At 66.4% G+C, this 57,671-nt stretch carries 42 protein-coding genes and 3 tRNA genes (1 of these 45 running past the window's edge); 25 read left to right on the top strand and 20 right to left on the bottom strand.

Annotated elements, in window-relative coordinates; translation table 11 throughout:
• A protein-coding gene (locus KHY18_RS03925) for a membrane-bound PQQ-dependent dehydrogenase, glucose/quinate/shikimate family (RefSeq protein ID WP_213294526.1) crosses the window boundary here: on the top strand, positions 1–527 show its final stretch. 1,891 nt of this gene lie to the left of the window's left edge; the window shows 527 of its 2,418 coding nt (coding positions 1,892–2,418); its start codon lies off the left edge, out of view; it ends in the stop codon at positions 525–527.
• Between the two features lie 63 nt (positions 528–590).
• Here KHY18_RS03925 and KHY18_RS03920 read toward each other — a convergent pair whose 3' ends face one another.
• The gene (locus KHY18_RS03920; protein WP_213294523.1) at positions 591–1,820 is read right to left on the bottom strand and encodes a multidrug effflux MFS transporter; all 1,230 of its coding nucleotides are present in this window, start codon (positions 1,818–1,820) and stop codon (positions 591–593) included.
• A 222-nt stretch (positions 1,821–2,042) separates the two neighbouring features.
• On the opposite strand from KHY18_RS03920, the gene KHY18_RS03915 reads away from it, so the two are divergent.
• Positions 2,043–3,860, top strand: a complete 1,818-nt coding sequence (locus KHY18_RS03915; RefSeq protein ID WP_213294521.1) for a methyl-accepting chemotaxis protein — start codon at positions 2,043–2,045, stop codon at positions 3,858–3,860.
• An 18-nt stretch (positions 3,861–3,878) separates the two neighbouring features.
• On the opposite strand, the gene KHY18_RS03910 is transcribed toward KHY18_RS03915, so the two are convergent.
• Positions 3,879–4,904, bottom strand: coding sequence for a hypothetical protein (locus KHY18_RS03910; protein WP_213294520.1), 1,026 nt, complete (start codon positions 4,902–4,904; stop codon positions 3,879–3,881).
• Between KHY18_RS03910 and KHY18_RS03905 the strand changes: the two genes are divergently transcribed.
• On the top strand, positions 4,903–5,133 hold the full coding sequence (locus KHY18_RS03905) for a hypothetical protein (protein ID WP_213294519.1): 231 nt from the start codon (positions 4,903–4,905) through the stop codon (positions 5,131–5,133). The two genes, KHY18_RS03910 and KHY18_RS03905, sit on opposite strands and share 2 nt — an antisense overlap.
• Here KHY18_RS03905 and KHY18_RS03900 read toward each other — a convergent pair.
• The 5 genes from KHY18_RS03900 to KHY18_RS03880 form a co-directional block, all read right to left on the bottom strand.
• A tRNA-Lys gene (locus KHY18_RS03900) sits at positions 5,121–5,196 on the bottom strand. The two genes, KHY18_RS03905 and KHY18_RS03900, sit on opposite strands and share 13 nt — an antisense overlap.
• A 30-nt stretch (positions 5,197–5,226) precedes the next feature.
• Positions 5,227–5,302 (bottom strand) — tRNA-Lys (locus KHY18_RS03895).
• 75 nt (positions 5,303–5,377) lie between these two features.
• Positions 5,378–5,453 (bottom strand) — tRNA-Lys (locus tag KHY18_RS03890).
• Positions 5,454–5,520: 67 nt separating this feature from the next.
• Positions 5,521–6,405: an NAD(P)-dependent oxidoreductase gene (locus KHY18_RS03885; protein WP_213294518.1), complete on the bottom strand. Its 885-nt coding sequence runs from the start codon at positions 6,403–6,405 to the stop codon at positions 5,521–5,523.
• 155 nt (positions 6,406–6,560) lie between these two features.
• Positions 6,561–7,538, bottom strand: coding sequence for a GMP reductase (locus tag KHY18_RS03880; RefSeq protein WP_213294517.1), 978 nt, complete (start codon positions 7,536–7,538; stop codon positions 6,561–6,563).
• A 275-nt stretch (positions 7,539–7,813) separates the two neighbouring features.
• On the opposite strand from KHY18_RS03880, the gene KHY18_RS03875 reads away from it, so the two are divergent.
• From KHY18_RS03875 to KHY18_RS03865, 3 genes are all read left to right on the top strand, one after another.
• Positions 7,814–10,255 (top strand): UvrD-helicase domain-containing protein, encoded by a 2,442-nt coding sequence (locus KHY18_RS03875; RefSeq protein WP_213294516.1) that lies wholly within the window; start codon positions 7,814–7,816, stop codon positions 10,253–10,255.
• Between the two features lie 8 nt (positions 10,256–10,263).
• Positions 10,264–11,379: an FUSC family protein gene (locus KHY18_RS03870; RefSeq protein ID WP_249728895.1), complete on the top strand. Its 1,116-nt coding sequence runs from the start codon at positions 10,264–10,266 to the stop codon at positions 11,377–11,379.
• Between the two features lie 105 nt (positions 11,380–11,484).
• The gene (locus KHY18_RS03865) at positions 11,485–13,539 is read left to right on the top strand and encodes a PhoX family protein (protein ID WP_213294515.1); all 2,055 of its coding nucleotides are present in this window, start codon (positions 11,485–11,487) and stop codon (positions 13,537–13,539) included.
• Between the two features lie 84 nt (positions 13,540–13,623).
• Here the strand turns inward: KHY18_RS03865 and KHY18_RS03860 are convergent, their stop codons facing one another.
• The 3 genes from KHY18_RS03860 to KHY18_RS03850 all read right to left on the bottom strand — a co-directional run bounded on the left by KHY18_RS03860 (position 13,624) and on the right by KHY18_RS03850 (position 16,231).
• Complete coding sequence (locus KHY18_RS03860; protein WP_213294513.1) at positions 13,624–14,433, bottom strand: BPSS1780 family membrane protein; 810 nt, start codon at positions 14,431–14,433, stop codon at positions 13,624–13,626.
• Positions 14,434–14,861: 428 nt separating this feature from the next.
• Positions 14,862–15,821 (bottom strand): homoserine kinase, encoded by a 960-nt coding sequence (locus KHY18_RS03855; RefSeq protein WP_213294511.1) that lies wholly within the window; start codon positions 15,819–15,821, stop codon positions 14,862–14,864.
• 65 nt (positions 15,822–15,886) lie between these two features.
• Positions 15,887–16,231: a hypothetical protein gene (locus KHY18_RS03850; RefSeq protein ID WP_213294509.1), complete on the bottom strand. Its 345-nt coding sequence runs from the start codon at positions 16,229–16,231 to the stop codon at positions 15,887–15,889.
• Positions 16,232–16,314: 83 nt separating this feature from the next.
• Between KHY18_RS03850 and polA the strand changes: the two genes are divergently transcribed.
• The 3 genes from polA to KHY18_RS03835 all read left to right on the top strand — a co-directional run bounded on the left by polA (position 16,315) and on the right by KHY18_RS03835 (position 22,921).
• Positions 16,315–19,131 carry a DNA polymerase I gene (gene polA, locus KHY18_RS03845; protein WP_213294507.1) on the top strand — a complete coding sequence of 939 codons (2,817 nt, stop codon included), beginning with the start codon at positions 16,315–16,317 and terminating at the stop codon, positions 19,129–19,131.
• Between the two features lie 468 nt (positions 19,132–19,599).
• Positions 19,600–21,726, top strand: coding sequence for an ankyrin repeat domain-containing protein (locus tag KHY18_RS03840; protein ID WP_213294505.1), 2,127 nt, complete (start codon positions 19,600–19,602; stop codon positions 21,724–21,726).
• A gap of 373 nt (positions 21,727–22,099) precedes the next feature.
• On the top strand, positions 22,100–22,921 hold the full coding sequence (locus tag KHY18_RS03835) for a ZIP family metal transporter (RefSeq protein WP_213294503.1): 822 nt from the start codon (positions 22,100–22,102) through the stop codon (positions 22,919–22,921).
• Here the strand turns inward: KHY18_RS03835 and KHY18_RS03830 are convergent.
• Both KHY18_RS03830 and KHY18_RS03825 read right to left on the bottom strand, forming a co-directional pair.
• On the bottom strand, positions 22,913–23,683 hold the full coding sequence (locus tag KHY18_RS03830) for a LytR/AlgR family response regulator transcription factor (RefSeq protein WP_213294627.1): 771 nt from the start codon (positions 23,681–23,683) through the stop codon (positions 22,913–22,915). The genes KHY18_RS03835 and KHY18_RS03830 overlap by 9 nt on opposite strands.
• Before the next feature lie 8 nt (positions 23,684–23,691).
• A complete protein-coding gene (locus KHY18_RS03825; protein ID WP_213294500.1) occupies positions 23,692–24,762 on the bottom strand; it encodes a sensor histidine kinase in 1,071 nt (356 codons plus the stop codon).
• A gap of 52 nt (positions 24,763–24,814) precedes the next feature.
• On the opposite strand from KHY18_RS03825, the gene argH reads away from it, so the two are divergent.
• From argH to KHY18_RS03765, 12 genes are all read left to right on the top strand, one after another.
• On the top strand, positions 24,815–26,272 hold the full coding sequence (gene argH, locus KHY18_RS03820) for an argininosuccinate lyase (RefSeq protein ID WP_213294497.1): 1,458 nt from the start codon (positions 24,815–24,817) through the stop codon (positions 26,270–26,272).
• A gap of 57 nt (positions 26,273–26,329) precedes the next feature.
• Complete coding sequence (locus KHY18_RS03815; protein WP_213294494.1) at positions 26,330–27,307, top strand: Bug family tripartite tricarboxylate transporter substrate binding protein; 978 nt, start codon at positions 26,330–26,332, stop codon at positions 27,305–27,307.
• A 142-nt stretch (positions 27,308–27,449) separates the two neighbouring features.
• Positions 27,450–33,434 carry an alpha-2-macroglobulin family protein gene (locus KHY18_RS03810; protein WP_213294624.1) on the top strand — a complete coding sequence of 1,995 codons (5,985 nt, stop codon included), beginning with the start codon at positions 27,450–27,452 and terminating at the stop codon, positions 33,432–33,434.
• Between the two features lie 131 nt (positions 33,435–33,565).
• Complete coding sequence (locus tag KHY18_RS03805) at positions 33,566–34,606, top strand: ABC transporter ATP-binding protein (RefSeq protein ID WP_213294490.1); 1,041 nt, start codon at positions 33,566–33,568, stop codon at positions 34,604–34,606.
• A 73-nt stretch (positions 34,607–34,679) separates the two neighbouring features.
• The gene (locus tag KHY18_RS03800; RefSeq protein WP_213294488.1) at positions 34,680–35,966 is read left to right on the top strand and encodes an ABC transporter substrate-binding protein; all 1,287 of its coding nucleotides are present in this window, start codon (positions 34,680–34,682) and stop codon (positions 35,964–35,966) included.
• A 4-nt stretch (positions 35,967–35,970) separates the two neighbouring features.
• Positions 35,971–36,876, top strand: coding sequence for a carbohydrate ABC transporter permease (locus tag KHY18_RS03795; RefSeq protein WP_213294486.1), 906 nt, complete (start codon positions 35,971–35,973; stop codon positions 36,874–36,876).
• The gene (locus KHY18_RS03790) at positions 36,873–37,718 is read left to right on the top strand and encodes a carbohydrate ABC transporter permease (protein ID WP_213294484.1); all 846 of its coding nucleotides are present in this window, start codon (positions 36,873–36,875) and stop codon (positions 37,716–37,718) included. Before KHY18_RS03795 ends, KHY18_RS03790 begins: the two co-directional genes overlap by 4 nt.
• A gap of 70 nt (positions 37,719–37,788) precedes the next feature.
• A complete protein-coding gene (locus KHY18_RS03785) occupies positions 37,789–38,652 on the top strand; it encodes an endonuclease/exonuclease/phosphatase family protein (protein ID WP_213294483.1) in 864 nt (287 codons plus the stop codon).
• Positions 38,653–38,656: 4 nt separating this feature from the next.
• Entirely contained in the window at positions 38,657–40,915 is a 2,259-nt protein-coding gene (gene pbpC, locus KHY18_RS03780; protein WP_213294482.1) for a penicillin-binding protein 1C, read from the top strand.
• Between the two features lie 180 nt (positions 40,916–41,095).
• The gene (locus KHY18_RS03775; RefSeq protein ID WP_213294481.1) at positions 41,096–42,277 is read left to right on the top strand and encodes an alpha-hydroxy acid oxidase; all 1,182 of its coding nucleotides are present in this window, start codon (positions 41,096–41,098) and stop codon (positions 42,275–42,277) included.
• A gap of 121 nt (positions 42,278–42,398) precedes the next feature.
• Positions 42,399–43,322, top strand: coding sequence for a DMT family transporter (locus tag KHY18_RS03770; RefSeq protein WP_213294479.1), 924 nt, complete (start codon positions 42,399–42,401; stop codon positions 43,320–43,322).
• A gap of 94 nt (positions 43,323–43,416) precedes the next feature.
• Positions 43,417–44,604, top strand: a complete 1,188-nt coding sequence (locus KHY18_RS03765; protein WP_213294622.1) for a Y-family DNA polymerase — start codon at positions 43,417–43,419, stop codon at positions 44,602–44,604.
• Positions 44,605–44,617: 13 nt separating this feature from the next.
• On the opposite strand, the gene KHY18_RS03760 is transcribed toward KHY18_RS03765, so the two are convergent.
• A complete protein-coding gene (locus KHY18_RS03760; protein WP_213294477.1) occupies positions 44,618–45,553 on the bottom strand; it encodes a LysR family transcriptional regulator in 936 nt (311 codons plus the stop codon).
• Positions 45,554–45,657: 104 nt separating this feature from the next.
• On the opposite strand from KHY18_RS03760, the gene KHY18_RS03755 reads away from it, so the two are divergent.
• The 3 genes from KHY18_RS03755 (at position 45,658) to KHY18_RS03745 (ending at position 49,323) form a co-directional block, all read left to right on the top strand.
• A complete protein-coding gene (locus tag KHY18_RS03755) occupies positions 45,658–46,608 on the top strand; it encodes an alpha/beta hydrolase (RefSeq protein ID WP_249728894.1) in 951 nt (316 codons plus the stop codon).
• A gap of 23 nt (positions 46,609–46,631) precedes the next feature.
• The gene (locus KHY18_RS03750) at positions 46,632–47,639 is read left to right on the top strand and encodes a tripartite tricarboxylate transporter substrate binding protein BugE (protein WP_213294475.1); all 1,008 of its coding nucleotides are present in this window, start codon (positions 46,632–46,634) and stop codon (positions 47,637–47,639) included.
• A gap of 124 nt (positions 47,640–47,763) precedes the next feature.
• Positions 47,764–49,323 (top strand): methyl-accepting chemotaxis protein, encoded by a 1,560-nt coding sequence (locus tag KHY18_RS03745; RefSeq protein WP_213294473.1) that lies wholly within the window; start codon positions 47,764–47,766, stop codon positions 49,321–49,323.
• A gap of 27 nt (positions 49,324–49,350) precedes the next feature.
• Here the strand turns inward: KHY18_RS03745 and KHY18_RS03740 are convergent, their stop codons facing one another.
• The 7 genes from KHY18_RS03740 to KHY18_RS03710 form a co-directional block, all read right to left on the bottom strand.
• Positions 49,351–51,825, bottom strand: coding sequence for a TonB-dependent siderophore receptor (locus KHY18_RS03740; RefSeq protein WP_213294471.1), 2,475 nt, complete (start codon positions 51,823–51,825; stop codon positions 49,351–49,353).
• A gap of 118 nt (positions 51,826–51,943) precedes the next feature.
• Positions 51,944–52,906 (bottom strand): FecR domain-containing protein, encoded by a 963-nt coding sequence (locus KHY18_RS03735; RefSeq protein ID WP_213294468.1) that lies wholly within the window; start codon positions 52,904–52,906, stop codon positions 51,944–51,946.
• Positions 52,903–53,418, bottom strand: a complete 516-nt coding sequence (locus KHY18_RS03730) for a sigma-70 family RNA polymerase sigma factor (RefSeq protein WP_213294465.1) — start codon at positions 53,416–53,418, stop codon at positions 52,903–52,905. Before KHY18_RS03730 ends, KHY18_RS03735 begins: the two co-directional genes overlap by 4 nt.
• Before the next feature lie 139 nt (positions 53,419–53,557).
• The gene (gene queF, locus KHY18_RS03725; RefSeq protein ID WP_213294462.1) at positions 53,558–54,403 is read right to left on the bottom strand and encodes an NADPH-dependent 7-cyano-7-deazaguanine reductase QueF; all 846 of its coding nucleotides are present in this window, start codon (positions 54,401–54,403) and stop codon (positions 53,558–53,560) included.
• Between the two features lie 101 nt (positions 54,404–54,504).
• A complete protein-coding gene (locus tag KHY18_RS03720; protein WP_213294460.1) occupies positions 54,505–55,353 on the bottom strand; it encodes a 2OG-Fe(II) oxygenase in 849 nt (282 codons plus the stop codon).
• Positions 55,354–55,444: 91 nt separating this feature from the next.
• Positions 55,445–56,221, bottom strand: a complete 777-nt coding sequence (gene yaaA, locus KHY18_RS03715) for a peroxide stress protein YaaA (protein WP_213294459.1) — start codon at positions 56,219–56,221, stop codon at positions 55,445–55,447.
• 83 nt (positions 56,222–56,304) lie between these two features.
• Positions 56,305–57,066 (bottom strand): hypothetical protein, encoded by a 762-nt coding sequence (locus KHY18_RS03710; RefSeq protein WP_213294458.1) that lies wholly within the window; start codon positions 57,064–57,066, stop codon positions 56,305–56,307.
• Positions 57,067–57,081: 15 nt separating this feature from the next.
• Here KHY18_RS03710 and KHY18_RS03705 point away from each other — a divergent pair.
• The coding region (locus tag KHY18_RS03705) for a hypothetical protein (RefSeq protein WP_213294457.1) at positions 57,082–57,671 on the top strand (590 nt) is incomplete at its 3' end.

Raw genomic sequence — 57,671 nt, 5'->3', positions numbered from 1 at the left:
AGCTCGCATCCTCGCTGGCCAAGACCGGCAAGGCCGGCCCCAGCGTGGGCGGCATCGTGCCCATGGAAGGCACGCCTTACGGCCTGAGCCGCGCGATGGTGACATCGCAGCTGGGCGTACCCTGCACCGATCCGCCGTTCGGCATGATGACCGCCATCGACCTGAAGACCCGCAAGATCGCCTGGCAGCGTTCCATGGGCACGGTCAAGGAGCTGGGCCCGCTGGGCATTCGCACCGGCATGCCGATTCCGCTGGGCATGCCCACGCTGGGCGGCCCCGTGGCCACGGCCGCAGGCCTGGTGTTCTTCAACGGCACGGCCGACTACTACCTGCGCGCCATGGACGTGAAGACCGGCAAGGAAGTCTGGAAGTCGCCGCTGCCCGTGGGCGCGCAGTCGACACCGTTGGTGTTCATTTCGCCCGAGACCGGCAAGCAGTTCGTCGTGGTCACCGCCGGCGGCGGCCGCACGGCGCCCGACCGTGGCGACTACATCATTGCCTATGCCTTGCCCGGGCAGGCCAAGTAAGCCGGCCACTGCCGCAGGCTGAAACGAGAAGACCCGCCGCGGCGGGTCTTTTTCATGCCGGAGTCAGCCCGTGGTCTGACGGCCGATATCGGGCCAGCGCCAGTGCAGATAGACCCAGGCCACCAGGCCGATCAGCATCAGCGACAGGGACGAGACCGCCAGCCCCAGCGTCGAGTGCATCACCAGCGGCGCGAGCAGGCCCGCGACCAGGCCGTTGGCGGCCGAGCCTATGAAGGCCTGCAGCGACGAAGCCATGCCGCGGCGTTCAGGGTAGAGGTCCAGCACCAGCAGCGTGACGACCGGCACCATCAGCGCCCAGCCCAGCGAGAACAGCGCGATCGGCAGCATCGCCCAGCTCGCGTGCACGGGCAGCACCAGCGTGGCGATGACGTTGAGCACCGCCATCAGCAGCATGATCACGAAGCCATGGCGAATCTGGCGCTTGGGTGGAATGCGGCCCGCGAGGCGGCCGCTGAGCCAGGCGCCGGTCATGATGCCCGAGATGATCAGCAGGAACAGCCAGAAGAATTCAGTCGGGCCCAGCCCCAGATGGTCGCCCAGGAACGCGGGCGCGGCCATCACGTAGAGGAACATGCCGTTGAACGGCACGCCGCTGGCCAGCGCGAGCAGCAGAAAGCGCGGGCTGGTGCCCAGCTTCCAGTAGCCGCGCATCAGGTGGCGGGTGTTGAACGGCTGGCGCAATTCACTGTGCAGGGTTTCGGGCAGCAGGCGGTAGTTGATGCTCCACAGCAGCACGCCGATCAGCGTCAGGAACCAGAAGATGCTGTGCCAGCCCGCGAGCACCAGCAGCCAGCCGCCGGCAATCGGCGCGATCGCCGGTGCGGCGCCGAAGAACAGCGTCACCTGGCTCATGACCTTTTGCGCTTCCGAGGGCGGGTACATGTCGCGTATCACCGCCCGCGAGACCACGATGCCCGCGCCCGTCGACAGCCCTTGCAGCGCGCGAAAGAACACCAGCTGCCCTATGTTCTGCGACAGCGCGCAGCCCGCCGAAGCCAGCGTGAACACCGCCAGCCCCCACAGCACGACCGGCCGGCGGCCAAAGCTGTCGGCCAGCGCGCCGTGGAACAGGTTCATGAAGGCAAAGCCAAACAGATAGGCCGACAGCGTCTGCTGCATCTGCACCGGCGTCGCCCCGAGCGCCTGGGCAATGCCCGAGAAGGCGGGCAGATAGGTGTCGATCGAGAACGGGCCGAGCATGCCCAGCAGGGCCAGCAATATCGACAGGGTCCAGCGCGGGCCGCGCCAGAGTTGTTGGGCTTGAGGGTGCATGGGTGTGGCTAGGAGAGGGCAGCGCAAGCGGCACGCCGGGCTGGTGTGCAGGCTGCGTGCCGATTGTGCCGTGCAAAGCAGAAGTCCGCTGCGCACGCCGCTGCCCGCAGTCTGGAATGCCGGTGTTGCACTCTGGTGACAGCTAAAGCCCCAGTCTGTGAATGTCACACGTGTCACGCCGGGCGGGTGCAACAATCTGCCGCACTTGTTTTGAGGATCTTTATGCAGCTTACCCTTCGGGCCCGCCTTATCGCGCTGAGCATTGCCGTCGTCACCGTGGCGATGCTCGCGCTGGCCGCGGCCAACTTCCTGACCGTGCAGGGCCATGTCCGGTCCACCGTCGATGTCGAAAGTCGGCAACTGGTGGCGGCACAGGCGCGCGCGCTCGGCGACTGGGTCGAGACCAAGCGGCTGCTGACCCATACGCTGACGCAGGCCATTGACCAACCGGACCCGCGCGGCGTGGTGCAGGCGCTGCGCGATGGGGGCGGTTTTTCCGACGCCTATGTCGGTTTCCCGGACAAGCGCACGATTTTCCTCAATCCCATGCCCGACAGCTACGACGTGACGTCGCGGCCCTGGTACCAGCAGGCGGTCAAGGAAGGCAAGCCCATTCTGACCACGCCTTATCTGTTCACTTCGCCGCCCGAAGTCGGCGTGACGTTCGCCGAGCCCGTGGGCCCCGCGGGCAATCCGACGGCCGTGGTCGGCACCGATGTGCTGCTGACCACCGTGGTGCGCAACGTCGCGGCAATCCGCCCCACACCCGACAGCTTCGCCTTCCTGGCGAACCGCGCCGGAGCGATCGTGACCCATCCGGACACCGCGCTGACGCTCAAGCCGGTCTCCGCGTTGTCGCCCAATCTTCAGCCCGCGACCCTGGACGAAATCGCCCAGGCAGGCACCGGCATGCGCACCGACATCCAGGGCACCGACTACCTGCTCTACGGCAGCCCCGTTCCCGGCACCGATTGGCAACTGGTGATCGCCGTGCACCGCGACCAGGCGCTGGCCTCGATCGGCACGTTGCTCAAGGTCTCGGCGTTGACAGTGGTGGTCTCGCTGACCCTGGCCATCCTGGTGCTGGGCGCGGTGATTGCGCGTTCCCTGCGCCGGCTGGCGCTGGTGCGCGATGCGCTCGACGACATCGCTTCGGGCGAAGGCGACCTCACGCGCCGCCTGTCCACGCACGGCCACGACGAGCTGACGCAGATTTCGCGTGCGTTCAACCAGTTCGTCGACAAGATCGCTGCCGTGCTGCTGCGCATCCGTGAATCGTCCGAGGCCGTGCGCCTGGCGACCACCGAGATCGCCAGCGGCAACCAGAACCTGTCGGCGCGCACCGAACAGCAGGCCAGTTCACTGGAAGAGACCGCGGCCGCCATGGAGCAGCTCACGGCCACCGTGCAGCAGAATGCCGAGAACGCGCGCCAGGCCAATCAGCTGGCCACGGGAGCTTCCGAAGTCGCCGCGCATGGCGGCACGGTGGTGGCCCAGGTGGTGCAGACCATGGGCGGCATAGAGACGTCGTCGCGCAAGATCGCCGACATCATCGGCGTGATCGACGGCATCGCTTTTCAGACCAACATCCTGGCGCTCAACGCTGCCGTCGAAGCGGCCCGGGCCGGAGAGCAGGGCCGCGGCTTTGCGGTGGTGGCCAGCGAAGTGCGTGTTCTGGCGCAGCGCAGCGCGACCGCTGCCAAGGAGATCAAGGGGCTGATCGACGAGTCCGTGCAGCAGGTCAATGCGGGCAGTCGGCTGGTGCATGACGCGGGCGAGACCATGGGCAAGGTGGTCGACAGCGTGCGCCGCGTGACGGCCATCGTCAACGAAATCAGCCATGCCAGCCAGGAGCAGAGCACGGGCATTGTCGAGGTCAATACCGCCGTGAGCCATATGGACCAGGCTACGCAGCAGAACGCGGCCCTGGTCGAGGAGGCGACGGCCGCCGCGCAGTCGCTGCAGCAACAGGCGGCGCAACTCGCCGATGCGGTCGCGGGTTTCAAGCTCGAGGCGCAGGCGCTGCGCCGCCTGCAGTGAGCCCGCGCACGGCACGCTTCAGTATCGCGACTCGATCTTGGTGATGATGAAGTTGATCAGACGGACATTGTCGATCGACGGCATCTGATCGAGGGCAGTGACCTGTTCGTCATCGTGCTGGAACCACTTCCCATCCTTGACATAGGCCAGGTAGTGTCCGGCATTGTCGCTGCCGCGGAACTCGACGACTTCGCGCGGTTCCAGCGTGAGGGTCGTCATGCGCTTGCCGTCGGCCGTGGCCACTTGCAGTTGCACGGTTTGATTGAAGTTGAAATTCCGGTTGCTGACCAGTGCGCCATTGACCGCGTTTTCCATTCTGACGGTCAGATACCGCGTTTTTCCGCGCAGCTTGAATTGCCAGGCGCTGGGTTGGGTGCGGTCAAGGATTTCCTGCAAGGTGTCGCTGGCGCTCGCGGGCTGAAGAATGTTCGCGTACTCTTCGCTGGTCTTGAAAGCGTTGGCGTCGTTCTGGAGCACCAGGCCGCCGGTGTAAAGCGTGCGCAGTTCAAAGGCTTGCGAGAGCTTCATCAGGAATTCGTTCGCATCCTGTTGCCGGCCCACGAGGGGAAAGTTCAGCATGCCCGCATCGTTGAGCGATGAAAAAGCCGGCAGCTTCTGCAGGCTGGCAAAGAAGTTTTCGAGCTCCTGTCGCGAGGGAGCGGTCTCGGAGTAGCTGTTTTCAATCAGCTGCACAAAATTCTGTGCGGCTTCGCGCTGCGCTGCATCGCCCGTGGCCGCCAAAGCGTTCAGGTGCTGCACCAGCGGCTTTGTGCCTATCGAATGGACCAGGAACTTCAGCGTGGCGTTCGCATAGCAGGTGCTGCCGAGATTGCTGAACCCCTGCATGGTGCGCGGGTTGGCCTCGGGCTCCTTGAGCAGGAGCGTTTCGCCCGAGTTGGCGTAGTGGGTCTGCTGTTGCGCACTGACTGGGCTCGATGACAGCGGCGCGAGCGGCGAAATCAGTGGGTTCGGGGCATGGACTGCACTCGGTGCATCGGTTGCGGCAGGCTCGTCCCCGCTTTCGCCGCCACAGGCGGTCAGCATGAGTGCGGCGCAGATTGCAGGAATGCAGTGGGTGAACTTTGGTGGGCGCATGGTTTCTTCCTTCATTTTTGCAACTATTGAGGAAGGTAAGTGCCCTTTTCTATCGATAGGTTCCAGCTATCTATATTTATTTTTCAATTGTTTTTTTGTGGTGTTCATGCTTTTTTGCCGCGCACAAAGAAAAAAGCCCACTTCTTGCGAAGTGGGCTTTTTGATTGGTGGGTCCTGAGTGATTCGAACACTCGACCTACGGATTAAGAGTCCGCTGCTCTACCAGCTGAGCTAAGAACCCAATTGTTTTGTTAGACCACTGAATTGAAAGTGGTGGGTCCTGAGTGATTCGAACACTCGACCTACGGATTAAGAGTCCGCTGCTCTACCAGCTGAGCTAAGAACCCATCTTGAAGGTACCAGGCAAACCTGGAACTTCCAAAACGTTGTGCACCGATCTTGCGATCACTGCGCTGAAAAAGTGGTGGGTCCTGAGTGATTCGAACACTCGACCTACGGATTAAGAGTCCGCTGCTCTACCAGCTGAGCTAAGAACCCACTTTTCCCTTGCGTTAGCAAGCGAGAGCTGGATTATGCACTAGTTTTTGCATGCCCGCAGAAAAAATCAGGCCATGGCATTGCGACTCGCCAATTCGACGAACAGGCCGCTGTGGTCCAGATCGCCCAGGCCATGTGCGACGCTGTCGGCGTAGAGCTGCTCGAACAGGCCGGTGATGGGGGCATCGAAGCCGATTTCGGCGGCCGTGGCCAGCGCGTTGCGCAGGTCCTTGAGCTGCACCGTCATGCGCCCGCGCGGCGCGAAGTCGCGTTCTTGCATGCGCTGACCGTGCAGCTGCAGGATGCGGCTGTCGGCAAAGCCGCCGCCTAGCGCTTCGCGCACCCTGGCCACGTCGGCGCCGCCTTTTTCCACCAGCAGCAGCGCTTCGGCGACCGCGCCGATGGTGATGCCGACAATCATCTGGTTGGCCAGTTTCGCGAGCTGGCCCGCGCCGTGCGGGCCTACATGGGTTGCGTGCCCCAGGTGGGCGAACACGGCTTGCGCGCGTTCGAAGTCTGCGGCCTTGCCGCCGGCCATGATGGCCAGGGTGCCGGCTTCGGCGCCCACGGTGCCGCCCGAGACCGGGGCATCGAGGTGGGCGATGCCGCGTTCGCCCAGGCGCGCCGCATGGTCGCGCGCTTCGCTGGGTTGAATAGAGGCCATGTCGATGAACAGGCTGGCATCGCGCATGGAGGCGGCCGTGCCCTGGGCGAACAGCACGTCTTCGACCACCGACCCGTTTTCGAGCATGCTGATGACGATATCGGCGCCGGCCACGGCCTGGGCGGCGGTGTCGTGGACTTGCGCGCCGTCATCGGCCAGCGGCTGGGCGCGCGCGCGTGTACGGTTCCAGGCATGGACTTCGTGGCCGGCCTGGCACAGCCGGCGCGCGATGGGCAGGCCCATCATGCCAATGCCCAGTACGGCGATCTTCAACGGGGTAGAGGGCATGTCTTCGAACATCCTTGATGAAGTGCGGTGGGCACCCGCGAACTCATCGTGCGTACCGCATTGAAAAAGCCCGGGGCATGCAATGCCCCGGGCCCCTATCATCACCGTTATCGGCGCCCCAAGCTGTCACTGAGCTTGCAGGCCTGGTGTCGGCTTTACATCAGCAGGTGTTCGCCCGCGTTGTCGCCGCCCAGGGTCACGTAGTTGACCTTGCGGATGTCCATCAGCTTCTTGCCGCCCGAGTAGCTGATCGAGCTCTGGATGTCCTGCTCCATTTCGATCAGCGTGCTGGCCAGCGTGCCCTTGACGGGTTCGAGGATGCGCTTGCCTTCGACATGCTTGTACTCGCCCTTGTTGAAGTCGGAGGCCGAACCGTAGTACTCCTTGAACTTCTCGCCGTCGACTTCGACGGTGTTGCCCGGCGATTCCTCGTGGCCCGCGAACAGCGAGCCGATCATCACCATGCTCGCGCCGAAACGGATGCTCTTGGCGATGTCGCCGTGGCTGCGAATGCCCCCGTCGGCAATGATGGGCTTGGTCGCGACGCGCGCGCACCACTTGAGCGCCGACAGCTGCCAGCCGCCCGTGCCGAAGCCGGTCTTGAGCTTGGTGATGCAGACCTTGCCCGGGCCTATGCCGACCTTGGTCGCGTCCGCGCCCCAGCTTTCGAGCTCGATCACGGCTTCTGGCGTGCCGACGTTGCCGGCGATCACGAACGACTGCGGCAGCTTCTGCTTGAGGTAGGCAATCATGTTCTTCACGCTGTCGGCATGGCCGTGGGCGATGTCGATGGTGATGTATTCGGGCACCAGTCCCAGTTCGACGAAACGGTCGACGGTGGCGTAGTCGGGTTGCTTGACGCCCAGCGAAATGGAGGCAAAGCAGCCCTTGGCCTGCATGTCCTGCACGAATTTCACGTTGTCGAGGTCAAAGCGGTGCATCACATAGAAGTAGCCGTTCTGCGCCAGCCAGGTGCAGATAGCCTCGTCGACGACGGTCTTCATGTTGGCCGGCACGGCCGGGATGCGGAACGACCGACTGCCCAGCGTCACGCTGGCATCACATTCCGAACGGCTTTCCACACAGCACTTGCGGGGCAGCAGAAGAATGTTGTCGTAGTCGAAGATTTCCATGAATTTCCAAGCTCCATAAAGGGTCGCCGCGGAACAATTTCCGTGGCGATGGGGCGCTTGGCCTGGAGACCGGTTGGCGGACGCTGCCGCTGGAGGCGGCCACCGCAGGCCCGCAGGGCGCGGGCACAAAAAACCGGACCACAAGAAACTTGGGCCCGGTGATTGATTCTACCCGCATGCGTGAACCCCCGTGGTGCGACCACCTTGAGAGTGGGGCAGCAAGGCTTTTGATGCCGGCCATGGTCAGGTGAGGGCGGGGTTTCTACAATCGCAGCATGTTTCCTCTTGACCTGCTTTCCGCCAGTGCGCCCAGCACTGCGCCTGCCTCCCCCCTGCTGGCCGACCTCAACGAGGAGCAGCTCGCGGCCGTGACGCTGCCCGCGGGCCATGCGCTGATTCTGGCTGGCGCCGGTTCGGGCAAGACCCGGGTGCTGACCACGCGCATCGCCTGGCTGCTGCAGACCGGCCAGGCCACGCCCGCGGGCATCCTGGCCGTGACCTTCACCAACAAGGCCGCCAAGGAAATGACGGCGCGGCTGTCGGCCATGCTGCCGGTGAATGTGCGCGGCATGTGGATAGGCACGTTCCACGGCCTGTGCAACCGCCTGCTGCGCGCCCACCACCAGGCCGCGGGCCTGCCCCAGGCCTTCCAGATTCTCGACATGCAGGACCAGCTGTCGGCCGTCAAGCGCCTGTGCAAGCAGCACAACGTCGACGACGAGCGCTTTCCGCCCAAGCAGCTGCAGTACTTCATCGCGGGCTGCAAGGAAGAAGGCCAGCGCCCCGGCGATGTCGCGGTGAAGGACCCCGACACGCGCAAGAAAGTCGAGTTCTACCAGCTCTATGAAGAACAATGCCAGCGCGAAGGCGTGGTCGATTTCGGCGAGCTGATGCTGCGCAGCTTCGAGCTGCTGCGCGACCAGCCGCAGCTGCGCGCCCACTACCAGCGGCGCTTCCAGCACATACTGGTCGACGAGTTCCAGGATACCAACCGACTGCAGTACGCCTGGCTCAAGCAGCTCGCGGGCGACGAGGTGGGCGGCGAGATGCGCACCCAGGGCTCGGTGATCGCCGTGGGCGACGACGACCAGAGCATTTACGCTTTTCGCGGTGCGCGCGTGGGCAACATGGCCGACTTCGTGCGCGAGTTCGACGTGCAGCGCCAGATCAAGCTCGAGCAGAACTACCGCAGCTACAGCAACATTCTCGACTCGGCGAATGCGCTGATCAGCAACAACAGCCGCCGCCTGGGCAAGAACCTGCGCACCACGCAGGGCCCGGGCGAGCCGGTGCGCGTGTACGAGGCGCACAACGACCTGGCCGAAGCGCAGTGGATGGTCGAGGAGATCCGCCAACTGGTGAAGAACGACGGCTTCGAGCGCCAGCAGATCGCCATCCTGTACCGCAGCAATGCGCAAAGCCGGGTGATCGAGACCGCGCTGTTCAACGCGGGCGTGGCCTATCGCGTGTATGGCGGTCTGCGCTTCTTCGAACGCGCCGAAATCAAGCATGCACTCGCCTATCTGCGCCTGCTCGAGAACCCGCATGACGACACCAGCTTCATGCGCGCGGTGAACTTTCCGCCGCGCGGCATCGGTGCGCGCACGGTCGAAGTGCTGCAGGATGCGGCGCGCAGCGCGGGCTGCTCGCTCAGCGACGCCGTGACGGCCGTGCCCGGCAAGGCCGGCGCCAACCTGGGCGCCTTCGTCGCCAAGATCGAAGTGCTGCGCGAGCAGACCCAGGGCAAGAACCTGCGCCTGATCATCGAGGCCGTGCTCGAGGAAAGCGGGCTGATCGAGCACTACCGCAACGAGAAGGAAGGCGCGGACCGCATAGAGAACTTGCAGGAACTGGTGAATGCGGGCGAAAGCTTCGTGACCCAGGAAGGCTTCGGCCGCGATGCCGTGGCGCTGCCGCTCGACGAACATGGCCAGGCGCTGCGCCAGAGCCCGGCGAGCCAGGGCATAGATCCCACGCAGCCCATGCTCGACCAGGTGCTGCCAGGGTTGCAGCCGGCCGCGGGCATTGTCGACATCGACACCGGCGAAACGCTGTCGCCGCTGGTGGCCTTTCTCACGCATGCGGCGCTCGAAGCCGGCGACAACCAGGCCCAGGCGGGCCAGGACGCGGTGCAGCTGATGACCGTGCATGCGTCCAAGGGCCTGGAATTCGACGCGGTGTTCATCGGCGGAATGGAAGAAGGCCTGTTTCCGCACGAGAACGCGATGAGCGACAGCGGCGGCCTCGAAGAAGAGCGTCGCCTGATGTACGTGGCGATCACGCGCGCGCGCAAGCGCCTGTATCTGAGCCATTCGCAGACACGCATGCTGCACGGCCAGACGCGCTTTCATATGAAGAGCCGCTTCTTCGACGAATTGCCCGAGGGCGCGCTCAAGTGGATCACGCCCAAGCAGCAGGGCTTTGGCACGTTCACGCCCCAGTCCTCGGGAGGTTACGGTGGCGGGGGCTACGGCGGCAGCCGCGGCGGTTTCGGCGCCAAGACCGAAACCTTTGCGAGCCCGCCCGTGCCGCCGCAAAAGGCCGCGCCCAGCCACGGCCTGCGCGCGGGCATCGCGGTGTTCCACAACAAGTTCGGCGAAGGCAAGGTGCTGGCCATCGAAGGCACGGGCGACGACGCGCGCGCCCAGGTCGACTTCCCGCGCCACGGCACCAAGTGGCTGGCGCTGGCGATCGCCAAGCTGACCATCGTGGATTGATATCGACCATGGCTGAAGAAAAAGACCCGGTCCAGGCGGCTTCGATGGCGCGCACTGCGTTCCATCTGCTGCATCCGCAGCAGTTGCATGACAGCCTGGCGCTGGCGCCGCAGCTGTCGCTGCGCATCGCGCTGATCGCCGGGCTGCAGGCCAGTTTGGCCGTTCTTGCGGCGCTGGTGCTGACGCTGCTGTCGCCCTGGCCCGAGCTCGTGGGTTTTCCGGCGCTGGGCGCGCTGGCAGCCTTGTTCGGGCGCTTTGCGCCGCTGCAGCGGCGCCGGCGCATCGTCGCCGCATGCGCGCTGTTGCTGTTGCTGGCGGTGTTCTTTCCCACGCTGGCATCGCTGTTCGGTGCGAGCGAATGGGCGCTGGTGCTGGTGCTGGCGCTCGTGGCCGGCGGCTCGACGGTGGCCGTGAGCCGCTGGAACCTCGGCGGCCCGGGCGCGGTGATCATCGTGTTCGCCGCCGGTGCATCGCTGCACCCGGTGGCGACCTGGCAGGAGCTGGCCGCGCGCCTGCTCGCGACCGCCGCGGGCGGCCTGATCGGCTGGCTGGTCTGCTGGCTCACCGACGGTCTGCGCGCCAAGGAAGTGCGCGTGCTGCAGATTCCCGCCGTGCGCATTCCGCCGATGTCGCATCAATGGATTGCGGGCGCGCGCATCGCCGCGGGCGCGGCGATCGCAGCGTTGCTTGCCTGGTTTGCGGGCGCGCAGCACCCGGCCTGGGCGGCGATCGGTGCGACCGCCGTGATGCAGGGCAGCCATCTGCATGTGACCATGAGCCGCGCGCTGCAGCGCCTGGGCGGCACCGTGGTCGGCGCCTGCCTGGTCTGGCTGATCCTGGCCCAGCAGCCGCCGCTGTGGGTCATCGTGCTGGCAATTGTCGTCTTCCAGTTTCTTACCGAAGTGATCATTGGTTTCAACTATGCACTCGGGCAGATCACGGTAACGCCGATGGCGCTGTTGATGACAATGCTCGCGTCGCACGCGCCGACAATGGGAAACATGCCTGTCGAGCGCGTCGTGGACACCCTGCTGGGCGCGGCGGTCGGGATCGTGCTGGCCGTGCTGTTCTCCAGCGTGGATGACCGCGTTCATCTGGCCGAATTGCGACGCAAGAAAGCCTGAGCGCGCAGACGACATGTCTTGTGTCGTGTTTCACGCTATCGTCATATTGATTTCCTAGAGTGGCGGCACCCGTCGATGAATCGACAATACCAAGAGAGTCGCCACGTGAGCAAATCCATTTCCGACAAGGTTGTTCGCAACCAGAGCGCCAACGCGCCCTTCAGTTCCATTCTCGAGGCCAGCCTCTCGCGCCGTTCCGTGACACGTGGCAGCCTGGGTGCTGCAGTGGCGCTGATGGCCGGCTTCAGCCTTTCGGCCTGTGGCGGTGATGGCGACCCGATTCCGGTCGAGCCCGTGAAGCCTGTGGAGCCGGAACTGAAGCTGGGTTTCACGTCGTTGCCCAACTCCATGACCCACGCCTGCGTGGTGCCAGCGGGTTACACGGCGCATGTGCTCGGTGCCTGGGGCACGCCGCTCAACGACAACGCCGCACCCTGGGATCGCAACGGCAACAACAGCTCCAACGATCTGTTGAACTCGACCGGCATGCACCACGACGGCATGCACTTCTTCCCCATCGACGGCAGCTCGACCGAAGGCCTGCTGGTGGTGAATCACGAATACATCGACGAGTTCGCGCTGCACCCCGCAGGCCCGACCAAGGTCGCTGGCAAGCGTCCGGCCGAAGAAGTGCGCAAGGAAATCAATGCCCACGGCGTGGCCGTGATGCATGTGCGCAAGCAGGGTTCCAACTGGAACATCGTGCTGAACTCCAAGTACAACCGCCGCTTCACGTCGGCCACGCCCATGCGCCTGGCCGGCCCGGTCGGCGGCACCGACTTCGTCAAGACACCGTTCTCGCCCAACGGCACGCAAGTGCGCGGCACGAACAACAACTGCGGCAACGGCACCACGCCCTGGGGCACTTACATCACTGCCGAAGAAAACTGGGCAGCCTGCTTCCTGAACACCGGCACGATTCCCGCCCACCAGAAACGCGTCGGCGTGCCCAGCACCAAGGGCCGCTACGAGTGGGAAACCGCTGCGGGCGACGCCAGCGAAGTGAACGGTGAATTCGCGCGCTTCAATGTCACGCCTTCTGGCGCGGACGCACTGTCTGACTGGCGCAATGAAGTCAACGGTTTCGGCTACCTGGTCGAAATCGATCCCTACGATCCTTCGAGCATCGCGACCAAGCGCACTGCCATGGGCCGTTTTGCCCACGAAGGCGCGGCCTATGGCAACCCCGTGGCCGGCCAGCCGCTGGCGTTCTACAGCGGCGACGATTCGCGCTTCGAATACGTCTACCGTTTTGTCTCCGAAGCCGTCTGGGACCCCAAGGATGCGACGCGCAGCGACCGCCTGGCCGTGGGCGCCAAGTACCTCGACAAGGGCACGCTGTATGTTGCGCGCTTCAACGACGACGGCTCCGGCGAGTGGCTGGCGCTGGCACCGAACACCGTCGGCAAGGGCGGCAAGACGCTGGGCGCCGAGTTCGGCAACCTGGACGCGATCCTGATCAACACCCGCGGCGCGGCCGACTTCGTCGGTGCCACGCCTATGGACCGCCCTGAGTGGACCGCGGTGCACCCGACCAATGGCGACGTCTACCTGACGCTGACCAACAACACCAGCCGCAACGCGACGACCGGCACCAACGCCGCCAACCCGCGCCTGAACAACGCCAACGGCCACATCATCCGTTGGCACGATGCCAGCGGCTCGAACGCTTTCCGCTGGGACATCTTCGTCTTCGGTGCGGCTGCCGGCGCGAATGCCGACACCAACCGTTCGTCGCTGACCGCAGTGAACCAGCTGGCCAGCCCGGACGGCATGGCTTTCGACAGCCGCGGCATCATGTGGATCCAGACCGACAACGGTCTGGACGGCGGCCGCAACAACGACGTGGCCAAGGCGACCAACGACCAGATGCTGGCCGTGATCCCCAAGCCCATGTCGGCCAGCACGGGCACGGGCCCGGTGATCAATGCGAGCAACCAGGCAGAGCTGCGCCGCTTCTTCGTCGGCCCCAACGAAGCCGAAGTCACGGGCATCGCGTTCTCGCCCGACAACACCAGCATCTTCCTGAACATCCAGCATCCAGGCAACTGGCCCGCGTATGACACGACAGATGCCACGGCCCTGGCTTCGGGCACGGTGCGTCCGCGCTCGTCGACGGTGGTGATCCAGCGCACCGACGGCAAGCCCGTCGGCGTCTGAGGCGGTTTCGCCCAGCCAAAGGGGGAAGCGATTCCCCAACAAAAAACGCCCCTCGGGGCGTTTTTTTCATGGTGGCTGCGAGGCTTACTCTTCGAGCAGTTCGGCATCTGCCGGATTGGTGGGATCGGGGGCGGAAAAGCTGTCGCGAAACGTGAACACGATCGATGTGAAGAACATCGCGGCGAGGATCATTGCCGCGCCGACCATGATGCCGCCGGCCACGGTGCCGATCAGGCTCGCGAGAATGCCGGTGAGCAGTGCCAGCACGATGCCGCAGGCCATGAAGAAGGCCATCCAGGCGAAGCAGAACACCAGATAGGCGCGCCAGTTGCGCATGCAGGCGACCAGGCTGAAGAACAGCGCCTTGACGGGCGGAATGCCGTGCCAGTGAATCAGTCCGGGCGCATGCCAGAACATCAGCGACAGCGGGATGTACAGCGCCATCGACAGCCACATCGCGGACTGGAAGGCCGGATCTTCGGCGATTTCGCGCGTCATCGGCTCGCCGCCCAGATAGATCTCGGCGAACGTGCCGCCGTCGATCAAGGCCGACAGCCCCATGATCGCCAGAAAGCCCACGGCGTACAGCAGGCCCAGCATGACCATGGCATTCAGGCGCTGGCGCCCGGTGCGAAAGGCGACCAGCAGCAGCGCCGGCGTGGGAAAGCGGCCCTGGGTGGCCTCGGCGGCCGCGACCATCATCGCCAGCGACGTGGCGGGCAACAAGGCGAGCGCCAGCGCGGGCCCGATGAGCGGCACGATGCTGATCAGCGACATGCCGACAATCGCCAGGATAAAAAGCGCGGCCAGGGCCAAGGGTTGGCGCCAGAAAGTCTGGACGCCAAGTTTGACCCACTGGACACCTATGCGGGCGGGAACAATCTGGAGTTTCATGAAACGGTCGAATCCTGGGGAAGCAGTAGCGGGCGCGCGCGTGCGCCAATAGCGTTACTGTACCGCAGGCATTTTTGACCATTCAGGTCGGGGGTGGGAGCGCGCATGTCGCCACGGCCCGATGCCGCCGCAAGCCCGGCGCTCAGGTCGTGACCAAGCGCGTGTCCGACGCCGCAGGAAATGGCGACGACACCGCGCCAAAGCAGTCGCGCAGGACTGCGCCCGCGCTCAAGAGCAGGGCCTGGGGAAGCGACACGTGGTACCAGTAACCAGCCCCGGCGCGAGCATCAGGAAAAGTGACAGGAAGGCGAACAGTGCGAGGCTGCCCAATCCCGCGAGGAAAAGCATATTTAAAGACTTGGCACACAGGATGCAGAAAGACCAACGCCAGCAAGATGCTGGCGTCGATGGATGGGGCCGGGTTGCGCTCAGGGTGCGAGGCTCACCGGATGCGCAATGCGCTGGCGCAGCACGCGCTCGAAATGGCGCGGGTCGTGGGGCGTGAGCATCGCGGCTTCGCGCGGCAGGTAGAAGTCCCACAGGCGCGAAATCCAGAAGCGCAGCGCACCGGCACGCAGCTGGGCGTTGAGCAGCTGGCGCTCGGCTTCGGTCAGCGGGCGCACGCGCTGGTAGGCGGCGAGCATGGCCTGGGCGCGCGGCGCATCGTGCGCGCCCGTGGCGTGGTCTATGCACCAGTCGTTGAGGCAGACCGCGAGATCGAACAGCCAGCTGTCGACGCCCGCGAAGTAGAAGTCGAAGAAGCCCGTGAGCTGTTCGCCTTCGAACATCACGTTGTCGCGGAACAGGTCGGCGTGCACCGGGCCGCGTGGCAGCGCGGCGTAGGCCGACGAGGCCGCGATGTGATTCTGGTAGGCGAGTTCGGACTGCAGCAGATCGACCAGGCCGCTGTCCAGATGGGGCATGACTACCGGAGCGGTTTCATTCCACCAGGGCAGGGCGCGCAGATTGGGCTGCTGGCGGTCGAAGTCGCGGCCCGCGAGGTGCATGCGCGCAAGCATGTCGCCCACGGCCGCGCAGTGCACGGGCGCGGGCGCGAGCTGGCTGCTGCCGCGCAGGCGGTTGACTACGGCCGCGGGCTTGCCGCACACGCGCAGCAGGATGTCGCCGCTTTGCTTGTGCGCCTGCGGGTCGGGCACGGGAATGCCGGCGTGCGCGAGGTGCTTCATCAGGTGCAGGTAGAAAGGCAGCTGCTCGGCCGTGAGGCGCTCGAACAGCGTCAGCACCCACTCGCCCTGGTCGGTCGTCAGGAAGTAGTTGGTATTTTCAATACCGCCCTGAATGCCGCGCAGGCTCTGGAACTGGCCCAGCGGCAGGTGGCGCAGCAGGTCGCGCGCCTCTTTGTCGGAGACTTCGGTAAAAACAGCCATGGCAAGGGGCGCGCCCCGGGGGCGGCGCAGGAAAGAAGAGGAAAAAAGAGTGAGCGCCGGAGGGCTCAGAACTTCAGCATGTTCCAGACCCGCGGGCCCGTGGTGTCCGAACTGCTGCGGCTGCGGTTGCGCACGCCTTCGCTGGGTTGCACTTCGTAGGCGGGCATGTCGCCGACCTTGGGAGTCACGGTGATGCTTTGCGTCTGGCCGCCGACGCGCACTTCGTCGACGCGGCTGCCTTCGTCCTCCACGCGGATACGTTCCACGCGCTGGTTGTTCTTGTCGCCCTGGGGGGCGGTACGCGGTTCGGACGCGTCAGGGGCGGCCTGAACGGCATTGCCAGGCGGATTCTGGGCCAGCAACGGGCTGGCAGCCAGGCTGAGGAGGAGGAGAAGTGAGGCGGCGCGCATGGGGTGATTGTAGAGCCAGTCATCAATTTATCCCGTGGGGAAATCCAGTGCGCGCAGGGGCCGGCGCCGTGCACAATCCTGGCATGAGCAATTCCAAGACATTGGTGCTGGTCGATGGCTCCAGCTATCTGTACCGCGCCTACCACGCCATGCCCGATCTGCGGGCCCGGCCCGGCGACCCGACCAGCCCCGCCACGGGCGCGATCCGCGGCATGATCAACATGCTGCAGTCCCTCAAAAGGGAAGTCCCCGCCGATTACGCGGTCTGCATCTTCGACACCAGCGGCCCCACGTTCCGCGACGCGCTGTACCCCGAGTACAAGGCCCAGCGCTCGCCCATGCCCGACGACCTGCGCGCGCAGATCGAGCCCATCCACGCCGTGGTGCGCATGCTGGGCTGGCCGGTGCTGGCGATCAAGGGCGTCGAGGCCGACGACGTGATCGGCACGCTGGCCCAGGTCGCGTCGCGCCAGGGCGTGCGCGTGGTGGTCTCCAGCGGCGACAAGGACTTGAGCCAGCTGGTCGACGAGCACATCACCATCATCGACACCATGAACGGCAAGGTGCGCGATGTCGCCGGCGTCACCGCCGAGTTCGGCGTGCCGCCGTCGCTGATGGTCGATTTCCAGACGCTGGTCGGCGATACCGTGGACAACGTTCCCGGCGTGCCCAAGGTCGGCCCCAAGACCGCGGCCAAGTGGCTCAATGAATACGGCTCGCTCGACGCCTTGCTCGCGCGCGCCGACGAGATCAAGGGCGTCGCCGGCCAGAACCTGCGCGACAGCCTGGCGTGGCTGCCCACGGGCCGCCAGCTCGTGACGATCAAGACCGATTGCGATCTGGTCGAAGACGTGGTGGGCCTGCCGTCGCTCGACGGCCTGGCCTGGCGCGCGCCCGAGAACGACGCGCTGCGCGACTTCTACCTCCAGAACGGCTTCAAGGGCCTGGCGATGGCGATCGAAAACCAGGCCGAAGCGCCGGTCGAGCCCAAGGCCAAGGCCGCGAAGCCGCGCGCCGACCAGGACACGGGCGACATGTTCGCCGAGCAGCAGGAGTCCGCCGAGGCCACGGAAGAGGCCGAAGCCGCGCAAAAGCGCAGCGTCGATTACGACGTGATCCTGACCTGGGCCAGCTTCGATGCCTGGCTCGCGAAGATCGAGGCCGCGCCGCTCACGGCGCTCGACACCGAAACCACTTCGCTCGACGAGATGCGCGCCGAGATCGTCGGCATCAGCTTCAGCGTGGAGCCCGGCGCTGCCGCCTATATTCCGCTGCGCCACGCGGGCCTCGACGTGCCCGAACAGCTGCCGTTCGACGAAGTGCTCGCGCGCCTCAAGCCCTGGCTCGAGAACGCCCAGCGGGCCAAGCTGGGCCAGCACATCAAGTACGACCGCCATGTGTTCGCCAACCACGGCATCCAGGTGCAGGGCTATGCGCACGACACCATGCTGCAAAGCTATGTGCTCGAAGTGCACCGCCCGCACGGGCTGTCCAGCCTGGCGCTGCGCCATACCGGCCGCAGCGGCACGACCTATGAAGACCTGTGCGGCAAGGGCGTGCACCAGATTCCGTTCGCCCAGGTGCCGGTCGACAAGGCCGCGGCCTATTCGTGCGAAGACTCGGACCAGACGCTCGACGTGCACCGCGTGCTGTGGCCGCAGCTCGAAGCCGAGGCCGCGCTGCGCGCCGTCTATGACCTCGAACTGCAGACCAGCGAAGCGCTGTTTCGCATCGAGCGCAACGGCGTGCTGATCGACGCGGCGACGCTGGCCAAGCAGAGCAACGAACTCGGCCAGCGCATCGTGCAGCTCGAAACCGAGGCCTATGAAATCGCGGGCCAGCCGTTCAATCTGGCCAGCCCCAAGCAGCTGGGCGAAATCTTCTTCGACAAGCTGGGCATGCCCGTGGTGAAGAAGACCGCGACCGGAGCGCGCAGCACCGACGAGGAAGTGCTCGAAAAGCTCGCCGCCGACTACCCGCTGCCGGCCAAGCTGCTCGAGCACCGCAGCCTGTCGAAGCTCAAGGGCACCTACACCGACAAGCTGGCCCAGCTCGCGCTGCCGGCCACGGGCCGCGTGCACACGCATTACGCCCAGGCCGTGGCCGTCACGGGCCGGTTGTCGAGCAACGACCCCAACCTGCAGAACATCCCTATCCGCACGCCCGAGGGCCGGCGCGTGCGCGAGGCCTTTGTTGCGCCGCCGGGCCGCGTGATTGCCAGCGCCGACTATTCGCAGATCGAGCTGCGCATCATGGCCCACCTGTCGGGCGATGAGTCGCTGCTCAAGGCCTTCCAGGAAGGCCGCGACGTGCATCGTGCGACGGCGGCCGAAGTGTTTGCCGTCGATGTGGAGCAGGTCAGCAGTGAGCAGCGCCGCTATGCCAAGGTGATCAACTTCGGTCTGATCTACGGCATGAGCAGCTTTGGCCTGGCCAAGAACCTGGGCATAGAGACCAAGGCCGCCGCGGCCTATATCGACCGCTATTTCCAGCGCTATCCCGGCGTCAAGCGCTATATGGATGAGACCGTGGAATTTGCGCGCGCCCACGGCTATGTCGAAACTGTGCTCGGCCGACGTCTGTACCTGCCCGATATCAATGGCGGCAACGGCCCGCGCAAGAAGGCTGCCGAGCGCCAGGCGATCAATGCGCCCATGCAAGGCACGGCCGCCGATCTGATCAAGCAGGCCATGGTTGCGGTGCAGGCCGAGCTGGACGCGCACCGCCCGGCCATTCAGGTCGTGCTGCAGGTGCACGATGAACTGGTATTCGAGCTCCCCGAGGGCGATGTGGACTGGCTCAGGAGCGCGATTCCGCGGCTGATGGCGGGGGTGGCCGAGCTCAAGGTGCCGTTGCTGGCCGAGGTCGGTGTCGGGCCGAACTGGGACCAGGCACATTAGTCCATCCATCAGGCCCCCACGCTCCACCGCTGCGCGGATCGCTGCCCCCCGAGGGGGCGTGCGCCGGCTTGGGGCGGCCCGGCGCCGGCGCGGTTGACCCCCACGCTGCGCCGCTGGGCGGGTCGCTGCCTTGGGCCGCGCCCGATGAAACTGCACCCCAAGAGTTGGACAGAAGTTCAAACTTGGGGGTTTTTTCATCACGCGCGATGAATTCTTCACGCTGACAGCCGCTCGCGACCAGCTGCGATAAAAAAGCTTTCATGGCGCCGATGCATGAATATGCGCTTGATGCGACAGGTGATGTGCCGGACGTCTCCAGGAAAGCCAAGCTTCGCCGCCAGGTCAGAGGTCCCTGGGGCGAGCCATGTCATCGAACAGAAATGGAACTTCTTTCCCCCATGAGGGGACTGACGCTTATCCACAACCATTTCTCATTCAAAAATGTCCTTTTATCCCGCTGGAAATTCTTTGAACACTTCTCTCTACGCTGGAATGCCCCAGTCAGGCGATTCAACAATGAGAGATGATCCCACCACCAATCCAAATGATTCGCCATCAATTCCTGTGGCTGAGCTGAATAAGAAGTTGGTGGAAGAACTAGGTCGGCCAGATGTGAGCGAGGGGTATATAAGGGAGCTGCTGGAGTCTGGCGCAGATATTCGTGCTTGTGAGCAGCAAGGTCACAGGGTTGCGATACTGGCGGTAAAGGCGAAAGTTTCTGCGGGATTAATGCGGGATTTGATTCAAGCGGGTGCTGATATTGATGGAAAAGACAATAGAGGTAATACATCTATCAGTATCGCGCAAAATCAAGGCGGTGGAGAAAGCTATGTAAGCGCGTTGCGAACGGAGTTCCTGAGGAAGAAGGCGTTGGAAATCATTGAAGAAGGCTATAATATTTCAGATATTTTGGTCGGATTAAATAGAATGGATAAAAACTCACTTCCTTTTGTTGCTGCGTTTGTTTCTGCGCTAAAAACTCCGGAAAAAATCAATGAATTCATGGGGAAGGATGGGGTGTCAGGCCTGATGCATGCCGCATGGAATAATGACGATGCAGGTGTTTCATTGTATGTAAATGCGCTCCAAGATGCGAAATACATATGTAAAGTCAATCAAAATGGACAGTCGGCTCTGATGCTTGCTGCACTGAGAGGGTCTCATTCATGCGTCAAAGCCATTCTCGAAGCGCTTGAGTCTGCAAGAGGTAGCGATGAAGTTAACAACGATGTGATGAGGGCTTCGGGGCTCGCTGCAGTGACTGCCCAAAATCAATGCCTGAAATTGTTGTTGGCCGCGCGCGGAAACAAAGATGATATTAACCAGCCTGATGGAGGGGGGCAAACATTGCTGATGTATGCCGTGCGTTCCGATGTTCCTGCATGCATAGAAACTGTGCTGGGTGAGATGAAAGATCCGCGGGATATCAATGCAGTCAATAAGGCCGGAGAAACAGCCATGATGTTGGCGGTGAAAACCGGCGCTTCTCAGTCATTCGCGTACTTGTTGAAGGAGTTCCAGAAAGAAAAATATATAAAAGAATTTTTTCTTGGTGGCGGGAAGTTGTTGGAATACGCTATAGCACAAGGCGAAATCGTGGCTGCCAGAGCGCTCGTGGGGGTGTTTAAAACGTCAGATCATATATTTAATATCTTTGATGAATCGCTGCTGAAAAGCATTGATAATGATTTGAAGCATTCAATATATTCTATTTCCAAGTCTGTCAGTAGTTTTGATTATCATGATAAAGATAGAAGTGATATAGATCTTTGTTTCGGGAAAGTTCTGGATTTTTCGGTTTTTTCTAAGAGTATGGATTTTTCTTCAGGAAAATATCTTGATGGGAAGTTTCGTCATAAATTTCTAATTGGTGATAATTTACTTTTTCTTTCTTCTTATAGAGATCGTTTGGATAATATTTTTGAACGTGATATTTCGGCACTTCGCCCCATTGTTGCGAGGCCGCAGCCAATGCAGCAGCCAATGCAGCAGCCAATGCAGCAGCCAATGCAGCAGCCAATGCAACCCCTGCATCCTCCACTGACATTCCTGAACTATTTACACCCAGTTCCTGGGCTGCAAGAACGGCCAATGTGGCAGCCAATGCAGCAGCCAGTGCGGCAGCCAGTGCGGCAGCCAATGCCACCCTTGTTTCCCTATGCGAAACAGCAGCCAATGCGGCGGCAAATGCCAGCCCCGCCGTTGCAATATCCGCAGTCACGATATACTCCGTCAGTTAGGGGGGCTGTTGCATTTTGGGGGGTTAAAGAAGGTGAAGCTTATCTGTCTGGCAATAATGCAATTAAAACAGTAAAAATTAATTTGAATATTTCTCTGGAGTTTTTATATAATTTATTGGATTTATTGGATTCGGAGGGGTACTCCAAAGAAATGCCTGAAAAAATATCTTTGGAAATTATGTCCATGGCGGTGAGGTACAGGCATATTAAACTCCTGGATAAGTGGCTGCTGGAGAGCGGAGAAAAATCAAAATTACTCGAGATGGTGGAGAGAAATGTTGATGCACCGATGGTTGGCGAGGTTTTAGCGTACGCCGTGCAATACGCCAATGCAAATTTGCCCGATCCTGCTTGACCCGTAAAAACCCGCACGGATGAGCCCCTGCTGCCCGGGTTCATTGGAATTCACGGCATTGCATTTTGCTTTTGAATCCGCCACGGCTATTGGCAACAAATTCAGCGCAGTAGGCCGCGCGGGGCGTGCTGCCAACGGTCGCCGATCGGAACCAAGCAGGCGCTGGCCGCCGTGCAGAGGCGGGTGCTGCCGGGCCGGGACCAGGCGCAGTGGCCGGGCGCAGCTTGTTGGGCGCTTGAACCTTTTGAGGGCGCGGAGATGAACCTGCGGGCCGCGCAACGCCGTTTTTGGGCCGGCGCGAGCGCAGTTGCCGCGTCTTTCTGCGAAAATTAGCTGGATCGGTCTTCTGCGGCCATAGAAAAAGAATCCAGCTATGAATTTAATAGCAATCATCTTGGCCACCCTGGCCGCTGGCATTGGCAGTGTATGGGTGGCTGCGCTGCTGATGCGCGTAGGCGTTTCGGGCAGGAACGGCGGCATGATGCCCCAGCGCCTGCTGAGCCTGGCCGCGGGCGCGCTGCTGGCGACGGCTTTCATGCATTTGCTGCCCGAAGCCTTCAACAGCGAAGCCAGCGCGCATGACCTTTTCCTCACGCTGCTGGTCGGCGTGGTGTTCTTCTTCCTGCTCGACAAGGCCGAACTCTGGCACCACGGCCATGAGCATGGCCACGGGCATGACAACCATCCCAGCCACGGTCACGCGCATGGCCAAGGCGATGGTCATGGCCATGACCACGGCAAAGCCACGGGCGGCTGGGCGGTGCTCACGGGCGACAGCGTGCATTGCTTTGGCGACGGCGTGCTGATTGCCTCGGCGTTTCTGGCCGACATGCGGCTGGGCCTGATTGCCGCAGCTTCGGTGCTGGCGCATGAAGTGCCGCATCATATTGGCGATCTGGTGGTGCTGGGCCATTCCAGCGGCAACCGGCGCGTGGCGCTGGTCAAGGTCTCGCTGGCGGGCGCCGTGACGGCGCTGGGCGGCATCGCGGGCTATTTCCTGGTCGGACAGCTGCAGGACTGGCTGCCGTACTTCCTGGTGCTGGCGTCGAGCAGCTTTGTCTATGTGGCGCTGGCCGATCTGATTCCCCAGCTGCAAAAGCGCCTCACGGCGCGCGAGACTTTCGCGCAGATCGCCTGGCTGGTCGCCGGCATGGTGCTGGTGACGCTGGTCAGCGGCATGGCCCACTCACACTGACGGCTCGCTCGCATCGCGCAGCGCCGCGCGCACCGCGGGCAGCTGGCGGCGCGAGACCGCGAGCGGCTCGGCGATGCCTTGCAGGCGCACGGCCCAGCCGTCGCCTTCTTCGGCGTCATGGTGTTTTTCCAGCGCGCGCAGCGCATGGCGCGCGACCAGCGCGTTGCGGTGCACGCGCAGAAACTGCGTGGCATGGCGCGATTCGAGGTCGTTGAGCGCGCTGTCGAGAATGTAGCTGTGGCCGGCCGTGCGCACGGTCACGTACTTCAGCTCGGCCTTGAAATAGATCACTTCGTTGAGCGGCACGCGTTCGGTGCGGCCGCGGTCCTGGATCAGCAGCATGTTCGCGCTTTCCTGCGCCGCGGGCGCGGCTGCGGGCATGCGCTGGCGCAGCAGCTTGGCCAGCATCTGCTGCAGCCGCGCCAGGCGCACCGGCTTGGTCAGGTAGTCGAGTGCTTCGAGCTCGAAAGCGTTGACCGCATGCAGGCTGTAGGCCGTGACGAACACCAGCGCCGGAGGCCGGGCCAGGCCGCGCAGGCGTTCGGCCAGCGACAGGCCGTCCTGGCCCGGCATGTGGATGTCGAGCAGCAGCAGCTCGATAGCGCAATCGGGCGCATCGAGCAATTCCCAGGCCTGGTCGCTGTCGGCGGCTTCGTGCACGACCAAGGGCGGCAGGGCAGGGTCGCTGGCGGCCGCATCGGCCAGCAGCGTGCGCAGCCGGCTGCGCGCCAGCGCTTCGTCGTCGACCAGCAGAATGTGCAAGGAGCGATTCATGCCACGCCCTCCAGCGGCAGGCTGATGCGTACGCGGTAGCTGCCCTGGCGGCTGCGGGCGCTGAAATCGGCCTGCAGGTCGTGCAGCAGCGACAGGCGCTCGCGCACATTGCGCAGCGCCATGCCATGGCCGGGTTTTGCCGCGGCGCTGCTGGGCGGCAGGCTGTTGGTGATCGTGATCAGCACGCGGCCGCGGTGCAGCCGGGTGGAGAGCGTGAGCGTGCCGCCTTCGGGGCTGGGCTCTATGCCGTGGCGTATCGCGTTTTCCACCAGCGGCTGCAGCAGCAGCGGCGGCAGACGCGCCGCGTCTGCCGCGGGGTCCAGCGCCCATTCGGTGCGCAGCCGCGCACCGAAGCGCACCTGCTCTATGGCGAGGTAACGCCGCGCCAGCGCAATTTCCTCGTCGAGCGTGGTGCTCGCATGGGGTTCGGCCAGCGCGCCGCGAAACAGGTCGCTGAGGTCTTCGAGCAGCTCTTCCGCCTTGGCCGGCTCGGCGCGCACCAGTGCAATGGCGCTGTTGAGCGTGTTGAACAGGAAATGCGGGCGTATGCGTGACTGCAGTTCGGCCAGCCGGGCCGTGGTCGCGGCCGGCGCACGCGCACGCGCGCGCAGCTGCAGCGCGGTCACGAGCAGCGCCGACAGCAGCGCGCCGGTGGCAGCGCTGGCCAGCCAGTACGAAGTCGGTGCGTCATCGACCAGCCACAGCATGGCGCAGGCATAGAGGCCGCAGAGCGCTCCCAGCCCCATGCCCGCAAGGACCTGGGCTTGCCTGGGCAGGCGCTGCAGCAGGCGCTTGAGCCCGCAGGCCGCGACCAGCCACAGCAGCGTTCCTGGCAGCGTGCCGCTGGTGACCAGGGCCATGTGGGCCAGCCAATCGAGCGCGCTGTCGGCGCCGAAAAGCGCGGCCGTGGCGACCACGCTCTGCACGAACAGCACGGCCCGCAGCACCACGCCGACATGGCAGGCATCGAACACCAGAACGCGCTGCGCCGCACCAGCCGTGGGGGCTAGTACAGGACCGGATTGGTCGGAACCGGGCGGGGTCGATAAAATTTGCATATCTTGCATTGCGGCATCCGGTTGTTCCGGGTGTCTGAACCCTCTGATTATTGCCCCTTCCATGTCCAACAGCTCCACCACGCAACCTTCCCACAACCAGCTCGATACCAAGGCCCAGGCATGGTCGGCGCTGTTTTCCGAGCCCATGAGCGACCTCGTCAAGCGCTACACCTCGAGCGTGTTCTTCGACAAGCGCCTGTGGCAGGCCGACATCATGGGCAGTCTGGCGCATGCCGAAATGCTGTCGGCCCAGGGCATCATCTCGGCGCAAGACCATGCGTCCATCGAAAAGGGCATGGCCCAGATCACGGCCGAAATCGAAGCCGGCGGCTTCGAGTGGAAGCTTGATCTCGAAGACGTGCATCTGAACATCGAAGCGCGCCTGACGCAATTGGTGGGCGACGCGGGCAAGCGCCTGCACACCGGCCGCAGCCGCAACGACCAGGTCGCGACCGACGTGCGCCTGTGGCTGCGCGGCGAGATCGACGTGATCAGCGGCCTGCTGGGCGAGCTGCAGAAGTCGCTGGTCGAAACCGCCGAGCGCCATGTCGAAGTGATTCTGCCGGGCTTCACCCACCTGCAGGTGGCCCAGCCCGTGAGCTTCGGCCACCACCTGCTGGCCTATGTCGAAATGTTCAAGCGCGACGCCGAGCGCATGGCCGACGTGCGCCGCCGCGTCAACGTGCTGCCGCTGGGCAGCGCCGCGCTGGCCGGCACCACCTACCCGCTGGACCGCGAACGCGTGGCGCGCAGCCTGGGCATGGAAGGCGTGTGCCAGAACAGCCTGGACGCCGTGAGCGACCGCGATTTCGCGATCGAATTCAGCGCCGCTGCCGCGCTGTGCATGGTGCACATCAGCCGTTTCTCGGAAGAGCTGATCCTGTGGATGAGCCAGAACTTCGGCTTCATCAAGATCGCCGACCGCTTCACCACGGGCTCGTCGATCATGCCGCAGAAGAAGAACCCCGACGTGCCCGAACTGGCGCGCGGCAAGACCGGCCGCGTGGTCGGCCACCTGATGGGCCTGATCACGCTGATGAAGGGCCAGCCCCTGGCCTACAACAAGGACAACCAGGAAGACAAGGAGCCGCTGTTCGACACCGTCGACACGCTCAAGGACACGCTGCGAATCTTCAGCGAAATGGTCGGCGGCCAGCTGAACCCGGCCACGGGCGTCAAGGAAGGCGGCATTGGCGTCAACGCCGAAGCCATGGAACGCGCGGCGCTCAAGGGCTATGCCACCGCCACCGACCTGGCCGACTACCTGGTCAAGAAGGGCCTGCCGTTCCGCGATGCGCACGAAACCGTCGCGCATGCGGTCAAGGCCGCGATCACCGAAGGCGTAGACCTGTCGGAGCTGCCGCTGGCCACGCTGCAGGGCTTCCACCCGCAGATCGAACAGGACGTGTTCGAGTGCCTGAGCCTGCGCGGTTCGCTCAACGCGCGCAATACGCTGGGCGGCACGGCGCCGGCCCAGGTGCGCGCCCAGCTCGCACGCCACAAGGCACGTCTGGCGTAAGCGCCGGTCCGGGCAGCGCGGCTGCGCTGCCGTCCTTTTGATTCCACTGGAGTGAACATGCGTCTTTCACGTCGCCGTCTTCTGTCCCATGCCGCCGTGGTGTCGTCCGTGGCGGCCTGGGGCGCCAGCGCCCTTGCGGCCGACCCGCAGCCGATACGCATCCTCGTGGGCTTTCCGCCGGGCGGCGGCACGGACGCGATCGCCCGCCTGCTCGCCGAGAAGCTGCGCGATGAATTGGGCACCACGGTGTTGGTCGACAACCGCCCGGGCGCGGGCGGGCAGATCGCGGCGCAGCAGCTCAAGGCCGCGCCTGCCGACGGCCATACGCTGTTCCTGACGCACGATCACACGATTTCCATCCTGCCGCAGGTGATTCGCAAGCCCGGTTTCGATCCCGCCCAGGACTTCGTTCCCGTGACCGGCATCGCGACTTTCGTCAATGCGCTCGCGGTGTCCAGCCACACGCCCGCGAAGAACCTCGCCGAGTACGTGCAATGGGTGCGTCAGCAGGGTGGCAAGAGCGCCGTGGGCATTCCCGCGCCCGCGTCCACGCCGGAGTTCCTGGTCAAGCAGCTGTCGAGCCGCTTTCAGCTCGACCTGGTCGCCGCGCCTTACCGCGGCAGCGCGCCCATGCTGGCCGACATGCTGGGCAATCAGATTCCAGCGGGCATCGCCGCCGTGCAGGATTTCATCGAACACCAGCGCGCGGGCAAGATGCGCGTGATCGCGGTGCTCGGCGACCGCCGCCAGGCGGCCATGCCCGATGTGCCCACGCTGGCCGAGCAGGGCGTCAAGGGCTTCGAAGACATGCCGTACTACGGCTTCTATGCGCCCAAGGGCACGCCCGCGGCGTTCATCGAGCGCTTTTCCGCGGCGACCGCCAAGGTATTGCAGATGGCCGACGTGCGCGAACAGCTCGTGGCGCTGGGCCTGACCGTGGGTCACATGGCGCCGCAGCAGCTCGCGCAGCGCGAGCAGGCCTATACGCGCGCCTGGACGGCGATCATTCGCAACAGCGGCTACCAGCCGCAGTGACAAAGCCCCGCAGTTTCTGCGGGGTTTTTTTTGGCAAAGCGCGCCGGCCCACCCATGATCCGCTGATACGCCGCAAAAAGCCGCCTCCGAGCGCGCCAAGGCAGCACCGGCCCGGCCGGATCGAGAGGGGATAGACGTGGGAATCAAGCAATGGACAGGCGCCGCGCTGGCGCTGTGGGCCGGCAATGCGCTGGCGCTGGCCGTGGGTCAATTCAATCCGCAGGGCGAAGTCGCGCAGGTGCAGCAGGTGCGCGTGCAGTTCGACTCCGCGGCCGTGCGCTTTGGCGACCCCAAGGCGGCAGCGCCGCTGCAGCTGTCGTGCAGCGACGCGCAGGCAGCGGCCGGCACGGGCCGCTGGACCAGCGAGCGCGAATGGGTGTTCGATTTCTCCAAGCCCTTGCCGCCGGGCGTGCGCTGCACGGCCCAGCTGCTCGCCGGGCTCAAGTCGCCCACGGGCCAGGTGCTGTCGGGAACCACGCGCTATCAGTTCAGCACGGGCGGCCCGCAGGCGCTGTCCATCCTGCCGCCCACCTACGAAGCCATTGATGAGTCGCAGTTCTTCGTGCTGCGTTTCAGCGGCCCGGTGGCGCGCGACACGCTGCTGGCCAACGGCTATTGCGCGCTCGAAGGCGTGGGAGAGCGCATTCCGCTGCGCTGGATCGACGGCAACGAACGCACTGAATTGCTCAAGATGCGCGGCTGGACCCAGGCGGCCACGGCCGCGCCGCTGCAGTACGCCACGCTGGCCTGCAATCGCACGCTCACGCCTGGCGCCAAGCTGCGCCTGGTGCTGGGCAGCGGAGTCGCCACGCCCAGCGGCGTGGCCACGCGCAACGCGCAGGAGTTCGCGTACAACGTGCGCGAGCCGTTCTCCGCCGAACTGCGCTGCGAGCGCGAGAACGCGCAGGCGGCCTGTCTGCCGATACGGCCCATGCGGCTGTCGTTCAACGCGCCCGTGCCGCGCGCCCAGGCCGAAGCCATACGCCTGCAGGGCGGGGGCGCGACGCTCAAGCCGGTGATAGACGAAGGCGACGACCCCTCGGTGCGCCCCGACCCGCAGGGCCTGGTCGACGGCCTGCGCTTCGAAGGCCTGTCGGCGCAGACCAGCTATAAGTTGCAGCTGCCCAAGGATTTCAAGGATGCGGCCGGGCGCACGCTGCGCAATGCCGACGCCTTCCCGCTGACCGTGGCCACGGCCGACATGCCGCCGCTGGTCAAGTTCGCGGCCTCGCCGTTCGGCATTGTCGAGCGCTTCGCCGAAGGCCCCGGCGGCCCGGCGCTGCTGCCCGTGACGGTGCGCAAGGTCGAGGCCGCGCTGCAAAGCCAGCAACTGCAGCCCGGCAGCGAGGTCAGCCTGATCGAGCCGCGCACCGATGCCGACATCATTGCCTGGCTGCGCAAGCTGCAGAACTATGAGCGCGACCAGGTCACGCGCGCCCAGGCGCGGCGCGATGTCAATGGCGCGCTGCCGCCGGTGATAGATCCCAATGAGCGCCAGAGCGTGCAGACGCGCATGCTGTCGCTGCTCGCGGGCCAGTCCAACGTCAAGGCGATGTCGCTGCCCGCGGCCCAGGCCGGCGATCCGCGGCCGTTCGAAGTCGTGGGCATTCCGCTGACGCCCGGATTCCATGTGGTCGAGATCGCGTCGCCGCTGCTGGGCGCGGCGCTGCTCGATGAACGCTATGGCGAGAAGCGCAGCATGTATGTGCGCAGTTCGGCGCTGGTCACGAACCTGGCCGTGCATTTCAAGCTGGGCCGCGAGAACTCCGCGGCCTGGGTGACCACGCTCGACAAGGGCCAGGTCGTCGCCGGCGCCAAGGTCCAGGTGTCTAGCTGCAATGGCGAAGTGCTGGCATCGGCCGTGACCAATGCCCAGGGCATTGCGCAGTTCGCCGATCTGTCGCCCCAGCCACCGCAATGCCGCGGCGACGGCTACCGCAACGCCGCCTATTTCGTCAGCGCGCGCGCCCAGACTTCGGCCGGCCCCGAGCTGGCCTTCGCCTGGAGCGACTGGCAGCGCGGCATAGAGCCCTGGCGCTTCAATGTGCCGACCAGCAACAGCGCCAAGGCCGACATGCTCGCGCACACGGTGTTCGATCGCACGCTGCTGCGCGCCGGCGAAACGCTGGCCATGAAGCATTTCCTGCGCCAGCAGAACGGCCAGGGCCTGGCATTGCCGCCGCAGCGCCCCAGCGAGCTGCGCATCACCCATCTGGGCAGCGGCCAGACTTTCCGCCAGCCGCTGACCTGGCGCGAAACCGGCAGCGGGGGCTTGAGCGCCGAAAGCCGCTTTCCCGTGCCCGCGGGCGCCAAGCTGGGCGAGTACCAGGTCGAGCTGCGCGAGCCGCAGGACGCGTCGCAGTTTCGCGCGCTGACCAGCGGCTCGTTCCGTGTTGAGGAGTTTCGCCTGCCGGTGTTCGAAGGCCGCATCGGCCCGGTGAATGCCAAGCCGCTGGTGCGCGCCGAGAAGCTGCCGGTGCAGGTGCAGCTCAACTACCTTTCGGGCGGGCCGGCCGACGGCCTGCCGGTGCGCGTTTCGGCGATGGTGCGCGCCAAGTCGCTGGACTTCGCGGGCTATGACGATTTCCGCTTCGGCCCGCCGCGCGCGGCCGCCGACAACGCGCAAAGCGACGACGAGGAGGCCAGCGCGGCGCAGGACACCAAGGTGATCGCCGACGCGCTGCCGCTGGTGCTCAATCGCCAGGGCGCGGGCCAGGTCGAGCTGCAGTCGCTGCCGCGCGGCAAGCAGGCGCGCGAGCTGCTGGTCGAAGCCACCTATGCCGACCCCAGCGGCGAAGTGCAGACGCTGCGCAGCACGCAGACGCTGTGGCCCGCGGCCGTGGTCGCGGGCATACAGGCCGAGAACTGGGTCTCGACCGAGCGCGAGATGCAGTTCCAGGCGCTGGCGCTGGGCCTCGACGGCAAGCCCCAGGCGGGCGTGGCGCTCAAGGTGCAGGCGCTGGCGCGCATCACCACCAGCAGCCGCAAGCGGCTGGTCGGCGGTTTCTACAGCTACGACAACCAGACCACGCTCAAGGATCTGGGCACGGTCTGTTCGGGCAAGAGCGATGCCCAGGGCCGGCTGCATTGCACGGCGAAGATCGCCCAGGCGGGAGAAGTCGAACTCGTGGCCACGGCCAGCGACAGCGCGGGCAACGAAGTCCAGGCCGCGACCTCGGTCTGGGTCACGCGCCAGGGCGAGCTGTGGTTCGGCGGCGAAGACCATGACCGCATGGAACTGCTGTCGGAGCAGCGCAGCTACGCGCCGGGCGAGACCGCGCGCCTGCAGGTGCGCATGCCGTTCCGCTATGCGACCGCGCTGGTGGCCGTGGAGCGCGAAGGCATTCTGAGCACGCGCGTGGTGCAGCTCGAAGGCCAGAATCCGACGGTTGAATTGAAGATCGAGGAGAGCTGGGGCCCCAACGTCTATGTGAGCGTGCTGGCGCTGCGCGGACGGCTGCGCGAAGTGCCCTGGTACAGCTTCTTCACCTGGGGCTATCAGGCACCGCGTGCCTGGTGGAATGCGTTCTGGCACGAAGGCCGCGAATATGTGGCGCCCACGTCCCTGGTCGATCTGAGCCGGCCCGCGTTCCGTCTTGGCATGGCCGAAATCAAGGTCGACGCCGCGGCCAACCGGCTCGCGGTGCAGGTCAGCGCCGACCGCGAAACCTATCCGGTGCGCGGCACGGCCCAGGTCACGATCAGCGCCAAGCTGCCCAACGGCCAGCCCGCGGCCGGCGCCGAAGTCGCGCTCGCTGCCGTGGACCAGGCGTTGCTCGAACTCATGCCCAACGGCAGCTGGAACCTGCTCGACGCAATGCTGCCGCGCCGCGCCTGGGGCGTGCAGACCGCGACCGCGCAGATGGAAGTCATAGGCCGGCGCCACTACGGGCGCAAGGCCGTTCCCGCGGGCGGCGGCGGCGGGCGCAGTCCGCGGCGCGAGCTGTTCGACAGCGTGCTGCTGTGGCAGCCCAGCGTGGTGCTCGACGCCAAGGGCCAGGCGCGCGTCACGGTGCCGCTCAATGATTCGCTGACCACGTTCGAGATCGTCGCCGTCGCCGATGCGGGCGTGCAGATGTTCGGCACGGGGCGCACCAAGATTCGCAGCACGCAAGACCTGCAGATCATCAGCGGCCTGCCGCCGCTGGTGCGCGAAGGCGACCGCTTGCGCGCCCAGGTCACGCTGCGCAACACCACCGAGCGCGCGATGCAGGTGCAGGTGCAGCCGCGCGCCGCACCGCTCACGCTGGCCGCGCAGCGCATCGCGCTGGCTGCGGGCGCGTCGCAGGAAGTCGCGTGGGAGGTCACGGTGCCGGTCAACGCCGCGGGCAGCAGCGCGTTGGAGAACCTCGCCGCGGGCCTCGACTGGGAAATCGACGCCGAAGACGTGACGCCGGGCGCGCCGCCCGCGCGCGACGCGATTCGCACGCGCCAGCGCATCGAGGCGGCCGTGCCGCTCACGGTGCAGCAGGCGACGCTGGTGCAGATCGACGGCCAATGGCAGTTGCCGGTGTCGCCGCCGGCCGATGCCTTGCCGGGCCGCGGCGGACTGCGCCTGGCGCTGGCGCCCAAGCTGGCCGACGGCATGCCCGGCGTGCGCGACTGGTGGCTGCGCTACGCCTACACCTGCCTCGAGCAGATCAGCAGCCGCGCGCTGGGCCTGGGCGACGCCGCGCAGTGGCAGCAGGTGATCGCGAAGATGCCCAGCTATCTCGACGAGAACGGCCTGGCCTCGTACTTCCCGCCGCGCGCCGGTGCCGCGCACCGCGGCAGCGACACGCTGACCGCCTATCTGCTGGCCGCAAGCCACGAGGCCGCGCGCCAGGACCCGCGCCTGGCCCTGCCCGAAGCGCTGCGCGCGCAGATGGAAAGCGCGCTGATCGCGTTCGTCGAAGGCCGGCTCGAACGCCCGCTGAACAATCCGCGCAACGACCAGGCGCTGGCGCTTGAAGTGCGCAAGCTCGCGGCGATCGAGGCGCTGTCGCGCAACGGCCGCGCCGTGCCGCGCATGCTCGAGAGCATTCGCGTCGCGCCCACGCAATGGCCTACGCACGCACTGCTCGACTGGGTGCAGATCCTGCAGCGCATGCCCGAGGCCGCGCAGCGCGAGACGCGCCTGCAGGAAGCCAAGCAGCTGCTGCAAAGCCGTCTGTCGTTCCAGGGCAGCCAGGTGGTGTTCAGCACCGAGAAGGACGACAACTGGTGGTGGCAGATGCAGGGCGGCGACAGCAATGCCGCGCGCCTGCTGCTCACGGCGCTGTCGCTGCCCGAGTGGAAGGACGATGTACCGCGCCTGGCCCAGGGACTGATCGCGCGCCAGCGCGGCGGCGCCTGGACCACGACCACGGCCAACCTGTGGGGCGTGCTGGCGCTGCAGGCGTTCTCGCGCGAGCGTGAAAGCACGCCGGTGTCGGGCCGCACGCTGGCCCAGCTGGGCACGCAGAGCGTGGTCAAGGAATGGCGCGGCATGGCCGCCCAGCCCGCGGCGACGACGGGCACGGTTCCCGCGGCCGGCGCTCCGCTGGGCGCCAACCCCGTGGGCGCGCCGGTCGCGGCCTCGGGCGCCAACGGCCTGTTCCTGCCCTGGGCTGCGGGGCCGCTGACGGTCACGCACGAAGGCGCGGGCAAGCCCTGGCTGAGCCTGCAGTCGGTGGCCGCCGTGCCGCTGAGCAAGCCGTTCAGCGCGGGCTATACGGTGCGCAAGACCGTCACGCGCGTCACGCCGTCGCAGCTGCCCGCGGGCAGCTACCAGCGCGGCGATGTGCTCGATGTGACGCTCGACGTCACGTCCACGGCCGACATGGGCTGGGTCGCGATCACCGACCCGATTCCCGCGGGCGCGACCATCCTGGGCAGCGGCCTGGGCCGCGATTCGGAAATCGCCCAGCAGGGCGGCGACGACACCAGCGGCGAAGGCAGCCAGCCCACGTTCGAGGAGCGCAGCTTCTCTTCGTGGCGCGGCTACTACGAGTGGCTGCCGCGCGGCAGCATCAAGGTGCGCTACCGCGTGCGCGTGAGCAATGTCGGCGAATTCGCGCTGCCGCCCACGCGCGTCGAAGCGCTGTACGCGCCCGAGATGTTCGGCGAAGCGCCCAACGCGCCGGTGAAAGTCGTGGCCACGCCATGACGGCATGACAAAGCGCCCTTCCTGCGTGTCATACACGCTGTGATCCGCAGGGAGGCGCGTGCATGACTTCAGGGTAAGCACCTGGAAAATTGACACTCATCCGTCACATGACTTGCCTAGACTAGGCACTCATGTCCTTGATAGAACTCGACGGTGTTGCAAAGTCCTGGGGAGCAACGACAGCGCTGCGCGCGCTGCACTTGCGCATTGAACCGGCAACTTTCTGCGTACTGCTCGGGCCTTCGGGCTGTGGCAAGTCGACCACGCTGCGCATCATCGCGGGCCTGGAAACCGCGACCGCGGGCAGTGTGCGCATCGATGGCCGCGAAGTCGGTCATCTGCCACCCGCCGAACGCGGCATCGCCATGGTGTTCCAGAACTACGCCTTGTTTCCCCACCTCACGGTGGCGCAGAACATGGGCTTTGGTCTGTCGGTGCGCAAGGTGCCCGCGGCGGAATCCGCCAAGCGCCTGGCCGAAACCGCCGAGCTGCTGGGCCTGACCGGCCTGCTCGATCGCCGGCCCGCGCAACTCTCGGGCGGCCAGCAGCAGCGCGTGGCGCTGGGCCGCGCGCTCGTCGCCCAGGCCAAGGTCTGCCTGATGGACGAACCCCTTTCCAATCTCGACGCCCAGCTGCGCCAGGAAATGCGCAGCGAACTGCGCGAACTGCAGCAGCGCCTGGGCCTCACGGTGGTCTATGTGACCCATGACCAGGCCGAAGCCATGAGCATGGCCGACCAGGTGGTGCTGCTGCACCAGGGCAGCGTAGAGCAATGCGCGGCGCCGCGCGAAATGTATGCGCGCCCCGCGAGCCGCTTCGCGGCGCGCTTCATCGGCACGCCCGCAATGAATCTGATCACGCTGGAGCACGGCCGCATCGCGGGCAGCGATGTGGGCGTGGGCGGCGGCAGCGCGCGCTGCATGGGCCTGCGCCCCGAAGCGATCGCCGTCGTTGGCCAGACGCAGCGCGGCATAGACGCGCAGGTGGTCGGCCAGGAATACCTGGGCGCCGATCTGGTGCTGCGCTGCCAGGTGGGCAGCGAAGTGCTCACGGTGCGCGCGCCCGGCCCGCAGCAGGTGCCCACGGGCGCGCACGTGCGCCTGGCCTGGCAAGACGCCGACACCCATTTCTTCGGCGCCGACGGCCTGCGCCTGGGCGCGCGCTCCGCCTGATTTTCGCCTTCCGGTTTTCGCGCCCTGGCGCGCCAGCGCCCCGTCGTTCATCGCATTCTTTTCAGGAGTTCCCATGCATCGCAAGACCTTCATCCAGACCCTGGCCCTGGCCGCCGCAACGGGCTCGCTGGGCCTGGCCCATGCCCAGGCACCGGTCGAAGTGCCGTTCTACTACCCCGTGGCCGTGGGCGGCGCCGTGGCCAAGACCATCGATGGTTTCGCGGCCGACTTCATGAAGGCCAACCCCAACATCAAGGTCACGCCCATCTACGCGGGCACCTACCAGGAAACCATCGTCAAGGCGCTGACCGCGCACAAGTCGGGCAAGCCGCCCGCGACTTCGGTGCTGCTGTCGACCGACATGTTCACGCTGATCGACGAAGACGCGATCGCGCCCATAGACCAGTTCGTCAAGACCGCCGACGACCAGGCCTGGCTCAAGAGCTTCTACCCCGCGTTCATGGCCAACAGCCAGACCGGCGGCAAGACCTGGGGCGTGCCGTTCCAGCGCTCCACCGTGGTCATGTACTACAACAAGGACTTGTTCAAGCAGGCGGGCCTGGACCCGAACCGCGCGCCGCAGACCTGGAAGGAACTGAGCGAAGCCGCGCAGAAGCTCACGCGCAAGGACGCGAGCGGCAAGGTCGTGCAGTACGGCATACAGATCCCCTCGACGGGCTTTGGCTACTGGATGCTGCAGACGCTGACCACGCCCAACGGCGTGCTGCTGGCGAATGAAGCCGGCACCAAGGTCACGCTCGACAACCCCAAGGTGATCGAAGCGCTCGAATACTGGGTCAATCTGGCGCGCACCGGCGTGCACCCCAGCGGCGTGGTCGAGTGGGGCACGACGCCCAAGGATTTCATCGAGCAGAAGGCGGCGATCATCGTCACCACCACGGGCAATCTGACCAACCTCAAGGCCAATGCCAAGTTCGATTTCGGCGTGGGCCAGATCGCGGGCAATGTGCGCAAGGGCTCGCCCACGGGCGGCGGCAATTTCTACATCTTCAAGAAGTCGACGCCCGCGCAGCAGCAGGCGGCGTTCGAGTTCATCAAGTGGGTGACCCAGCCCGAGCGCGCGGCGCAGTGGAGCATGGACACCGGCTATGTGGCCGTGTCGCCCGCGGCCTACGAGACGCCGGTGCTCAAGAAATACGGCCAGGATTTCCCCCAGGCCCTGGTCGCGCGTGACCAGCTGGGCGTGTCGGTCGCCGAGTTCTCCACGCACGACAACCAGCGCGTGACCAAGCTGCTCAACGACGCCGTGCAGGCCGCGCTCAACGGCAGCAAGACGTCGGCCCAGGCCCTGAAGGACGCGCAGCGCGAAGCCGATCGCCTGCTGCGCAGCTACCAGTAAGACCATGGCCGCGGGCTCGAACATTGCGTCGCGCGCAGCCGTGAGCCAGCATGCGCTGCATGCCTGGCTGTTGCTGCTGCCGGCCTTGGCGCTGCTGGTGGCGTTCACGCACTGGCCCGCGCTGGCCACGCTGATCGACAGCTTCTTTTCGACGCCGCGCGGCAGCCGGCCCAGCCTGTGGGTGGGTCTCGAAAACTACCAGGTGATGGTCGACGACCCGGTGTTCTGGCAGGCGGTGCGCAACAACCTGTGGTTCGCGGGCGCGACCATTCCGCTGTCGATAGGCCTGGCGCTGGCCATGGCGCTGTGGGTCAACGAGCGCATGCAGGGCCGGGCGTTTTTGCGCATGGCCTACTTCACGCCCACGGTGCTGCCCATGATCGCCGTGGCCAACATCTGGCTGTTCTTCTACACGCCGCAATACGGCCTGTTAGAGCAGATCACGGGTGCCCTGGGCCTGCCCTCGCACAACTGGCTGGGCGACCCCTCGACGGCGCTGGCCTGCATCACGCTGGTCGCGATCTGGAAGGAGGCCGGCTTCTTCATGATCTTCTATCTCGCGGCGCTGCAGACGCTCAACCCGAGTCTCAAGGAAGCCGCGGCGATCGAAGGCGCGTCGCGCGGGTATTACTTCCGGCGCGTGCAGTGGCCGCTGCTGATGCCGACCACGCTGTTCGTGCTGGTCAATGCCGTGGTGAATGCGTTCCGCCTGGTCGACCATGTGTTCATCCTGACGCGCGGCGGCCCCGACAACGCCACCAGCCTGCTGCTGTACCACCTCTATGAAGTCGGCTTCAAGTTCTGGGACGCGGGCTATGCGGCGGCGATCACCGTGGTGCTGGTGGTGGTGCTGGCCAGCGTCGCGCTGTTCCAGTTTTTCGTGTTGGACAAACGGGTGCATTACAAATGAGCGCAGCCAAGCAATCGCCGCGCCAGGGGCCGGCGCTGTACACCGTGTCGTGGCTGGACACCGCTGCGGCCTGGCTGCTGGCGCTGCTGTGGATACTGCCGCTGGCCTACGCGGTCTGGACCGCGTTTCACCCGGCCGAGTTCTCGACGCGCTTCGATCTCGCCGCGCCCTGGACGCTGGAGAACTTTCGCCATGCCTGGCAGGCCGCGCCGTTCGCGCGCTACTTTCTCAACACCACGCTGCTGGTGGCGATGATCCTGGCCGCGCAGCTGGTGCTCAGCACGCTGGCCGCCTATGCGTTCGCGCGCTATGAGTTCCGTGGCAAGAACGTGGCGTTTGCGCTGGTGCTGGTGCAGCTGATGATCATGCCCGACATCCTGCTGGTGGAGAACTACCAGACCATGGCCAAGCTGGGCCTGGTCGATACGCTGCTGGCGATAGGCCTGCCGTACTTCGCCTCGGCGTTCGCGATCTTCCTGCTGCGCCAGACTTTCATGGGCATTCCCAGGGAGCTCGACGAAGCCGCGCGCGTCGAAGGCGCGAGCGCGCTGCAGACGCTGTGGCGCGTCTATGTGCCGCTGGCCAAGCCCGTCTACACCGCGTTCGCGCTGGTGTCGGTGAGCTTTCACTGGAACAATTTTCTCTGGCCGCTGATCATCACCAACAGCGTCGAGTCGCGCCCGCTCACGGTGGGCCTGCAGGTGTTTTCCTCGGTGGAGCAGGGCGTCGAATGGTCGACCATCACCGCCGCGACGCTGATGACTTCGGCGCCGCTGCTGGTCGCATTCCTGCTGTTCCAGCGCCAGTTCGTGCAAAGCTTCATGCGCGCGGGCATCAAATAGCGCTGCGACCGGGACGCCCAGACGGTCTTCGCTGGCTTGGGTAGCAGGCGCGTTGGGGTGTAATGCTCGAATGAAAATCCTCAGCTGGAACACCCAATGGTGCTGTGGCCTCGACGGCCTGGTCAGCCCGCAGCGCATCGTCGAGCGCGCGCGTTCTCTTGCCGACGCCGATGTGCTGTGCCTGCAGGAAATCGCGGTCAACTATCCCGGCCTGCAAGGCGCTCCCGGCGATCAGATTGCGCAGTTGCAGCAGCTGTTGCCGGGCTGGCAGCTGTTCTTCGGCGCGGCCGTCGATGAGTTCACGACCATGGGCCGCCAGCGCTTCGGCAACCTGATCGCCACGCGCCTGCCCGCGCTGCAGGTGCAGCACTACCCGCTGCCTTACCCGGCCGATGCGGGCGTGCGCAGCATGCCCCGCGTCTGCACCGTGGTCACGGTGATGGATGCCCGCCTGGGCGCGGTGCGCGTGATGACCACCCACCTCGAATACTTCTCCAAGGCCCAGCGCATGGCCCAGGCGCAGGCGCTGCGCAGCCTGCAGCTTGCGGCCTGCAGCGTGGCCGATGCGCCGCCGCAGGACTGCCGCGATGGCTCGCCGTTCCAGACCAAGTCGCATACCCACCAGGCGGTGCTGTGCGGCGACTTCAACTTCGAGCCGCAGGAGGCCGAATACGCGGCGCTCACGGCGCGCTGGGCGACGGGCGAGGAGGGCGCGCTGCAGCCCGGCCAGTGGCATGACAGCTGGCGCCTGCTGCATCCCGATCAGCCCCAGCCGCCCACGTTCAAGCTGTTCGACCGGCGCTATGGGCCCGAGCCCGTGGCCTGCGACTTCATGCTGGTCAGCGACAGCCTGCAGTCGCGCGTGCGCGACTGGCAGACCGATGCGCACACCCAGGCGTCGGACCACCAGCCCGTCGTGCTGACGCTGGGCTGAGGCCATGGCGCAGTTGAAGATTCGTTGGCGCCTCGTTGCGCTGTGCTGCCTGGTGGGCGCTGCCAGTTCCGCGGCCTGGGCCGTTCCCAGCTACGACGAAGTGCGCGGCGCGCACCGCCCTTCCGAAACCCTGGTGCTGTCGCGCGAAGGCGAAGTGCTGCAGCGGCTGCGCACCGATGCCAGCGTGCGCCGCGGCGAATGGGTGGCGCTGCAGGACATCTCGCCCGCGCTGCGCAATGCGCTGGTGCTCAGCGAGGACCAGCGGTTTTTCGAACACAGCGGCGTCGACTGGTCGGCGGTGTCGGCCGCCGCCTGGGGGCGGCTGTGGCACCAGCGCACGCGCGGCGCCAGCACCATCACCATGCAGCTCGCAGGCCTGGTCGACGGCGACTGGCGGCGCGGCCCGGGCGGGCGCACGCTGGTGCAGAAAGTGGGCCAGACCGTGGCCGCCCAGGTGCTGGACCGGCGCTGGCGCAAGGACCAGATTCTCGAAGCCTATCTGAACATGGTGCCGTTTCGCGGGGAACTGGTGGGCATAGACGCGCTGGCGCGCACGCTGTTCGGCAAGGCCGCGCACGGCCTCGACGCGCGCGAAGCCGCGATCGCCGCGGTACTGGTGCGTGCGCCCAATGCCGCGCCGCAGCGCGTGGCGCAGCGCGCCTGCGCCCTGCTCGAAAAGCTGCAGGCGCGCAAAGTCGACTGCGGCGCGCTGCAGCTGTTCACCGAAAGCAGCCTGCAGCAGCGGCAATGGCCTGCGGCCGAAGGCGTGGCGCCGCATTTCGCGCGGCGTGTGCTCGCGCAGGCCGTCCAGACTGCGACAGAATCAGGACGAACGGACGCCGGCCAGGAGCTGCCCGCGCGCCTGCGCAGCACGCTCAGCGCGCCGCTGCAGCGCCAGGCGATGCGCAGCCTGCAGCAGCATCTGCGCGAGCTGCAGGGCCGCAATGTCGAGGACGGCGCGGTGCTGGTGCTCGACAACGCGAGCGGCGAAGTGCTGGCCTGGGTCGGCTCGTCGGGCGCTTTGAGCCAGGCGGGCGAAGTCGACGGCGTGCTCGCGCTGCGCCAGCCCGGCTCCACGCTCAAGCCGTTTCTCTACGGCCAGGCGCTGGCCGAACGCCGGCTCACGGCGGCGTCGCTGATCGAAGACTCGTCGGCCCACATTCCCACGGCCGGCGGCCTCTACATTCCGCAGAACTACGACCGGCGCTTCAAGGGCTGGGTCTCGGTGCGCACCGCGCTCGCGGCCTCGCTCAACGTGCCCGCGGTGCGCACGCTGGCCATGGTGTCGCCCGATGCGTTCTTCGCCCAGATGGGCGCCTTGGGCATGCCGCTGCGCGAAAGCGGCAGCTACTACGGCTACAGCCTCGCGCTGGGCAGCGCCGAAGTGCCGCTGCTGCAGCTGACCAATGCCTATCGCGCGCTGGCCAACGGCGGCTGCTGGCGGCCCGTGGCCGGGGCGGTCCATGCCGCGGCGCGGCTGCCTGCCGTTGCGACTCCCGCCTGCACGCCCGCGCTCGATGCGCGCGCGGCGTTCATCATCGGCGACATACTTTCCGACGGCAATGCGCGCGCGCCCACGTTCGGCACCGACAGCGTGCTGGCCACGCGCTTCTGGACCGCCGTGAAGACCGGCACCAGCAAGGACATGCGCGACAACTGGGCCGTGGGCTGGTCGCAGCATTACACCGTGGGCGTCTGGGTCGGCAACGCGGGCGGCGAAGCCATGCATGGCGTCAGCGGCAGCAGCGGCGCAGCGCCGATCTGGGCCGAGCTGATGGGGCAGTTGCATGCCCAGCGTTCGAGCCGCGCGCCCCAGCCTCCGGCCGCTTCGGCCAAGCAGCCCGCGCTGCTGCGTGCCGATGTGCGCTACGGCCCCGACCCGGCGACGGGCGAGCCACTGGCCGCGGCACGCAGCGAGTGGTTTCTGCCGGGCACGCAGCAGACGCTGTTCGCGCTGGAGCAGGGCGCTGCGCCCCAACTGGCGGCCGCGGCGCAAGGCCGTATCGCGCGTCCCGCGCCCGGCACCATCGTCGCGCTAGACCCCGACATTCCGCCCGACCGCCAGCGCCTGCAGTTCGCCGCCCGGCTCGCGGCCGGCGACGCGCGCGCGCTGCGCTGGTGGCTAGACGGCAAGGAAGTCGCGCGCGGCGCGCACTGGGCCTGGCTGCCCTGGCCGGGACGCCACCGCATGGAGTTGCGCGATGCCAAGGGGGCGGTGCTCGATACCGTGGCGTTCGAGGTACGGGGGGCTGGGGTGAGGTGAGGGGGGCGCTGCGAAAGCTTGAGCACCGGCCGTTCATGGTTCGACGGGCTCACCACGAACGGGTTGGCGGCGGTATTCGCTGTACAAAATTTCACGCCGCCCCAAATCCTTTCAGCTCCCCAGCCCCCACAGCGCTGCCGCTGCGCATTACGATGCAGCCTGATTAGAAAAGGGCAAACCGTGGCATCCGATCTTTCCAAAATCACCTGCATCGAAGACCTGCGCGCCGTGGCCCAGCGCCGCGTGCCGCGCATGTTCTATGACTATGCGGATTCGGGTTCGTACACCCAGGGCACCTACCGCGCCAACGAAAGCGATTTCCAGCATATCAAGCTGCGCCAGCGCGTGGCTGTGAACCTGAGCGGCCGCAGCACGCGCAGCACCATGCTGGGCCAGGACGTGGCCATGCCGGTGGCGATCGCGCCCACGGGGCTGACCGGCATGCAGCATGCCGACGGCGAAATTCTGGGCGCGCGCGCGGCCAAGGCCTTCGGCATTCCGTTCACGCTGTCGACCATGAGCATCTGCTCGCTCGAAGACGTGGCCCAGGCCACGGACCGCCATCCGTTCTGGTTCCAGCTGTATGTGATGCGCGACCGCGAGTACATCGAAAACCTGATAGACCGCGCCAAGGCCGCGAACTGTTCGGCGCTGCAGATCACGCTCGATCTGCAGATCCTGGGCCAGCGCCACAAGGACATCAAGAACGGCCTGTCGACGCCGCCGCGGCCCACGCTGCGCAACCTGATCAATCTCGCGACCAAGCCGCACTGGTGCCTGGGCATGCTGGGCACGCAGCGGCGCACGTTCGGCAACATCGTGGGCCATGCGAAAGGCGTGTCCGATCTGTCGTCGCTGTCGTCGTGGACTGCCGAGCAGTTCGACCCGCAACTGAGCTGGGCCGACGTCGAATGGATCAAGAAGCGCTGGGGCGGCAAGATCATTCTCAAGGGCATCATGGACGCGGAAGATGCGCGCCATGCGGTCGACAGCGGCGCCGACGCGCTGATCGTGAGCAACCATGGCGGGCGCCAGCTCGACGGCGCGCCCTCGTCGATCGCGGCGCTGCCGTCGATCGTGGAGGCCGTGGGCAAGAACATCGAAGTCTGGATGGACGGCGGCATTCGCAGCGGTCAGGACGTGCTCAAGGCGCGCGCGCTGGGCGCGCGGGGCACGCTGATCGGGCGCAGCTTTCTCTACGGCCTGGGCGCCTACGGTCAGCCCGGCGTGACGCGCGCGCTAGAAATCATCCAGCGCGAACTCGACATCAGCATGGCGTTCTGCGGCCGCACGCAGATCGACCAGGTGGACCACTCCATCCTGGTGCCGGGCAGCTATCCCTTGCCTTTTCCAGCGGCCTGATCGCGCCCGCCGCAGCAATCGCTGATCGCTGCGGCGCGCCTCGCCAAAAGCGCGGCCGCGCGCGGGCAGCGGGCGCTATGCTCGGCGCAGGGGCATCCGGCCCCATTTTCTGGTCCGCCGCATGTCCTCCTCTCTGATCGATTTCTCCTGGCTCTGGGTTCCCATGGTGCTGTTCGCGGCCCTGGCCCAGACCGCGCGCAACGCGGCCCAGCGCACGCTGACCCAGGCCATTGGCACGCTGCCTGCCACCCTGGTGCGTTTTCTGTACGGCCTGCCGTTCGCGCTGCTGTGGCTGGGCCTGCTCTACCTGCTGACGCCGCGCGCCCTGCCGCATTTCAGCCTGGCCTATCTGGGCTGGATCGCGCTGGGCGCGCTGTTCCAGGTGGGCGGCACGGCGATGCTGCTGCTGGCGATGAAGGAGCGCAATTTCGCGGTCGCGGTCACGCTGTCGAAGACCGAAGTGCTGCAGGTGGCCTTGTTCGCCAGCGTGTTCCTGCATGAGTTGCCGACGACGCTGGCGGTGGTGGCCATGGTCATCGCCACCATAGGCGTGCTCACGCTGTCGCTGCCCGCGCGCGACAAGCGCTGGTCCATGTCGGCCTGGTTCAGCCGTTCGGCGCTCTACGGCCTGGCCTGCGGCGCGTGCTTCGCGATCGCCTCGGTGGGCTTTCGCGGCGCGGCGCTGGCGCTGGGTGAATCGTCGCCCTGGATCAACGGCGCCTGGGGCGTGACGCTGGCGCAGACGCTGCAGTCGCTGGTGCTGGGTGCCTGGGTGGCCTGGCGCCATCCCGGCGGCATAGCGCCCGTGTGGCGCGCCTGGCGCGTGTCGCTGGTCGCGGGCAGCATGGGCGCGGCCGCGTCGCTGGCCTGGTTCAGCGCCTATGCGATGCAGGGCGCGGCCCAGGTGCGCACGCTGGGCATGGTCGAAGTGGTGTTCAGCTACCTGGTCTCGCGCCGCGTGCTGCGCGAGCCGCTGAGCTGGCCCGAGAAAATCGGCATGCTGCTGATGCTGTGCGGATTGGTCCTGGTCACGCTGGAGTATTGAATGCGTGCCGGCGCGCAGGCGCCGCTGCACGCACAATCCCGCAGTGACTGATTCCGCCGAAGCGCCGCTGCCGCGCCGCATTGCCCATCTCGACATGGATGCGTTCTACGCATCGGTCGAACTGCTGCGCTACCCCCAGCTCAAGGGCCTGCCGCTGGTGATAGGCGGCGGCCGGCGCGCACCCGACAACGCGCTGCTGCAGCGCTATGCCGACCAGCCGCTGTCGGCGATTCCGGTCGAGGAATTTCCGCTGCTCAAGGACTACACCGGCCGCGGCGTGATCACCACCGCCACCTATGCGGCGCGCCAGTTCGGCATAGGCTCGGCGATGGGCCTGATGAAGGCCGCGCGCCTGTGCCCGCAGGCCATTCTGCTGCCCGTGGATTTCGCCGAATACCGGCGCTATTCGCGGCTGTTCAAGGAAACCGTGCTGTCGATGGCGCCGCTGATGGAAGATCGCGGTGTCGACGAGGTCTACATCGACTTCACCCATGTGCCCGGCGGCCAGCGCCAGGGCGGGCGCTCGCTGGCCAAGCTGATGCAGGGCGCGATCGCCGAGGCCACGGGCCTGAGCTGCTCCATCGGTGTTGCGCCCAACAAGCTGCTGGCCAAGATGGCCAGCGAATTCAACAAGCCCCAAGGCATCTCCATCGTTCACGCCGAAGACCTGCAGGCGCTGATCTGGCCGCTGGCCTGCCGCAAGATCAACGGCATAGGCCCCAAATCGGAAGCCAAGCTGCAGGCGCTGGGCATAGAGACCATTGCCGACCTCGCGGCGCGCCCGCGCGCCTGGCTGCTGCAGCATTTCGGCAAGGCCTATGGCGCCTGGCTGCACGAAGCCGCCTGGGGCCGCGACGACCGCCCCGTGGTCACCGAAAGCGAGCCCGTGAGCATGAGCCGCGAGACCACGTTCGAGCGCGATCTGCATGCGCGCGAAGACCGCGCGGAACTCGCCCAGGTCTTCACCGCGCTGTGCGAACAGGTGGCGGCCGACCTGCAGCGCAAAGGCTATTCGGGCCGCACCATAGGCATCAAGCTGCGCTACGCCGACTTCAAGTCGGCGACGCGCGACATGACGCTCGATCTGCCCACGGCCGACGCCGCGGCGATTCGCCGCGCGGCCGGCCAATGCCTCAAGCGCGTGCCGCTGACGCAGCGCCTGCGTCTGCTGGGCGTGCGCGTGGGCGCGCTGGTCAAGAATGGCGAGGAGCCGCCGCCGGCACGCGCCGCGGCGCGTAGCACGCGCGGCTCGGGCGATCCGTTCACCGCGCCGCTGTTCTAGGCGGTGCCGCCGTTCAGGAGCGCAGGCTGCGCCCGTAGATGTTCTCCAGGCCGGCCCAGACCCTGGATGTGAGCGGCTTGGTCTGGCTGCTCGCGCGCCGGTACAGGCGCACGTTGATCGCCACGTCCTTGTCCGCGCCCGCGGCGCGCACCAGCCGGCCCTGCGCCAGATCGGACTGGACCAGCGTCTGCGGCAGCCAGGCCAGGCCCAGGCCCTGGTGGACCATGGCGTGCAGCGCGTCCGCGAGGTCGGCCTCGTAGACCGTGCGCAGGCGCGCGGTGTCGCACAGCGCATGCATGTGGCTGCGCAGGATTTTGCCCAGCGACATGCTGTGCGCGTAGGCCAGGAACGGCACGACCGGGTCGCCGCCGTCGCAGGGCAGCGCATAGCGCGGCAGCTGCGGCACCAGCGGAATGCTGACCGGAATCAGCGTGTCCTGGCCCACGGGCAGATAGGTCAGGTCATGCCCCTGCAGGCTGCTTTCGATCGCCGGCTGGGCATGGCACAGCAGCAGATCGACCTTGCCCTCCAGCAGCATGTCGACGCCGAAATCCAGGCTGGTCGTGGTGACCTTCCAGCACAGATGCGGCATGGCCTGCTTGAGTGCGGCGATCGTGCCCGGCAGCACCTTGTGCGACAGCGTGCGCCCGGCCGCGATGGTGATGGTCTCTTCGCGCACCCGTCCCGGCTGCTGCAGCAAGCTGTGCGTCTGCTCCAGGATGCTCAGCACTTCATGCGCCGAAGCCAGCAGCGTCTTGCCCGCGGGCGTCAGCGTGCTCGACTGGTGGCCGCGTTCGACCAGCGGCGTGCCGGCCCATTCCTCGAGCGCGCGTATGCGCCGGCCGAAGGCCGGGTGGGTGATGTGGCGGCGCTCGGCGGCCTTGTACAGGCTGCCGGTGTCGGCCAGGGCCTGCAGATCCTGCAGCAGTTTGACGTTTAGTTCATGCATTGAATAAAAATGGGGCTGTGCCGAAACGGCACATGGCGAGCGCAATCGGCAGGGCCGCGCGCCGGCCCTGGCCTAGCATGCTGGCATGCAAAGAAAGCCCTCATATGCCTGAAGTGTGCCTCAGGAAGATTCAGAGCCACTTCATCGGCGGCGCGCAGCGTTGCGTGCAGGATCTGCCGATACAGCACAGGGAAATGGTGCGCAATGGCGGCCAGCGCGCGCTGGACATGAACGGCAGCTACGCCGTGGGCCAGATGTACGCGATGGAATACCGGCTCGCGCGCCCGCGCAGCGCCTTGCCCGTACTGCTGTGGCATGGCGGAGGAATGACCGGCGCGCAGTGGGAATCGACGCCCGACGGCCGCGAAGGCTGGCTGTGGCGGCTGCTGCAGGCCGGCCATGACGTGGTGGTCTGCGACGCCGTGGAGCGCGGGCGCGCGGGCTGGGCGATGTTTCCCGAGATCTACGCCGAGGCGCCGGTGTTTCGCAGCGCGCAGGAGGCCTGGCGGCTGTTTCGCATAGGCCATGCCGCGCCTGGCGGCTACGGCGCGCCGTTCGCCGGCCAGCGCTTTCCGTCGCAGTGCTTCGACGAGCTGGTCAAGCAGATGGTGCCGCGCTGGATAGGCCATGAGGCCATGGCGGCGGCGGCCTACGACGCGCTGCTGCAGCGCTTCGGCCCCTGCGTGGTGATGGGCCACAGCCAGGGCGGCGGCTTTGCCGCGCATGCGGCCTGCCGCCAGCCGCAGTTGGTGCGCGCCGTCATCGGCATAGAGCCCACGGGCATGCCGGCGCCGCATGCCGGCCCGCAGCCCGCGGCGGCGATTGCGCACCTCGCGGTCTGGGGCGACCACTTCGAACACAGCCCGCAATGGCAGACCTATCGTGCCCAGACCGACGCCTATTGGCAGGGCCTGGCGCGTGCCGGGGGCCGGGCCGATGTGCTCGACCTGCCGGCCGCGGGCCTGCGCGGCAATTCGCATTTCTGCATGCTCGATACCAACGGCGACGAGGTATTGCAGCGTGTGCTGGACTGGCTCAAGGATTCGACGCAATGAAATTCAAAAAGGAGATGACTCGTATGCAACGCCGTAATTTCGTGACCCACAGCCTGGCTGCCGCCTCGGCCCTGGCGGCCCTGGCCGGCACCGCGGGCCTGCAGCCCGCCATGGCCGCCGACGCCGCCTGGCCCAGCGCGGACCAGCCCATTCGCCTGATCGTGCCGTTCCCGCCCGGCGGCACGGCCGACGTGGTCAATCGCCTGTTCGCCCAGCAATTGGCGCAGGTGCTGCAGACGTCGGTGATCGTGGAGAACAAGGCCGGTGCGGGCGGCTCGCTGGGCACGCGCCAGGTGGCCGACGCCAAGCCCGATGGCTACACGCTGCTGGGCGCGACTTCGAGCACCCACGGCACCAATCCGGCGGTCTACACCAAGCTGCCCTACGATGCGGTCAAGGACTTCACGCCCATCACCCAGGTCATCACCGTGCCCGGCGTGCTGAGCGTTCACCCTTCGGTCAAGGCCAACAACATCAAGGAGCTGGTGGCGCTGAGCAAGGCCCAGCCGGGCCAGCTGTCGTACGCGTCGTCGGGCGCGGGCGGCCTGGGCCATCTGGCGATGGAGCTGTTCAAGGCAAAGTCGGGCATAGAGCTGATGCATGTGCCTTATCGCGGCGCCGGCCCGGCGTTCACCGATCTGATCGGCGGCCAGGTGTCGATGCTGTGGGAGCCTCTGCCGGCGTCGCTGCCGCACATCAAATCGGGCAAGATCCGCCCCATCGCCGTGGCCACGGCCCAGCGCAGCAGCGAATTGCCCGACGTGCCCACGTTCGCCGAATCGGGCGTCGCGGGCTATGCCGTCCAGGCCTGGAACGGCCTGCTCGCGCCCAAGGGTCTGCCCAAGGACATTCGCGACAAGCTGCACAAGGCCAGCGTGCAGGCCCTGGCCGATCCGCAGCTGCGCCAGCGGCTGGCCGAACTGGGGGGCACCGTGGTCGCGAGTTCGCCCAACGATTTCGCCGTCGTCATCGCCAACGATGTCGCCACATGGAAGCGTGTCGCGGCCACGTCGAAGATCAGCCTGGATTGAGTTCCATGCCCGGGCTTTTGCGCCGCTGAAAGCGCTTCAGGCTATGCGATGATCGCTGGCAGGCCCTTCGATGGGCCTGCACGGCTTTTCCGTGCCCGAGAACTACAAGCCAGGAGCCCAGCGCATGCGCGTCAATTTGCCCGTCACCCAAAACAACCATGATTTTTCAGACGGTGAGCTGTTGGTCTCGACGACCAATACCAAGGGCGAAATCACCCATTGCAACGCCGCGTTCGTGCGCGTCAGCGGCTATTCCTACGAAGAGCTGATGGGCCAGCCGCACAATCTGGTGCGCCACCCCGATATGCCGGCCGCCGCCTTCAAGGACATGTGGCGCACGATCGCCCATGGCTACCCCTGGACCGGCCTGGTCAAGAACCGCCGCAAGAACGGCGACCATTACTGGGTGCGCGCCAACGTCACGCCCATCATGCAGAACGGCAAGCCGAACGGCTATATGTCGGTGCGCAGCAAACCCGCAGCGAACGAAGTGCGCGACGCCGAAGCGCTGTACGCGCGCATGCGCGCCGAAGAGGCTTCGGGCCGGGCCACCTTGCGCCTGCGCGGCGGCGAAGTGCGCGCCCTGGGCTGGCGCGCCGTGGCCAGCCAGTGGCATGACCTGGGACTCACCGCGCGCATGGCGCTGATGCTGGTCATCGTCGCCGTGCTGGCGCTGCTGCCCGATGTGCTGGGCTGGACCGGGCCCTTGGCCTGGGGCGCTCGCTCGGTGGTGCTGGCGCTGGGTTCGGCCTGGGTGCTGTGGCGTTTTCACTCGCGCTGCGCGGCGGGTCTCGAGGCCGCGGGTCAGTTCGCATCGGACCTCGCGGGCTGCAATCTCATGACCGTGCCCGACAACCGCTATTCGGGCGAGATGGGCAACCTGCTGCGGCGCATGCAGCAGATCCAGATCAATCTGCGCGCCGTGCTCGGCGATCTGCTGCACGACGTGCAGGGCTTTGCCCAGACTTCACAGGAAATCGCCCGGGGCAGTGCCGACCTGGCCAATCGCACCGAGTCGCAGGCCACGAGCCTGCAGCAGACCGCGGCGTCGATGGAAGAGCTGTCGGGCACCGTGAGCCAGACCGCCGAGACCGCGCAGCGCATGGCCGATGAAAGCGAGCAGAGCACCCAAGTGGCAGGCCGCAGCGGCGCCGCCATCCAGGAAGTCGGCGCGGCCATGGAGCGCATTCGCGGCTCGTCCACGCGCATGCGTGAAATCATCGGCGTGATCGAAAGCATTGCGTTCCAGACCAATCTGCTGGCGCTCAACGCCGCGGTCGAAGCCGCGCGCGCGGGCGAGCAGGGCCGGGGCTTTGCGGTGGTCGCCGGTGAAGTGCGCGCGCTGGCCCAGCGCAGCGCGGCCTCGGCCAAGGAAATCGGCACGCTGATCAACAGCACCGTCGACGGCATCAACGACGGCAATGCGCGCATGGCCCAGGCCGGAGACACCATCCAGGGCATGGTCACGGCCGTGGACCGCGTGGGCAGCCTGGTGCACCAGATCAGCATCGCCACGCGCGAACAGTCGGCGGGCATAGGCCAGGTCAACGAAGCCGTGGCCCGGCTCGACGCGGTGACGCAGCAGAACGCGGCGCTGGTCGAGGAGTCTGCCGCATCGGCCGCCTCGCTGGGCCACCGCGCGCAGATGCTGCGGCGGTCGGTGGCGGTGTTCAGGCTCGATTGAGATCGGGCGCGCGCGCGGCGCAAGCCGTCAGAACCGGTAGTTCGCGGTCAGCAGCCAGTTGCGCGGCGCGCCGAAGCCGTTGCCGTTGAGGGTCGAACCAATCGACTCGTAGTAGTGCTTGTCGAACAGGTTGGCGACGTTCAGGCGCAGGTCCAGATTGGGCGTGGCCTGCCAGGCCACCATCAGATCGACCACCGCATACCCGCCCTGGCGCACGCGCGCATTGCCGGTGTGCTGGTATATATCGCTTTGCAGGCGCAATCCGCCACCTGCGCGCCAGGCGTTCAGTTCGCCGGGCAGGCGATAGGTGGTGAACAGCTTGAACAGATGGCGCGGCTGGTCGGTGGCAAATCGGGCCCCGGCTGCGGCGGCGCTGGTGGCTTGCGTGTATTGGGCCTTGGCAAAGGTGTAGCCCGCCGTGACCTGCCAGCTGGACGCCAGTTGGCCGGCAATTTCCAGCTCCAGCCCCTTGCTCTCGACTTCTCCTGCCGCTTCCGCGCAAGAAGGCACGCCCGGCGCGCACTCGCTGCTCGGCAGGCTTCTGGCCAGATTGGTCTGCAGTATCTTGAATGCGGCCAGGCTGCCATTCAAGGCACCGTTCAGGTATTCCCCCTTGATGCCGACTTCGTAGTTGGTGCCGGTGACCGGCGGCAGAAGGGTGCCGCTGCGCGCCTTGCTGCCTTGGGGCTGGAAAATCTTCGTCCAGCTGCCGTACAGCGAGTAGGTGTCATCGAGGTCGTACACCACACCGGCATAGGGGGTGAACTTGCGGTCCACGGAATAGCCGCTGCCGCTGCCGTTGTAGCTGGTCTCGTAGTCGTACCAGTCCAGGCGTGAACCCAGGATCAGTTTCAATGGGTCGGCCAGGTTCAGGCGGGTGGTGACGTAGCTGCCATATTGCTTGACGCGGTCCAGCTGGTTGCCCCACGGAGCTCCAAGCGTTGGATACGGCGCGTTGGCGGTCTGCCAAGGCTGCGTCGGGTCGAAGACGAAGCTGTATCCAGGCGCCGAGCGGCCGGTCGAATGCAGCATTTGATTGCGCCAGGTCGCTCCAACCAGAAGATCGTGCTTGCGTCCCAGCAGCGTGAGAGGGCCCGAGGCATGCAGGTCCAGGCCGCGCATGTGCTCGGTGTAGTCCGAGTCGCCCACGAAACCGTAACGCAGGGTTTCGCCGCCCGCCACGCGCGCTGTGCTGTTGTAGAGCGCTGCCATGTCGGCATTGCTGGCCTGGGCCGAGAGCTTGGCTTTCCAGCCGTTCTGCCAGCGGTGCTCGAGGTCTGCAAATATTCGTTGATTCTGCTTGTTCCAATAGGCCCATGGCGGCGTGTAGTTGGCAGAACGGCTGACCGGCAGCAAGCTGCCGTCGCTGTACGTGGGCAGGCCATACCAGGCCGAGCCATTGTTGACCTCGCGGTTGTACGCAGCGCCCACGCTCAGCGTGGTGTCGGGGCCGAGGTCGGCTTCCAGCGTGCCGTAGACCAGCCGGCGCTCGTTGTTGTAGTGGTCGCGGAACGAATCGGTGTCCTGGTAGGCAATGACGGTGCGTCCGCGCAGCGTCCCGGCAGCATTGAGCGGGCCGCCGGCATCGAGTTCGGTGCGGTAGTTGTTCCAGCGGCCGGCACTGCCCGTGAGCTTGACTTGCGTCTCGTGTGTCGGCCGCTTGCGCAGCAGATTGATGGTCGCGGAGGGGTTGCCGGTTCCTTGCAGCAGGCCGGCCGCGCCACGCAGCACTTCGACGTGGTCATACATGGCCAGGGTATTGAGCCCGGTCATGTCGGAATCCAGATTCGTGGGGACGCCATCCACCATGATGGTGCCGATGTTGAAGCCGCGCGCGCGCATCTGGGTGCGCTCGGGCGCGCCACGCGTCAAGGTCAGGCCCGTGACCTGAAGTGCCACGTCTTCCACGGACTGCAGGCCCTGGTCCTCGATCTGCTGGCGCGTCATCACGCTGACCGACTGCGGCGTCTCGCGCAATGACAGGTTCAGCCGCGTGGCGGTGCTCGCGCTGTGTGTGGTGTACGAGCCCGTGCCTTCGGTGGTCGCGCCCAGGCCCGCCATGCCTTGCGCCGTGACGCGCACTTCGGACAGCGTCGTGCTGCTGGCGGCGCCAGCGGGCGCGAGCGCGGCGGGCGCGAGGCTCCACACGCCATTGGCATTGCGCGTCAGCGCCAGCGGCTGGCCGGCCAGCGCCAGGCGAGCGGCCTGTTCGGGGCTGTAGCGGCCGCGCACGGCCGGCGCCTGGCGGCCCGCGACCAGGGCCGGATCGGTGGCGATCACCTGGCCGCCTTGCTGGGCAATGGCCAGCAGCGTCTGGCCGAGCGGCCCGGAGGGAAGATCGAAGTCGATGGCTTGCGCAGCGCGCGCTGCGGCATGGGGCGCTGCCGGGGTCTGAGCGACGGCCGCCTGGGCCGAAAGCAGCAGCGCCGCGGCGGCGATCCAGGTGAGCGATGAGGGCACGCCGTGGGCGCGCACGCCGGGCAGGCGTTGGTGGGTGGACATGGACGGTGTTCTCTCAGGATGGTGAATCGATGACTGACACTGTCCATGTGCGGCGAGCAGGGAAAAAGTGCTCATCGCGGCGCGATTTATTTTGAAATTCAGCGCCTGCTGCCGGATCTCAGGTGTCTATGGTCGTCAGCCAGCCGGCGCTGTAGCGCTGGATGCGTATCGGCAGGTTGTCGGCCAGCGCCTGCAGAGCGTGGTCGGTGTTGTCGAGCGCAAACGCACCGAGCACGCGCAGGCGCGCGGCTTCGGGCGAGATGCGCAGCAGGCCTGCGCGGTAGGGCCGCAGCGCCGCTATCACATCACCCAGCGATTCGTCGTTGGCCAGCAGCATGCCGTGCTGCCAGGCCGCGGCTTCCTTGGCGCGGCGGTCGTCGGCGCGTATGCGGCCGTCGGCCATGATCCAGGCGCAGCGGCCTTCGCCGAGTTCCTGCGCGCCGCCGCTGCGGCTTCGCAGCACGACACGGTGCTGCAGTACCGCGACCTGTGTGTCTTCGGGCGTCTGACGCACCAGGTAGCGCGTGCCCAGCGCACGCACCTCGCCCTGTGCCGTGGCGACGATGAAGGGGCGAGCCTGATCTGGCGTGACCGTGGCAATCAGCGCACCCTGCGACAGCCGCACCAGTCTGCGTTCGGCGTTGAAATCGAGGTCGGCAATGCTGCGCGGCGCAAGCAGCAACTGGCTGCCGTCGGGCAGGTCCAGCGTGCGCAGTTCGCCGGTCGCGGTATGGGCATCGGCCAGCAGGCCCGACAGCGGCGTCAGGCGGTTGGCGATCCAGCCGGTCGAGGCCAGCACACCGGCGAGCGCGAACGAGCCGCTGACCACATGCCGGCGGCGTGGCCGCACCAGCGCGCCCACGGCGGCCTGCTGCTGCAGCGGCGTTTGTTGCACGAGCGGGTGCACGTTGCGGCCGACAGCCCGGTCCACCGCCTGCCAGGCCGCTTCGTGCTGGCTGCTTGACTGGCGCCATTGCTGCAGCTGTGCCCATTGGCGCGGCGTCATCTCGCCCGAGCGTGCTTCCACCAGCCAGCCTATGGCTTCGCGTATCAGCGCCGGGTCGGGCAGGGCGCGGCTCATGCGAGTCCCAGTTCGTGGGCGCAGCAGACTTCGATGGCGCGCGCCATGTAGCGGCGCACGGTGATCAGCGGCAGGCCAAGCTGTTCGCCGATTTCGCGATAGGTCAGTTCTTGGATCTGGTTGAGCAGGAACACATGGCGAGCCTTGGGCGGCAGGCTGGCCAGCAGACGATCCAACTCCTGCAGGGCCTGCAATGCGGCGTAGCGCTGCTCTTCCGAGGGGTGGGCGGCCTGGGGCTGGTGCGCGAGCGCATCGAGGTAGGCATGCTCCAGGTCGCGCCGGCGCCAGAAGTCGAACAGCGTGCGCTTGGCGATGGTCGTCAGATAGGCGCGCGGCTCGACCAGCGGGGGCAGGGTGCGCGCGCCCAGCAGCTGCACGAAGGTGTCATGCGCGAGATCCTGGGCCTGGGCGTGATCGCCCAGCTTGCGCCGCAGCCAGCCGTGCAGCCAGTTGTGGTGCTCGATGTAGAGAGTGGACAGGTCGCACGGGGAATCGGAGATGCCAGCAGCCATCGATAGCGATCATTCAGACTTCAATGAGAATGATATCCATTATCAATGATTGACTGACGAAGACGGCAAGGCCTGCGCTGGGAGCCAGGCAGGCGTTGCGCGCTTGGTACACCTTGGCCGCTGCGCGTGGCGCAGGCGGCTATTGCCTTGCGTTGCGGATATTGCCCGGCAGCGCCTGCGGATGGCTGGTGCGCAGCGGGTTGATGTCGAGGCCGCCGCGGCGCGTGTAGCGCGCGTAGACCGACAGCTTGAGCGGAGCGCAGCGGCGCCAGATGTCCATGAAGATGCGTTCCACGCACTGCTCGTGGAATTCGTTGTGGTTGCGAAAGCTCACGATGTATTGCAGCAGGCTTTCCTCGTCGATCTTCGCGCCCGTGTAGCGGATCTGCACGCTGCCCCAGTCGGGCTGGCCCGTGACCAGACAATTGCTCTTGAGCAGGTTGCTGGTCAGCGTTTCGGTGACCGCGGGCTGGCTGTCGTCGGCGCGCAGCAGTTCGGGCGCGGGCTGGTAGTGCGTGCATTCGACGTCGAGGCGGTCGAGGCTGATGCCGTCGAATTCATGTACCTGCTGGCGGTCGAACATTTCGGGCGACAGCAGCGTCACGCCCACGCTGCCGGCTTGCGCGCTGCCGCGCCAGGCGGCTTCGCCCAGGTCGGCACGCAACCGCGCCAGGACTTCGCTGGCATCGGCGAAGCGCGCATTGTTGAAGCTGTTGAGATACAGCTTGAACGACTTGCTCTCGATGATGTTGGGCGTCTCGCAGGGAATGGTCACATGCGCGAGCGCGACCTGGGGCTTGCCGCGCAGGTTGAGCCAGGACAGCTCGAACGCGGTCCAGAGATCGGCGCCGAAGAACGGCGGCTGCTCGCCCAGACCGAGCTCGGCGCGCTTGGGTTGGCGCGGCAGCGGAAACAGCAGGCTCGCGTCGTACTGGTCGATGTACGCAGAGGTCTTGCCCAACTGCGAGTGTTCAGGGGTGTTCATTCGGAGAATCTGGTAATTTGCGGCGACTGGGCCGTTGAAGAGGGGGGCAAAACCCCGGCAAAACCCCGGCGGAAACCGCCGGGTGCGCCGGGCCCGCCGGGTTAATCGAACCGTCCCTCGCGCAACCATTTGGTTGCAATCCACTTTTCGCCCTTGATGACGGGAGCGCCGCCGTGCAGCGTGCGGGTTCCGGGGTCGGGCTGGTCATAGCTGAAAAACACCGCATGGCCGCGCTGGGGCACGACCTGCAGCGCCGATTCGGGGAAGATGGTCGCGCCGCCCTGTGCGGGCTCGTTGAGGTAGATGATCAGCGTGCCCACGCGCTGGCCGCCGCGGCGCAGGATGGTCGCCGTGCCTGGCTCTTCGGGCGCGAAATAGTCGTGGTGCGGTTTGTACTCGGCACCGGGGCCGTAGCGCAGCACCTGCAGGCCTTCGCCGTTCTCTATGGGCCAGTTGAGCAGCCGGGCAATGCGCTCTTCGAGCTGCTGCACCAGCGGCAGCTCGCCGCGCTGGAAGAACATGCCGTCGCTGGTGCGGTCGGCGTTGATCTCCTCGCCGCCCGACGCGGTCTCGACGGTCAGCGAGCGCGACAGCCGCGGGCGCGCGGCGTCGATCAGCGCCGCGCATTCGGCATCGGAGAAGACCTGGCCGAACAGCACCACGCGTGGCGACTTCATGCTCATCAGCACGCGCACTTCGCGGTCGCCGACATCGATCACGCCGGGCTCGCCCGCGAGGTCGGGCTCGGGCAGGCCCACAGTGGGCGATGCGCGCTCCGCCGGCATCTGCAGGGCCGCACGCGCCACCGCTTCGTTCCAGCCCGCGGCGGTCATCGCCGTGAGCATGGTGGCGTCGAGCACGCCGATCCGGCGCTGCTCGGCGATCCATTGGAGCAGTTGCGGGGAGGCGCCGGCAACGGCCGGGCCTTGCGCTGTCGAGGAGGAAGTCATGGAATGGGGCATGGCAATCAGGGGATGGCGGCCTGGGCCTGACCGCCTATTTTGACCTGAGCGAAAAGAAAACGGGGCCGGTGTGGCGCAATCAGTCGGCCTGGCGACGGAACACCAGACGTTCGGGCGTCGAGGCGTTGTCGGCAAAAGCATAGCCTTCGGCCGCAAAACCTTGCAACTGTGCGGGCCGTGTAAGCCGCTGCTGCACCACGTGGCGGGCCATCATGCCGCGCGCGCGCTTGGCGTGGAAGCTGATGATCTTGTACTTGCCGCCCTTGAAGTCCTCGAACACGCATTCGATCACGCGCGCGCGCAGATGCTTGCGGTCCACCGACTTGAAGTATTCCTGCGACGCGAGGTTGACGACCACCGGATCGGCCTGGTCTTTCTGGCGCTGGTTCAGGTGTTCGGCAATCTGCTGGCCCCAGAACGCATACAGGTTGCTGCCCGCGGGCGTGGCCAGGCGCGTGCCCATTTCGAGGCGGTAGGGCTGCATGCGGTCCAGCGGGCGCAGAACCCCGTACAGGCCGCTGAGCATCGCCAGATGCTCCTGGGCCCAGGCGATGTCGGGCGCGGACAGCGTGCCGGCCTGCAGGCCTTCATAGACATCGCCATTGAAAGCGAACAGCGCCTGGCGCGCGTTCTCGGCGGTGAACTTGGGGCTCCAGGCCGCGTAGCGCGCCACATTCAGTGCGGCGAGCTTGTCGCTCAGGCCCATCAGCTGCGCCAGCGACTGCGGCGTCTGCAGGCGCAGCACATCGATGAGTTCGCTCGATTGCGCGATGAACTGCGGCAGCGTGTGTTTCAGGCCCGCGGGCAGCGGGGATTCGTAGTCAAGGGATTTGGCAGGGGACAGCAGCAGCAGCATGGACGGTGATGGAAATCAGTGAACATCGGTGAACAGGGCCCAGAAACAACCAGGGGCCCTGAAGGCCCCTGGTTTCAGCGCATTTAAGCGTTGCTGGACTGCTCGAACGGCAGCGTCATGTCGCGCAGGTCACGACGGGTTTCGACCAGCACCAGCGGGCCTTCGTCGATCACCACGGGCGCGGGGCGCTCGCGTGGCACGCGCACGGGCACGGGTTCGGCAGCGATCGCTGCCTGGACGGCGGCAATCTTCTCGGCGTCCGAGTTCACCCATTCCAGACCCGACTCACGTGCAATGCCATGCAGCGTATCGAGCGGCAGCGTGAAGCTGGCGATCTGCGGCAGGCCGGCGGCGGCGACGGGCGCTGCTGCCTGGGGGGCTGCCACGGGAGCGGCGACCACGGCGACCGGTACAACGGCCACCGGGGCGGCCACGGGAGCGGCGGCCACTGCCACGGGAGCAGCTTCGACGGGAGCGACAGGCGCTGCGGCCACGGGGGCAGGAGCCACCGGAGCCACCGGTGCCACGGGCGCTGCGGCGACCGGAGCCGGCGCTACAGGCGCTGCGGCCACGGGTGCGGGCGCTGCGGCTTCGCCTGTGTTGGCGCTGAAGTAGCTGCGGCGTGCGGGCTCGGCATCGGCCTGTTCGGACACTTGCACCGGAGCGTCGCCTTCGGCGGGCTCGGCGGCGTCGAACGCGGGCTGGGCGTCACGTGCGGGGCGTTCGCCACGCTCGCGGCGGTCACGGCCGTAGCGGTCACGCGAACGGCGCTGGCGGGGTTCGCCTTCGGCATTCGTCGCCTGGGGCTGGAAGCCTTCGCCTTCGACCACAGCCGCTTCGAGCACGGGAGCGTTCAGTTCTTGCGGCTGGCCTTCGGCTGCGGGAGCTTCGGCCGGGCGGGGAGCGCGTTCACGGCGCTCGCCACGTTCACCGCGTTCGCGGCGGCCGTTGCCTTCAGGGCGCTCGCCACGCTCGCCGCGTTCGCGGCGCGGGCCGCGCTCGCCGCGGCCATCGGCCTCGAGCGAAACTTCACCGTCGACCGCACCGACTTGCGCCAGATGTGCCGCGGCTTCCAGCGGTTGGCGTGCCTCTTGTTCACGGCCGCCGCGCTCGCCACGTTCACCGCGCTCGCCGCGGTTGCGGCTGTTGCGTTCGCCTTCAGGGCGCTCGTTGCGGCCGTTGCGGCCTTCCGCGCGCTCACCATCGCGGCCTGGGCCGTTGCGGCCTTCGCCACGTCCTTCGGTGCGACCGTCAGCGCGTTCGCCGCGGCGGCCACGGCCTTCACCGGCGTTGTCGCGACCACCTTCACGGTTGCCATCACGGCCGCCTTCGCGGTTGCCGTCACGGCCACCTTCACGTCCGCCTTCGCGTGGGCCGTTGCGCTCACCGCGGCGACCGCGGTTTTCGCCTGGGCGACCGTCGCGGCGGGCTTCACGCGCTTCGCGTGCGG

The sequence above is a fragment of the Acidovorax sp. CCYZU-2555 genome (assembly GCF_018413525.1).
GTDB lineage: Bacteria > Pseudomonadota > Gammaproteobacteria > Burkholderiales > Burkholderiaceae_C > Comamonas.
The sequence above is the reverse complement of the archived record's forward strand: the minus strand, read 5'-3'. Positions and strand labels throughout refer to the sequence as shown.

Coding starts and splice junctions, on each gene's coding strand:
- KHY18_RS03920 (WP_213294523.1), bottom strand. CDS start 1,820: ATGCACCCTCAAGCCCAACAACTCTGGCGCGGCCCGCGCTGGACCCTG.
- KHY18_RS03915 (WP_213294521.1), top strand. CDS start 2,043: ATGCAGCTTACCCTTCGGGCCCGCCTTATCGCGCTGAGCATTGCCGTC.
- KHY18_RS03905 (WP_213294519.1), top strand. CDS start 4,903: ATGAGTGCGGCGCAGATTGCAGGAATGCAGTGGGTGAACTTTGGTGGG.
- KHY18_RS03910 (WP_213294520.1), bottom strand. CDS start 4,904: ATGCTGACCGCCTGTGGCGGCGAAAGCGGGGACGAGCCTGCCGCAACC.
- KHY18_RS03885 (WP_213294518.1), bottom strand. CDS start 6,405: ATGCCCTCTACCCCGTTGAAGATCGCCGTACTGGGCATTGGCATGATG.
- KHY18_RS03880 (WP_213294517.1), bottom strand. CDS start 7,538: ATGGAAATCTTCGACTACGACAACATTCTTCTGCTGCCCCGCAAGTGC.
- KHY18_RS03875 (WP_213294516.1), top strand. CDS start 7,814: ATGTTTCCTCTTGACCTGCTTTCCGCCAGTGCGCCCAGCACTGCGCCT.
- KHY18_RS03870 (WP_249728895.1), top strand. CDS start 10,264: ATGGCTGAAGAAAAAGACCCGGTCCAGGCGGCTTCGATGGCGCGCACT.
- KHY18_RS03860 (WP_213294513.1), bottom strand. CDS start 14,433: ATGAAACTCCAGATTGTTCCCGCCCGCATAGGTGTCCAGTGGGTCAAA.
- KHY18_RS03855 (WP_213294511.1), bottom strand. CDS start 15,821: ATGGCTGTTTTTACCGAAGTCTCCGACAAAGAGGCGCGCGACCTGCTG.
- KHY18_RS03850 (WP_213294509.1), bottom strand. CDS start 16,231: ATGCGCGCCGCCTCACTTCTCCTCCTCCTCAGCCTGGCTGCCAGCCCG.
- polA (WP_213294507.1), top strand. CDS start 16,315: ATGAGCAATTCCAAGACATTGGTGCTGGTCGATGGCTCCAGCTATCTG.
- KHY18_RS03835 (WP_213294503.1), top strand. CDS start 22,100: ATGAATTTAATAGCAATCATCTTGGCCACCCTGGCCGCTGGCATTGGC.
- KHY18_RS03825 (WP_213294500.1), bottom strand. CDS start 24,762: ATGCAAGATATGCAAATTTTATCGACCCCGCCCGGTTCCGACCAATCC.
- argH (WP_213294497.1), top strand. CDS start 24,815: ATGTCCAACAGCTCCACCACGCAACCTTCCCACAACCAGCTCGATACC.
- KHY18_RS03815 (WP_213294494.1), top strand. CDS start 26,330: ATGCGTCTTTCACGTCGCCGTCTTCTGTCCCATGCCGCCGTGGTGTCG.
- KHY18_RS03805 (WP_213294490.1), top strand. CDS start 33,566: ATGTCCTTGATAGAACTCGACGGTGTTGCAAAGTCCTGGGGAGCAACG.
- KHY18_RS03800 (WP_213294488.1), top strand. CDS start 34,680: ATGCATCGCAAGACCTTCATCCAGACCCTGGCCCTGGCCGCCGCAACG.
- KHY18_RS03795 (WP_213294486.1), top strand. CDS start 35,971: ATGGCCGCGGGCTCGAACATTGCGTCGCGCGCAGCCGTGAGCCAGCAT.
- KHY18_RS03790 (WP_213294484.1), top strand. CDS start 36,873: ATGAGCGCAGCCAAGCAATCGCCGCGCCAGGGGCCGGCGCTGTACACC.
- KHY18_RS03785 (WP_213294483.1), top strand. CDS start 37,789: ATGAAAATCCTCAGCTGGAACACCCAATGGTGCTGTGGCCTCGACGGC.
- pbpC (WP_213294482.1), top strand. CDS start 38,657: ATGGCGCAGTTGAAGATTCGTTGGCGCCTCGTTGCGCTGTGCTGCCTG.
- KHY18_RS03770 (WP_213294479.1), top strand. CDS start 42,399: ATGTCCTCCTCTCTGATCGATTTCTCCTGGCTCTGGGTTCCCATGGTG.
- KHY18_RS03765 (WP_213294622.1), top strand. CDS start 43,417: ATGGATGCGTTCTACGCATCGGTCGAACTGCTGCGCTACCCCCAGCTC.
- KHY18_RS03760 (WP_213294477.1), bottom strand. CDS start 45,553: ATGCATGAACTAAACGTCAAACTGCTGCAGGATCTGCAGGCCCTGGCC.
- KHY18_RS03755 (WP_249728894.1), top strand. CDS start 45,658: ATGCCTGAAGTGTGCCTCAGGAAGATTCAGAGCCACTTCATCGGCGGC.
- KHY18_RS03750 (WP_213294475.1), top strand. CDS start 46,632: ATGCAACGCCGTAATTTCGTGACCCACAGCCTGGCTGCCGCCTCGGCC.
- KHY18_RS03745 (WP_213294473.1), top strand. CDS start 47,764: ATGCGCGTCAATTTGCCCGTCACCCAAAACAACCATGATTTTTCAGAC.
- KHY18_RS03740 (WP_213294471.1), bottom strand. CDS start 51,825: ATGTCCACCCACCAACGCCTGCCCGGCGTGCGCGCCCACGGCGTGCCC.
- KHY18_RS03735 (WP_213294468.1), bottom strand. CDS start 52,906: ATGAGCCGCGCCCTGCCCGACCCGGCGCTGATACGCGAAGCCATAGGC.
- KHY18_RS03730 (WP_213294465.1), bottom strand. CDS start 53,418: ATGGCTGCTGGCATCTCCGATTCCCCGTGCGACCTGTCCACTCTCTAC.
- queF (WP_213294462.1), bottom strand. CDS start 54,403: ATGAACACCCCTGAACACTCGCAGTTGGGCAAGACCTCTGCGTACATC.
- KHY18_RS03720 (WP_213294460.1), bottom strand. CDS start 55,353: ATGACTTCCTCCTCGACAGCGCAAGGCCCGGCCGTTGCCGGCGCCTCC.
- yaaA (WP_213294459.1), bottom strand. CDS start 56,221: ATGCTGCTGCTGCTGTCCCCTGCCAAATCCCTTGACTACGAATCCCCG.